The organism is Streptomyces sp. NPDC127106 (assembly GCF_042677605.1).
In the GTDB taxonomy this organism is placed as follows: Bacteria; Actinomycetota; Actinomycetes; order Streptomycetales; family Streptomycetaceae; genus Streptomyces.
This window is the reverse complement of record NZ_JBHXTC010000008.1, coordinates 148,418-204,411: the sequence shown is the minus strand read 5'-3', so window position 1 is coordinate 204,411 and position 55,994 is coordinate 148,418. Positions and strand designations below refer to the sequence as shown.

The window sequence follows — 55,994 nt, the reverse complement described above, 5'->3', positions numbered from 1 at the left end:
GCGGTGGTCCACGGCCTTGCCGAGGGCCTGCTCGGGCGACAGGTACTGCGGGGTGCCCATCACCATGCCGGTCTGGGTCATCGTCGACTGGGCGCCGTGCAGGGCGCGGGCGATGCCGAAGTCCATCACCTTGACGGCACCGGTGTCGGTGATGATGACGTTCGCCGGCTTGATGTCGCGGTGCACGATGCCGTGCTGGTGCGAATAGGCCAGCGCCTCCAGCACACCGGAGACGATGATGAGGGCCTGCTCGGGGCCGGGGGCCTCCGCGCTGATGAGGAGGTCGCGGATGGTGCGGCCCTCGACCAGCTCCATGACGATGTAGGGGACGGTGTTCGGACCGACCTTGTCCTCGCCCGAGTCGTACACGGCGACGACGGCGTGGTGGTTCAACCCGGCGACCGACTGCGCCTCACGCGTGAAGCGGGCCTTGGAGACGGGGTCCTCGGCGAGGTCGGCGCGCAGCAGCTTCACGGCGACGGTCCGGCCCAGCCGGACGTCCTCGGCGGCGAACACCTCGGCCATGCCGCCACGGCCCAGGCGGTGGGTCAGCCGGTAGCGGCCGTCGCCGACCAGGCCGCCGGCTCCCCAATGCTCAGGACCGTCGGCCATCCCGGCGCCGCTGTCCTCGGGTTCGGGTGCCATGAGTCCTCGCCGTCGTCTCTCTCGGCCGCCGCTGAGCGGTAGGTCCATTTCGTGTGCTCCGATGAACGCTACAGCCTCGAAACAGGTAGCCGTTCGGACAATGGCTCGTGGTGGCCTTGTCGTCACGGAACGGGTACCTGGCTTGACGTGTGCTTGCCCTCCGGCAGACTGGGCCCGGAATGCGCTCAGCCAGACGCGTAGGGACACACCCCGAGGGGAAGCAACAGTCATGAGCCAGGACGGCAATCAGGCCCAGTACGCGGGCGGCTCTCTGGCCGGTGGCCGTTACCAGCTAAGGGACTTGCTCGGTGCGGGCGGTATGGCGTCCGTCTATTTGGCGTACGACAGCGCGCTCGACCGGCAGGTCGCCATCAAGACCCTGCACAGCGACCTCGGGCGGGAAGCGTCGTTCCGCGAGCGGTTCCGCCGTGAGGCCCAGGCTGTTGCGAAACTGTCGCACACGAACATCGTCTCGGTATTCGACACGGGCGAGGGCGAGGTCACGTTCCCCGACGGCCGGAGCGACGCGGCGGTCATGCCGTACATCGTCATGGAGTACGTCGAGGGCCAGCCGCTCGGCTCGGTGCTCACCACGGACGTCCGCCAGCACGGGGCGATGCCGGCCGAGAAGGCGCTGAAGGTGACGGCCGACGTGCTGGCCGCACTGGACACCAGCCACGAGATGGGCCTGGTGCACCGCGACATCAAGCCCGGCAACGTGATGGTGACCAAGCGCGGCGTGGTCAAGGTCATGGACTTCGGCATCGCCCGCGCCATGCAGTCCGGCGTCACGTCGATGACGCAGACCGGCATGGTCGTCGGCACCCCGCAGTACCTGTCGCCCGAGCAGGCGCTGGGACGCGGCGTCGACGCCCGCTCCGACCTGTATTCGGTCGGCATCATGCTGTTCCAGCTGCTGACGGGCCGGCTCCCGTTCGACGCCGACTCGCCGCTCGCCATCGCCTACGCCCACGTCCAGGAGGAGCCGGTCGCCCCGTCCTCCATCAACCGGTCGCTCACCCCGGCCATGGACGCGCTGGTGGCACGGGCCCTGAAGAAGAACCCGAACGAGCGCTTCCCCACCGCCGCGGCGATGGGGGACGAGATCGCACGGGTCCTGGCGGCCGGTCAGACCGGCGCCCCGGCGATCGTCCCGGGCGCCCCCACCGGCGGTAGCGGGGCGGGCGTCGGCTCGACCGTGTTCCCCCCGCTGGACTCCGGCTTCCCGACGCCGGCGGCCCAGGCGGTGCAGCAGCCGTACGCGCCGACGCCGGCCCCGGCCCCGTACGCGCCCACCCCGCCGCCGATGGCGCAGACGCACGGTCAGGGCGGGTACGCCTACCCGCCGCAGCAGCCGGGGGCGCAGCAGTACGCGCCGCAGACCCCGCCGCCGTTCGCCTCCTCGGCGACCGCCCAGCAGGCCCCGGGCGGCGCCGGCGGCAGGAAGAACATGCCGGTGGTCGTGGGCGCGATCGCGGTGGCGCTGATCGCCATCGGCGGCCTCGTCTACGCGGTCACCAACAAGGGGGACGACGAGGGCGGCAAGGGCACCCAGGCCGGCCAGCAGACCACGGGCGGCCAGGCGGCCAACCCGTCCGGCTCCGCCAAGGCCGGGCACAAGGGCCCGGACACGACGCGCACGATCGACCCGCAGAAGTGCAAGGAGCCGACCAAGCACTACAGCGACGCCACCAAGGTCACGGCGCCGGAATTCCGGTACAAGCACCTGCGCTCGGTGAAGGAGTGCATCCAGGCGGCGGGCTGGCGGTACAAGATCGAGAAGAAGGACGAGGCGGTCTACGGCGAGGACACGGTGCTGTCGCAGCAGCCCGAGCCGGGCGAAAAGATCGACAAGAAGGACACCGAGTTCACGCTGATCGTCTCCACGGGCGACCCGCAGTAGGCGCCGCCGGACCGGCCGGCCGGAGCGGCTGACCGGACCAGCTGAGCCGACCGGCTGACCGGAGCGGCTGACCGGAGCAGTTGACCGGACCGGCTGAGCCGACCGGCTGACCGTGCTGGCCGAGCCGAACGGACGGGTATCCGCCGTTCGGTCCCATGTACGGGACACCACATCCCGGGCACCCCCGATAGGGCGCCCGGGATGCCTGTTTTGCCCCACCATGTAAATCTGAGCGGGACATCTCGGCCTCCCCCAGACGCCGTCCGGGGGGACCCCCACGGATGGGAGGGGCTCCCCGTGCACCGAAGCCTCCGGGCGCCGCGCCCACCGGTCGCGCGGACCCGGCACCTGCCCGCCGTGGCCGTGCTGCTCGCCGCGGCGCTGTCGCCCGCCGCCCCGGCCGCCTCCGCGTCCCTCCTCACCGCGGCGTCCGCGTCGACTCCCCGGGCCCCCGATCCGGCGGACGAGGCCCCCGGCGAGGAGGTGTACGGGAAGCTGGCCGGCAGCGTCGCCGGGGTCGGGCGGGTGCGGCCGGGACGCCCCGCCGCCGAGCCGGCGAACCCCGAGACCGTCATCGCCTCCCGCCCCTTCCCCCCGGTGCACCCCCGCCCCGTGCCCGCCACCCCGCCCGCGCCCGAACCGCCCCCCGCACGACATCCCCCCGCCGATCCGTATCCCGCCCTCGCCACCGAGCCGAACGACCGGGCCGCCGACCTGGCCGCACACCTGCTGCCGCTCGGCACCGGCTTCGCCCTGATGGGGCTGGGCCTGGGATACCTCGGCGCACGGCTGCGCAAGGGCCTCTGACCTGCACCGGAACGCCCCGGATCCCGCAGGTGCCGGGGCACCCGCGACACGCGGACCGCGCCGGCAAACGGTTGCCGCGGCGAACATACTCGGTATACATACTCGGTATGTCGATCCGCCACGGCCTCCTCGCCCTGCTGGAACAAGGACCCCGGTACGGCTCCCAGCTGCGCACCGAGTTCGAATCCCGCACCGGCTCCACCTGGCCGCTCAACGTCGGGCAGGTGTACACCACCCTCGCCCGCCTGGAACGCGACGGACTCGTCGCGCCCGGCGGCGAGGACGCCGCCGGCCACACCCTCTACGCCATCACCGACACCGGCCGCGCCGAACTGCGCGAGTGGTACGCGCGCCCCGTCGACCGCGCCAACCCGCCCCGCGACGAGCTGTCCATCAAGCTCGCCATGGCGGTGGGCTCGCCCGGCGTGGACATCCGCGCCGTCATCCAGGCCCAGCGGCACGCCACGATCAAGGCGATGCAGGACTACACCCGGCTCAAGGTGCAGGCGCTCGCCGCCGTCGAGCGGGGCGACTCCCGCGAACGCGACGACGTGGCCTGGCTCCTGGTCCTCGAACAGCTGATCTTCCAGACCGAGGCCGAGGCCCGCTGGCTCGACCACAGCGAGTCCCGGCTCGTCCGGCTCTCCCTCACGGCCGACCGGAGAGCCGAAGCCGCCCCGTCCCAGGCCACCGACCCCGACGCCGGCCCCGCCTCCGGCGCCGCCGCCCCGAAGTCCCGCGCCGCCCGCTCCCCGCGGAGCTGACGACACCGCCGTCCCAGGGGGGACCCATGCCCGACCAGCGCCCCGCGCAACCCGTACTCCAGCTCGACAACCTCGTCCGCACGCACGGCACCGGCGCCACCGAGGTGCACGCCCTGCGCGGCGTCGACCTCGCCGTGTACCCCGGCGAACTCGTCGCCGTCATGGGGCCGTCCGGCTCCGGCAAGTCCACGCTGCTCACCCTCGCCGGCGGCCTCGACCGGCCCACCGGCGGCCGCGTCCTCGTCGAGGGCACCGACATCACCGCCGCGAGCCGCAGGCAGCTCGCCGCCCTGCGCCGCCGCAGCATCGGCTACGTCTTCCAGGACTACAACCTGATCCCGGCCCTCACCGCCGCCGAGAACATCGCCCTGCCCCTCGAACTCGACGGGGTCTCCGCCCGCAAGGCCCGGGCCGCCGCCCTCGCCGCCCTGGAGGAGATGCAACTCGACGCGGCCGCCGACCGGTTCCCCGACGAGATGTCGGGCGGCCAGCAGCAGCGCGTGGCCATCGCCCGCGCCCTCGTCGGCGACCGCCGCCTGGTCCTCGCCGACGAACCCACCGGCGCCCTCGACTCCGAGACCGGGGAATCCGTCCTCGCCCTGCTCCGCTCGCGCTGCGACGCGGGAGCCGCCGGCATCCTCGTCACCCACGAGCCGCGGTTCGCCGCCTGGGCGGACCGCGTGGTCTTCCTGCGCGATGGCAGCATCGTCGACTCGACCCTGCGCAGCCACGCCGAATCGCTGCTCTCGGGGCAGGCGGGCCGGGCATGAAGGCCTACCACTCCTGGGTCGCGGCCCTCCGGATAGCCCGCCGCGACGCCTGGCGTGCCAAGGGCCGCAGCTCCCTCGTCCTCGCGATGATCGCCCTGCCGATCATCGGGGTCAGCGGGGCGGACCTGACCCTGCGCAGCGCCCAGCTCTCGCCCGCCGAGACCGTCGCGCGCCGGATGGGTGCCGCCGATGCCGTCCTGACCTCCTCGGGCAGGGGCGCCCCCGTCCACCAGAAGCCCGACGGCGGCGGGTTCTCGCCCGCCGGCGGCTTCACCTCCGAGGAGCCGCCCGAGCCGGACCCGCAGCAGCTGGTGTCCGCGATCCCGGCCGGTGCCACATCGCTCAAGGACAGCCGCGGCCACGCCAAGGTCCGCACCCGGTACGGGCTGCTCGACACCGAGCTGCGCGAGGTCGACCTGTCCAGTCCGCTGGTCAAGGGCATGGTCACCCTGGACCGCGGCCGGACGCCCGAGGAGGCCGGCGAGGTCGTCGCCACCCACGCCTTCCTGAAGACCTCCGGCCTGTTCGTCGGCTCGCAGTTCACGCCCCGCGGATCGAGCACCTGGTACCGGATCGTGGGCGCGTACGAGCTGCCCTCGGACCTCGACAAGAACGAGGTCATCGCCCCGCCCGGGACCCTGCTGACCCCGCTCGACAAGGAACTCCGGGCCGCCGGGGTGCCCGGGGTCGTCGCCGACGACGCGTACCTCGTGCGGACCGGCCCCGAAGGTTTCACGTGGAACATGGTCAAGGCGGCCAACACCAAGGGCGTGCTGGTCCGGTCCCGCGTCGTCACCCTGAACCCGCCGGCCCCGTCCGACGTGCCCCTGTACGCCCAGATGGAAAGCTCCGACGACGGAACGCCGGAGCTGCCGGGCAGCGAAATGGCCGTCATCGCCACGGTCTTCGGCCTCGCCATGTTGGAGATCTGCCTGCTGGCCGGGCCCGCGTTCGCGGTCGGCGCCCGCCGCTCCCGCCGCCAACTCGGGCTCGTCGGCGCCAATGGCGGCGACCGGCGCCACATCCGGGCCATCGTGCTCTCCGGCGGCCTGGTCATCGGCGCCGCGGCCGCCGTCCTCGGCACCGCGACGGGCATGCTGCTCACCGTCGCCCTGCGTCCGCTGCTGGAGGAGTACGTCGGCGTGCGCTTCGCCGGCTTCGACATCCGCCCGCTGGAGATCGCCGGAATCGCCCTGCTCGCCGTCGTGACCGGCCTGCTGGCCGCGGTCGTCCCGGCCGTCAGCGCCTCCCGCCAGACCGTCCTGGCCTCGCTGACCGGCCGGCGCGGCATCCGCCGGGCGAACCGCGTCCTGCCCTTCGTCGGGCTCGCGGCCGTCGGCCTCGGCGCCGCGATCGCCCTCCTCGGCACCACGGGAATGGGCGCCACCGTCGTCGTGGGCGGCAGCGCCCTCGCAGAGCTCGGCCTGGTCGCCCTCACTCCGGTGCTGGTCGGCCTGTTCGGACGGATCGGGCGCCGACTGCCCCTGTCACCGCGGCTCGCGCTGCGCGACGCGGTGCGCAACCGGGGCCGTACCGCGCCCGCCGTGGCCGCCGTCATGGCCGCCGTCGCCGGCACCGTCGCGATCGCCGCCTACGAGCACAGCAGCGAGGCCCAGGCCCGGTTCGAGTACGTCGCCCAGCTGCCGGCCGGTTCCGGCAAGGTGGAGCTCCACGAGCCCGGGCACCAGAAGGCCATGGCCGCCGTCCGCGAGGCCGTCAGCCGGGAACTGCCGCTGGCCGTACGGGCGGACGTGGACCACGTCCGGGTCGGCGAGCCGGACTGCGAGCAGGCCACGCGCGGCTCCGGCTGCGGCCGGGCCGAGATCATCCGGCCCAGGGAGCAGCGCTGCCCGCTCTACGAAGGCCCTTTGCGGGACGACGCGTTCACCGCGGCGGACCGCAAGGCACTGCGCCGGGACTGGCGGTGCGCCGACTCCCGGCACTCCACCGTCTACGACGCGGTCGTCGCCGACGAGAAGCTGCTGACCTCCCTCGCCGTCACCGACCCGGGTACGGTCTCCGCGCTGAAGTCCGGCCGGGCCGTCTCGTTCGACCGGCGCGACGTCAAGGACGGCAAGGTCACCCTGCGGCTGGTCTCCGCCGAGGCGGACCGCGCGGTCACCGGGCCCGGCGAGGACCCGCGCGGCGAGGACAAGGTGTTCGCCGTGCACCAGGCACCCCAGGGCGTCGAGGGCTACGGCATCACCCTCGTCCTGCCGCCGTCCGCCGCACGGGCCGCCGGCCTCGCCACCGAGCCGTACGCCTCGTACTTCGTCCTGGACGGGACGGCCGGCGACCGGCAGCGGCAGCAGCTGGCCGCGCAGATCGACCGCATCGGTGTGGACGCCCCCGTCCTCATCGAGTCCGGCTACCAGGGCGGGGACGACATGGCCCTGCTCGCGCTGACCGTCTTCGCCGGCCTGGTCACCCTCGGGGCCGCGGGCATCGCGACGGGGCTCGCCCAGACCGACGCCGAGGCCGACCTGAAGACCCTGTCGGCGGTCGGCGCGGCCCCGCGGGTGCGGCGCGCCTTCAGCGGCTTCCAGTGCGGCCTGGTGGCCGCCATGGGCGTCGTCCTGGGCAGCCTCTCCGGGATCCTGCCCGCGGTCGGTCTGCGGCTCTACCAGCGGCGCGAGACGGAGCACCTCCTGGAGACCTCCGGCGGCCCGGGAGAGGTGGTGTACGTGCCGATCGTCCTGCCGTGGGAGACCCTCGGGGCGCTGCTCGTCCTGGTCCCGCTGGGCGCCGCTCTGTTGGCGGCCCTGGTGACCAGGTCCGGCGGCGGGTTCGCCCGGCGCGCGGCCGCCTGACGGTCACCCGCTGTTGCCGCCCCCGTACAGGGTGGATCACGCCCGTACGGGGGCACACCGTCTGAGTACCCAGGTGTGCGAGAGAATGACAGGCATGGAGATGCCGAGGAGTGAACGGTCGCAGGACAGTCCCCCGCACGTCCTGATCGTGGGACAGGACGGGATGGCGGTCGGCGGCGCCGATGACGAGTCGCGCGAGGTCCCGGTGACGGAAATGGTCGAACAGCCCGCCAAGGTCATGCGGATCGGCAGCATGATCAAGCAACTTCTGGAAGAGGTCCGCGCCGCGCCTCTGGACGAGGCAAGCCGGGTCCGCCTGAAGGACATCCACGCCGCGTCGGTCAAGGAGCTGGAGGACGGCCTGGCTCCTGAGCTCGTCGAGGAACTGGAGCGGCTCTCCCTGCCGTTCACCGAGGAGGCCGTGCCGTCCGAGGCGGAACTGCGCATTGCCCAGGCCCAGTTGGTGGGCTGGCTGGAAGGCCTCTTCCACGGCATCCAGACCGCCCTGTTCGCGCAGCAGATGGCCGCGCGGGCCCAACTGGAGCAGATGCGCCGGGCCCTGCCGGCCGGCGCGTCCCACGAGGACGACGAGGACGGCCCGCAGCGGCCCGTCCGTTCGGGGCCGTACCTGTAGACGAGCCGCGCGGGCGCCAGTGACGTGCGGGCGGCAGTGCCGCGCGGGCGGGGCCGGAATTCCTCCGGCCCCGCCCGTTCGCGTTCGGGGCCGGGGCCGGGGCCGGGGCCGGGGCTCGGCCCTCCGGGACCGGATGCCCGCAGACCCGTCCCCGGTTACCAGTTCCCGGCAAGTGCGGTTCCCCGGCGGGGACATGGTCCGCGCATACTCGGGGCATGAGCTACGACGCGATCGTCCTCGCCGGCGGCGCCGCGCGGCGACTCGGTGGTGCGGACAAACCGGGTCTGCGCGTGGGCGGCCGTACCCTGCTCGACCGCGTCCTCGGCGCCTGCGCCGACGCGGCGGCCACCGTGGTGGTCGGAAGCCGCCGGCCCACCGCCCGCCCGGTCCACTGGGCCCGGGAGGACCCACCCGGCGCCGGGCCCGTGGCCGCCCTCGACGCCGGGCTGCGGCAGACCACGGCCGAACTGGTCCTCGTCCTCTCCGCCGACCTGCCGTTCCTCGACCGGGCCACCGTCCGGACCCTGCTCGCGGCGGCCGGCACGGAGGGCGCCGGGAGCCAGGAGGACCCGGAAGGCGCCCTGCTGCGCGACCGCACCGGACGCGACCAGCCCCTGGTCGCCGCCTACCGGGCCGAGCCGCTGCGCCGCGAGATCGCCCTGCTGGCCGCCGAACACGGCACCCTCTTCGGCCTGCCCCTGCGCGCGCTCACCGCCGAACTGCGGCTGACGCACGTGACGGACACGCAGTCGCTCGCCTCCTTCGACTGCGACACCTGGGAGGATCTTGCTTCAGCCCGCGCCAGGATCAGGGAGCATGGAAACGTGCTGGACCAATGGATCACCGCCGCCAAGGCCGAGCTCGGCATCGACGTGGACGTCGACACCAAGGCCCTGCTCGACCTCGCCCGCGATGCCGCCCACGGCGTCGCCCGGCCCGCCGCCCCGCTGACCACCTTCCTGGTCGGCTACGCGGCGGCCCGGGCCGAAGCCGCCGGGGCAGACCCCGCCGCCGCCGTCGCGGAGGCCTCCCGCAAGGCCGCCGACCTCGCCCTGCGCTGGGCCGCCGAGGCCGGCGGCGCCGGGGCCGGAGAGAGCACCCCGGGATGAGCCCCACCGACTCCGACCACGCCATGGAAGCCCTCGACGAGGCCCTCGCCCTGGTCAGCCGCACCCCCGCGGACGGCCCCGGCCCGGGAGCCGGCGGGCACCGCGCCCTCGGCTGGACCCAGGCCCGCGAGGCCGCTGCCCGCGCCGGATCCGGTGTCCGGGCCCGCATCCACCGCGTGCCCCTGGCCGAGGCGCTCGGGGAGGTGCTGGACCAGCCCCTGGAGGCCCTGACCGACCTGCCGTCCTTCGACACCTCGGCCATGGACGGCTGGGCCGTCGCCGGGCCCGGCCCCTGGACCGTCCGCCCCGGCGAGGGGGTGCTGGCCGGCGCCGAACGCCCCGGGCCGCTGGCCGACGGGGAGGCCGTACGGATCGCCACCGGCGCCCGGGTCCCCGCCGACACCACCGCCGTGCTCCGCAGCGAGCACTCCCGGGAGTCCGGCACCCAGCTCCACGCCGACCGGCCGGTGCAGACCGGCCAGGACATCCGCCCGCGCGGCCAGGAGTGCCGCTCCGGCGACCTGATGCTGCCCGCCGGGTCCCTCGTCACTCCGGCCGTGCTCGGCCTCGCCGCGGCCGCCGGGTACGACGAGCTCGCCACCCGGCCCCGGCCCCGCGTGGAGGTCCTGGTGCTCGGCGACGAACTGCTCACCGAGGGCCGCCCGAAGGACGGCCTGATCCGTGACGCCCTCAGCCCCATGATCGGCCCCTGGCTGACCCGGATCGGCGCCGAGGTCACCGGCACCCGGCGGATCGGCGACGACCCGGCCGGGGCCGAGGCCCTGCTGGACGCCGTCACCCGCTCCGACGCGGACGTGGTCGTCACCACCGGCGGCACCGCCTCCGGGCCCGTGGACCATGTCCACCCCGTCCTGCGCCGAGCGGGGGCGGAACTGCTGGTCGACGGGGTCGCCGTACGCCCCGGGCACCCGATGCTGCTGGCCCGGCTCGGTGACCGCGCCGAGGGCCGGCTGCTCGTCGGGCTGCCCGGCAACCCGCTCGCCGCCGTCTCCGGCCTGCTGACCCTCGCCGAACCGCTGCTGCGCGCCCTCGCGGGCCGCCGGCAGCGCCCCCGGTACGCCGTCCCCGTCCAGGGCGGCATCCCGGGCCACCCGTACGACACCCGGCTCGTCCCGGTCGTGCTGACCGACGAGCACGCCGTTCCGCTGCGCTACACCGGCCCGGCGATGCTGCGCGGCATCGCCGCCGCCGACGCGCTGGCCGTCGTACCGCCGCACGGCGCGCGGGCCGGGCAGGACCTGGAGATCCTCGACCTGCCGTGGGTCTCGGGAGGATGTTTCACGTGAAACTTCCCGGCCAGGACGCGATCGCTCGGGAAGCGGGCGAGAACCTCGTCTCGCGCCGCGTCCAACTGCCCCGGCGGGTGGTGGAGAAGCCGATACGGCAGGTCGCGAAGCGCGTGGTGATGGCGCTGTTGGTGCTGTGCCTGACGGTCCTGATCGTCTGGCTCGACCGCGGCGGCTACCACGACAACGCGGACGACAAGGTCGACTTCCTCGACAGCGTCTACTACGCCACGGTGACCCTGTCGACGACCGGCTACGGCGACATCGTCCCGCACAGCGACAGCGCCCGGCTGGTCAACGTCCTGCTGATCACTCCGCTGCGGGTGCTCTTTCTGATCATCCTGGTGGGGACCACCCTGGAAGTGCTGACCGAGAAGACCAGGGAAGAGTGGCGGCTGGGCCGCTGGAGGAAGAACTTGCGCGAGCACACGGTCGTCGTCGGCTTCGGCACCAAGGGCCGTTCCGCCCTGCTGACCCTGTTGGCCACCGGTCTGCGGAAGGAGCAGGTCGTCATCGTGGACCCCAGCTCCAAGGTGGTCGACATGGCCAACGCGGAGGGCTACACGGGGGTGGTGGGGGACGCGACCCGCTCCGAGGTCCTGCTCCGCGCCGAGGTGCAAAGGGCCCGTCAGGTCATCGTCGCCACCCAACGGGACGACACGGCGGTCCTGGTCACCCTGACGGCACGGCAGCTCAACCGCGGCGCGAAGATCGTCGCCGCGGTCCGCGAGGAGGAGAACGCCCCGCTGCTGCGCCAGTCGGGCGCGGACGCCGTCATCACGAGCGCGAGTGCGGCCGGGCGGCTGCTGGGGCTCTCGGTCCTCAGCCCCAGCGCCGGCACGGTCATGGAGGACCTGATCCAGCAGGGCAGCGGGCTGGACGTCATGGAGCGGCCGGTCAACAAGTCCGAGGTGGGCCGCAGCGTGCGGGAGACCGACGACCTGGTGGTCAGCGTGCTCCGCGGCCACCGGTTGATCCCGTACGACGACCCGCACGCGAGCCCGCTCCAGCTGACGGACCGTCTCATCACCATCGTCCGCGCGGTTCCGCCCGCCTCCGCGTCCGAGGGCGCGGGGCAGTAGGTCATCCCCCGAGGCGCAGGCTCCACCGGCGCGACGGGTGCGCGTCGCAGTCGTACTGCACGAGCCCGACGTTGTTGTCGGTGGAGACCCCGCCGGCCACGGTCATGCACAGGCCGGTGGCCACGTTGACGATCTGGTAGGAGCCGCTGGTGCTGTCCCAGTTGGTGACCCGCCAGCGCCGCGAGGGGTGGCTGTCGCAGGTGAACTGGACGAGCCCGACGTTGTTCTCGGAGGACTCGCCGCCGGCGACGGTCGCGCACCTGTCGGTCTGGTCGTTGTAGATCCGGTACGAGCGGCCGTTGTAGTCGGTGAGGATCCAGCGGCGCGACGGGTGCGTGTCGCAGCTGAACTGGACGAGCTCGACGTTGTTGGCCGTGGAGACGCCGCCCGCGACGGTCGCGCACTTGGCGGTCTGCACGTTGACGAACTGGAACGAGCCCCCCGACACCGGTCCCGGGTCGGCGGGCACCGTGGCGGGCACCGCGGGGAAGGCCGCCGCGGGAACGGGAAGCAGCATGAGGCCGCCGGCCGCGAGGGCCGTCGCAGCCGTCGACAGACGGCGGATGCGGGGGGACGTGCGCATGGGTGTGCCCCTCTCTCGATGCCGCGAGAAAGGCGCCGGCCGCCGCGTGGACGGGCCTGCCGGCGGCCGCTGATCAAGGTCGGACGCCCCTCCCACTATCGATGCCCGTGACGGGGCCCGCAACCGGGGAGTTGGCGTACGCTCCGGGCCATGCATGCGATCTCCATCGAGCAGCCCGGCGGCCCCGAGGCCCTCGTCTGGGCCGAGGCCCCCGACCCGGTTCCCGGCGAGGGCGAGGTCCTCGTCGACGTCGCCGCGAGCGCCGTCAACCGTGCCGACGTCCTGCAGCGCCAGGGGTTCTACAACCCGCCGCCCGGCGCCTCACCCCACCCGGGCCTGGAGTGCTCGGGGCGGATCTCCGCGGTCGGCCCCGGCGTCTCCGGCTGGGCCGTGGGCGACGAGGTGTGTGCGCTGCTCAGCGGCGGCGGGTACGCCGAACAGGTGGCCGTGCCGGCGGGTCAACTGCTGCCCGTCCCGGAGGGCGTGGACCTGGTGACGGCGGCGGCCCTGCCGGAGGCGGCCTGCACGGTCTGGTCCAACCTGTTCATGGTGGCCCACGTGCGGCCCGGCGAGACCGTGCTGGTGCACGGCGGCTCCAGCGGCATCGGCACGATGGCGATCCAGCTGGCGAAGGCCGTCGGCGCGACGGTGGCGGTGACGGCCGGCGGCCCGGAGAAGCTGGCCCGCTGCAAGGAGCTGGGCGCGGACATCCTGATCGACTACCGCGAGCAGGACTTCGTGGCCGAGGTGCGGGCCGCGACGGACGGCGCCGGGGCCGACGTGATCCTGGACATCATCGGGGCGAAGTACCTGGCACGGAACGTCGACGCCCTCGCCGTGAACGGACGGCTCGCCGTCATCGGGCTGCAGGGCGGGGTCAAGGCCGAACTGAACCTGGGCAGCCTGCTGTCGAAGCGGGCCGCGATCGCCGGAACCACGCTGCGGGCCCGGCCGCCGGCCGAGAAGGCGGCCATCGTCGCGGCCGTGCGGGAGCACGTGTGGCCCCTGGTGGCGGCCGGCCGGATCCGCCCGGTCGTGCACGCCGTGTACCCCGTCCGGGAGGTGGCCGAGGCCCACCGGACGATGGAGGCGAGCACCCACGTGGGCAAGCTCCTGCTGACGATGTGACGCCTCCGGCCGCCCCGGGGCCGCCTACCTCAGGGCGGCGGTGACGAGCCCCTCCAAGGCGTCGGCGGGGACCTCGGTGCCCTGCACCAGGTGTTCGAAGACCAGGCCGTCCACACAGGCCAGCAGGGTCTGCGTACGGGCGTCCGGGTCGGGGACGCCGTACGCGGCCAGGAAGGCCCGTACGGCGGTCCGGCCGGCGTTGTCGCGGGGCACGAGGATCTCGCGGAGCTCGGGGTCCCGGACGCTCTCCAGCACGCACGCGGAGCGGGCCAGCGAGCGCCGCCGCCCCTCGCCGGTGAGCCGGGCGCGGGTCAGTGCCGCCAGTCCGTCGACCAGTTCGGCCGGGGTGCGGAGCGGGGGCGTGCGCTCGCCGGCGGCCTGCAGCTCGGCCTGGTCCCGGGCCACGAGACGGCGCACGAGGGCCGTCAGCAGGGCGGCGCGGGTCCGGAAATAGGCCGAGGTGGTGCCGTCGGGCAGTCCGGCGGCCCGGTCCACCGCGCGGTGGGTCAGCCCGCGCATGCCGGCGTCGGCCAGGACCTCGATGGCGGCATCGGCCAGGACGGTGCGTCGTTCTTCGCTCACCCCCCATTTCTACACCTGTAGAAGGCCCGGGGTACGCTGCCCCCACGGCTTCTACATCTGTAGAAAGGGGTGCTCATGAACGGCACGGCTCTGGTGATCGGCGGCGGCATCGGCGGCCTCGCGGCGGCGATCGGCCTGCACCGCACCGGCTGGGAGGTGACCGTGCTGGAGCGGTCCGCCGTCCTGGACGACGCGGGCGCCGGCATCTCGCTCGCCGCCAACGGCATCCGCGCCCTCGACGCGCTCGGCGTCGGGGCCGCCGTCCGTGGGGCCGCGCGCCGCCAGTACACGGGCGGGACCCGCACCCCCGACGGGCGCCCGCTGTCCCGGATGGACGGCGCCGCCCTGGAGCGCGCCCTCGGCATCCCCATGACCGGCATCCCGCGCGCCGAACTCCACCGCCTGCTGCGCGGGGCACTGCCGCCCGGCTGCCTGCGGACCGGGGTGACCGGCTCGCTCGACACGGCACCCGGCCAGGGACCCGGCGGGCGGACCGGTACGGCACCCGACGTGGTGGTCGCGGCCGACGGGGTGCGCAGCGGGATCCGTGCGCGGCTCTTCCCGGACCATCCGGGCCCGGTGTACAGCGGCTCCACGGTGCTGCGCGCCATCACGGCCGAACCGGTCGCCCTGGACACCGACTTCGAGCTCACCTGGGGGCCGGGCGCCGAGTTCGGGCACATCGCGTTCGCCGACGGCCGGGCGGAATGGCACGCGGTGCTGGCCGCCCCGGCGGGCATCCGCCACGCGGACCCCCTGGCCGCGCTCCGGCGGCGGTTCGCGCACTGGCAGGAACCGGTCGCCCGGCTGCTCGCGGCCACCCGGCCCGAGGACGTGCTGCACCACGACATCCACGAGCTGGCGACCCCGCTGCCGGCCTACGCCGCGGGCCGGGTGGCGCTGCTCGGGGACGCCGCGCACGCGATGACGCCGAACCTGGGCCAGGGCGCCTGCCAGGCCCTGGAGGACGCGGTCACCCTGGCCGCCGAACTGGCCGCCGGCCCGGACGTGGAGACGGCACTGACCCGCTACGACGCGGTACGCCGGCCCCGCAGCCAGGCCGTGGCCCGCGCGGCGCGCCGGGCCGGCCTGCTCGGCCACCGGCTCTCCCACCCCGTGGCGGTGTCCCTGCGCAACGGTGCGCTGCGGCTGGCCCCCTCCGGGGCCGTGGTCCGCGGGATCCTGCGGCACGCGGACTGGACGCCGCCGCGGCTCCCGGCACGGGCCGGGTGACCCGTACCGGGAGCCGCGGCGGTACCGCCCCGGACGGCTACAGCGAGCGCAGCAGGACCGCCGGGGACTCCACGCAGTCGGCCACGTACCGCAGGAAGCCGCCCGCGGCCCCGCCGTCGCAGACCCGGTGGTCGAACGTGAGGGACAGCTGGACCACCTGGCGGACCGCCAGCTCGCCCTGGTGCACCCACGGCTTGGGGACGATCCGGCCCACCCCGAGCATGGCCGCCTCCGGGTGGTTGATGATCGGCGTGGACCCGTCCACCCCGAACACCCCGTAGTTGTTCAGCGTGAACGTGCCGCCCGTGAGGTCCGACGGGGCCAGCTTCCCGGTCCGGGCCAGCTCCGTCATCCGGGCGAACTCCGCCGTCAGCGACTCGGCGCTGCGCCCCTGGGCGTCGCGTACGACCGGCACGACCAGGCCGCGCTCGGTCTGGGCGGCGAAGCCGAGGTGCACGGCGGGCAGCCGGACGATCTCGTTCGCCGCCAGGTCCACGGTGGAGTTGAGCTCCGGGTAGCGGGCGAGCGCCGCGGTGCAGATCCGGGCCAGCAGCGCGAGCACCGAGACCTTCGGGCCGCCCGCGGCGTTCATCGCCGCCCGGGCCGCCATCAGCTCGGTCGCGTCGGCGTCGACCCAGCACGTGGCGTCCGGGATCTCCCGGCGGCTGCGCGAGAGCTTGTCGGCGACCGCGCCGCGCAGCCCCTTGAGCGGGATGCGCTCGCCGGCCGCCGCCACGGGGGCGGCCGCCGCAGGGGCGGCTGCCGCGGCGGGAGCCTTCAGCGCCGCCTCGACGTCCGCGCGCAGGATCAGGCCCTCGGGGCCGGAGCCGCGCAGGGCGCGCAGGTCGATCCCGTGGTCCCGGGCGAGCTTGCGCACCAGGGGCGAGATCACCGGCACGGGCCCGGTGACCAGGGCCGCCGGGGCGGCGACGGCCACCGGAGCCGGAGCCGCAGCAGCCACCGGAGCGGCCGCGACGGGCCGGGACGCGGCCGCAGGGGCGGGAGCCGGCGCGGCGGAGCCCGGTCGCACCCGCCTCCGACGCGCCGGGCGGGAGTGGTCCGTGCCGTAGCCGACCAGGACGTTGCCGGAACCGGAAGCCTCCGGCTCCGTCCCCTCGCCCGCACCGGCCACGGCGACCGCATCAGCCGCACCCGCACCCACCGCCACTGTGATCAGCGGTGCCCCGACGGGGAGTTCCGTGCCCTCCTCCCCGAAGCGGGCGGTGACCACACCGCCGTAGGGGCACGGCACCTCCACCATCGCCTTGGCCGTCTCGACCTCGACCACGGGCTGGTCGACGGCGACGACGTCGCCGACCGCCACCAGCCAGCGGACGATCTCGGCCTCGGTCAGTCCCTCCCCGAGGTCGGGGAGCTTGAACTCCATTACCTGCGCCATCAGTTCTCCCACTGCAGGCGGGCCACGGTGTCCAGGATCCGGTCCACACCGGGCAGGTGGTGCTTCTCCAGCATCGGCGGCGGGTACGGGATGTCGAAGCCCGTCACGCGCAGCACCGGCGCCTCCAGGTGGTGGAAGCACTTCTCCTGGATGCGGGCGGCGAGCTCCGCGCCCGGTCCGCCGAAGCCGTTCGCCTCGTGCACCACGACCGCGCGCCCGGTACGGCGCACGGCGGCCATGACGGTCTCCTCGTCGAGCGGCACCAGCGAGCGCAGGTCGAGGACCTCCAGGTCCCAGCCCTCCTCGCGGGCCGCCTCGGCCGCCTCCAGGCACACCGGGAGGGAGGGTCCGTACGTGATCAGCGTCGCGCTCGTGCCCGTGCGCCGGACCTGCGCCGTGCCGATGCCCGGCACGGTGGCGGGCGCCTCCGGGTTCCAGTCGGCCTTCGACCAGTAGAGCCGCTTCGGCTCCAGGAAGACCACCGGGTCGTCACTCGCGATCGACGCCCGCAGCAGCCCGTACGCGTCCTCGACGGTCGCCGGGGTCACCACGTGCAGGCCGGGGGTGGCGATGTAGTACGCCTCGGAGGAGTCGCTGTGGTGCTCGACGCCGCCGATCCCGCCGCCGTAGGGCACGCGGATGGTGATCGGCAGCGGCATCGCGCCGCGCGTGCGGTTGCGCATGCGCGCCACGTGCGAGATGAGCTGCTCGAACGCCGGGTAGGCGAACGCGTCGAACTGCATCTCGACGACCGGCCGCAGCCCGTACATGGCCATGCCGACCGCGGTGCCGAGGATGCCGGCCTCCGCGAGCGGGGTGTCCGTGCAGCGGTCCTCGCCGAACTCCTTCGCGAGGCCGTCCGTGATGCGGAAGACGCCGCCGAGGGTGCCGACGTCCTCACCCATGACGTGGACCGTCGGGTCCTCGGCCATGGCGTCGCGCATGGCCCGGTTCAGGGCCTGCGCCATCGTCGCGGGCTTCGCCGCCACCGTGGTCACGACTGCTCCTCCGCCTCGAGCTCGGCCCGCAGCATGTCCGCCTGCTCGCGCAGCTGGCCGGTCTGCTCCGCGTAGACGTGCTCGAACAGGTCCATCGGGTTCAGGACCGGGTCCGCGTTCATCCGCTCGCGCAGGGCGGCCGCCATCTGCTCGGCCGCCTCCTTGGCGGCCGCGATGCCCGCCGCGTCGAGGACGCCGCGGGCGGTCAGCTCGCGCTCCAGCAGCTCCACCGGGTCGTGCGCCTTCCATGCCTCGACCTCGGCGTCACCGCGGTAGCGGGTCGCGTCGTCGGCGTTCGTGTGGGCTTCCATGCGGTACGTGACGGCCTCGATCAGCGTCGGGCCGCCGCCGGACCGGGCCCGCCGGACCGCCTCGGACAGCACCTCGTGCACCGCGGCGATGTCGTTGCCGTCGACGAGGCGGCCGGGCATGCCGTAGCCGACGGCCTTGTGGGCCAGCGTCGGGGCGGCGGTCTGCTTGGCGAGCGGTACGGAGATGGCGAAGCCGTTGTTCTGGACGAGGAAGACCACCGGGGCCTGCCAGACGGCCGCGAAGTTCAGGGCCTCGTGGAAGTCGCCCTCGCTGGTGCCGCCGTCGCCGATCATGGCGAGGGCGACGACGTCGTCACCGCGCAGCCGCGCGGCGTGCGCCAGGCCCACCGCGTGCGGCAGCTGGGTGGCGAGCGGGGTCGACAGCGGGGCGATCCGGTGCTCGCGGGGGTCGTAGCCGGTGTGCCAGTCGCCGCGCAGCAGGGTCAGCGCCTGTACGGGGTCAAGGCCGCGCGCCACGGCCGCGAGGGTGTCGCGGTAGCTGGGGAAGAGCCAGTCCTGCTCCTGGAGGACCAGCGCGGCCGCGATCTCGCAGGCCTCCTGGCCGACCGTGGAGGGGTACACCGCGAGGCGGCCCTGCCGGGTGAGGGCCGTGGCCTGCGCGTTGTAACGACGCCCCCGCACCAGTTCGGCGTAGCAGCGGCGCATCAGCTCGGGGTCGAGCTTCTCGGCGGCCGGCGTGCCCAGCACCCGGTACGGCTCGGGGTCCGGGAGCAGCGGGGCGGGGTCCGTGCGCGGACTCCATGCGGGCGGGGTGGCGGATCGGTGGGACGCCCCGGCACCGGGCAGCTCTTGGACCGTCATGGCGGCGTACACCTCCTCTTGGGAAGCGGGCAGGGAGCACCTCTGGCGGCACCCCAGCGGTAACTGGGAACGTGAGGCGCCTCACCAACCGATTGTTCGGTCGATGGCGCAATTTGGCTACAGGCGACTCCAGGCTGTGGACAAACTGGCGCCGGGCCCTTGGGATGGATGCAGGATGTCCAGGACAGGGAGGCAGTGGGCAATGCCGGATGAACAAATGGCCGCCAGCGGTTCCGCACCGGTCCCGGCGGGAGGTGCCGCCTCCGGCCCGCAGGTCCCGTCCGCCCCGCCCCGCCCGCTGGACCCCATCGACCGGTCGATCATGCGGCTGCTCCAGGCGGACGGCCGCGCCTCGATACGGTCGGTGGCCGAGCAGGTCCACGTCTCGCGCGCGAACGCCTACGCCCGGATCAACCGGCTCATCGACGACGGGGTGATCCGCGGGTTCACGGCCCGCGTCAACCACGAACGGGCAGGTCAGGGCGCCTCTGCCTATATCACCCTGAAGATCGTCCAGAACTCCTGGCGGACGGTGCGCGAAAAGCTCCGCGAACTGCCCGGCGCCGCCCACATCGCCCTGGTCAGCGGAGATTTCGACGTCCTGCTGCTGGTCCACACCCCCGACAACCGGACCCTGCGCGAGCTGGTCCTCACCCGCCTCCAGGCCATTCCGGAGGTCCTCTCCACGCGCACGCTGCTGGTCTTCGAGGAAACGGATCTGCTCGACCCGGCCCGCGAGGCCGGCGGCGCCGGCCCGGCCCTCCCGGAGGAGTAGCGGGCCCCCACGCAGGGGCCGGACGGCGCGGAGGACGGACCGGGCCGCGCGGTCGACGTACCGGGCCGCGCGGCGATGTACCGGACCGCGCGGCGGACGGCCGGCGGCGGGCCGGATCCGGTCGGATCACCGTTGGCAGCGGCCGAAGGTGACCACGTAGGTGTAGGCGTTGGCGGCGCCGGCTCCGGCAGGGTCGGCCGCACCGGCCTGGGCCCAGGCGCCGACGTCGCGCAGGGAGCCGTCGAGGATGAGCGACCGGTGGCCCGGGCTGTTCATCCACCAGTTCACGGCGGCCTTCGGGCTCCCCCCGGTGCCCCAGCCGGTGTAGGTGATCTCGCCGAACGCCCACGACCGGGGGTTCGGGCAGTAGCCGGCCGCGACGATGCGGCTCTCCGGCGTCGAACCCGTCTGCGGGTTGGTGTGCGGGTTCTTGCCCGGACCCCACCACTTCTGCTGCACGGCGGCCACGGCGTGCTGCCGGGCCGCGCTCGTCAGCGGCTGGTTGACGGTCAGGGCCGGCAGCCCGCGGCTGGTGCGCTGGACGTTGATGAGGCACACCACGGAGGTGTCGCAGCCCTGGGCCGTCGCCGGAGGCGCCGCGACGGGTACCAGCGCGGCGGAGAGTGCGGCGGCCACGAGGGGGCCGAGAAGACAACGGGTTCGCGAAGCACGGCTTGTCACGAGGGTCCACCTCCCGCGGAAACGAACTGGGGTGCAGCGGTGCGGAGGTGGCGACCGGTCGCCTGGAACTTCCCTTCCAGGCTGCCATCGGGGCGGCCCGGTCGCCATACGGGGACCGGGCCGCCGCCGCGGGGGCTACTTCGTCTCGTAGTAGCCGAAGATGTCGACGATCAGGTGGATCGGACCCCAGCTCTGGTTCCAGAAGTCGATGACGCCGTTGGTGCCGCCGGAGCTCGCCTGGGCCAGGTTCGCGACGGTCTTGCCCGCCGCCCAGTTCAGGCTGGACGCGGTGGGCCGCACCGGGACGGTGACGGTGTCGTTCAGGTAGTCGTCGGGCGTGTTCGGGTCCGGCGCGACCGACAGGAAACCTGCCTCGGCGGGGCTGGTCACGGTGGTGTTCATGATGTATCCGGCGATGCCCTGCTCCTTGTGGGAGACCGCGAGCCAGATGTAGTTGCGGCCGGGCAGCGGCTCGCTGCCCCATTCCTGCGGGTCCCGCGTGTCGACCATGCGGCTCGGGGCCACCGGCATGTACGCGCCCTGGCTGTCGGGGCTGTAGTAGCCGACGACGTCGACGACGACGTCGATCCCGGCCCAGGCGCCGTTGCGGATCTTGATGCTGCCGTCGGGGCCCACCGGGACGATCACCGAGTTGGCGACGGTCTGGCCCGCCCGGAAGTTCAGGTTCGAGGTGGTCGGGGCCTGCTGCACGTTGCTCGGGAAGACCGTCAGGTGGCCGTCCTCCCGCGGGTTGGTGACGGTCACGTTCAGCGCCGCGGCGGTGATGCCGTTCGGGACGCCCCGCAGGCCGCTGATCTGGGTGCCGATCGTGCCCTGGCCCGGGACCTGGGCGCGTGCCGCGCCGAGACCCGCGCGGGTGTCCACGAAACGGACCGGCGTCATCGGGGTGTAGCCGCTGGACGCGGTGCGGGTGAAGTAGCCGGTGACGTCGGCGATGAGGTCGATCGACTCCCAGCCGCCGTTGTACAGCTCGACGTACCCGTCCTTGCCGACCGGCACGATCACCATGTTCGGGACGGTCTGACCGGGCTCGAAGTTGAGGTTCGAGGTGGTCGGGCGCTTGCCGCCGGACGCGAAGGCCGTCACGTGGCCGCCGCTGGTGGAGTTGGTGGCGGTGACGTTCAGGGCGACGGCGCCGGCACCGGCCGGGATCTTCGCGTTGCCGACGATCTTCACGCGGGTCGAGCTGTACGGCGCGACCTTGGCCGCCGTCGCACCGGTCCCGTTGCGGGTGTCCAGCAGACGGGTCGGGACGTGCGGGGTGAAGTCCGAGCCCACCGTCGAGAGCGGGAGCTCGTTGACGACCTCGACCTGGTTCGTCGCATCCGTCACGGTGACCTTGACGTTGTACTCGCCCAGCTCGGCGTAGCGGTGCTGGCTCGTCACCTCCAGGCCGGGGGCGCCGTCGGCGACGTCCACCGACCCGTCGCCCCAGTCGAGGGTGACCTTCAGCGTGGCGCCCGGGGCGCTCACGATCGAGGACTGCAGCTCGATGCCGTGCGCGGACGTCGGCTTGGCGTTGAGGACGACGGCGAGGTCCGGGTTGCCGGTGCCCGCGGTGGTGGCGGTGGCGGCACCGGCGGCCCCGGTGGCGGTGTCCGCCTGCGGAGCCGCCTCGGCCGTCCGGCCCTTGGCCGTGCGCAGGGTCTTGCGGACCGAGCGCTCGGCGGGGCTGTGGAAGGTCTTCGCCTCGGGCTTGGCCAGCTTGCCCGCGTCCACGCCCGGTACGGGCTTCACCTTGGCCGAGGTCGCGGCGGGAGCGGCCTGGGCCGCCGCCGGCGCCAGGGCCGTTCCGAGGCTGGCCGCCACGGCGACGGCAGCGGACATTGCAAGACGGCGATTGCGCACCGGTCCCCCACTTTTGAACACGCTCAGGGATTGAATCGCGCTCAGCGTACAGGCCGAAGAGACTTCTTCATCGCACACATTTTCGACCGAAATCACCTCGAACCGGGCGACCTGTCAGAGCCTGTCGGCCCCGGCCGATCAGCCGCGGACCGTCCGCAGCCCGTCGAAGGCCATGTGGACCACGGCGTCCGCCAGCTGGTCCGGGGTGGTGCCGGGGTGCGGGCGGTACCACTCCACCAGGGAGTTGACCATCCCGAACAACAGCCGGGTGGCCAGCCGGATGTCCATGTCCGCCCGCAGGTCCCCGTCGGCCGCGGCGGCCTTGAGGAGTTCCGCGACCTGGTGGTCGAACTCCCGGCGGCGCTCCAGCGCCCAGCGCTCGGTCCGGGTGTTGCCCCGTACCCGCAGCAGCAGCGTCACGTACGGCAGCTCGGCGACCAGGACCTCCACCGTGCGGCGCGTGACGTACTCGACCCGCTCGACCGCCCGGCCCTGCACCGCGCCCCGCTCGTCGAGCACCGCGAAGAGCCCGTCGAGCGCGCGACTGACCGCGCGGCTGAGCAGCTCTTCCTTGCCCGCGACGTGGTGGTAGATCGAGGACTTGGAGATGCCGGCCGCCTTGGAGAGGTGCTCCATGGAGGTGCCGTCGTAGCCGCGCTCGTTGAAGACCTGGACCGCGACCGTCAGGAGCGACTCGGGGGTGTACGTGTCCCGCCTGGCGGTCGTCATGCGCTCTCCTCCGCCGTGGCGGGGGACCCGGTGCCATCGGCGGCGCCCTCGGCGGCCTCGGCGTCCTCGGATTCCTCGGGGGACTCCGCATAGCCGAGCTTGAACAGCGCCAGCGAGGGCGCGTAGCGGCCGCCGGGGCAGCGCTCGTCGAGGTTGTGCAGCAGGTCGTACGCCCAGTCGGGGCCGAGCCGCTCGTGCCATGCGGACGGGCCCAGCGGGTAGTTGACGCCGAGCCGCATCGCCGTGTCGATGTCCTCGGCGGAGGCCACGCCCCGGGCGACGGCGTCGGCGGTCAGGTCGATCAGCATCGCGACCGTACGGGCCACGATCATGCCCGGGACGTCGCCGATGACGGAGACCTGCTTGCCGAGCCGCTGGAACAGTCCGACGGCCTCGGCGAGGGTCTGCTCGCTGGTGTCCGCACCCGCGGAGAGCGCGATCCGGGTGGCCCCGCGGTAGTCGAGCGCGAGGTCGAAGTAGACGACGTCGGTGAACTCGACGGAGGTCTTGCCGTCCGCGAGCACCAGCTGCCCCTCGCCGGGCAGCTGGATGTACGGTCCCCCGGTGCCGGCGGCCGTGACCGCGATCCCGGCCTCCTCCATCAGCGCGACGAGGTCCGCGGCGGGGCCGAGGTCGCCGACGACGGTGACCTTCTCCGGAGCCTCCTCGGGGGCGGCGGTGTGCGGGGCCGGAGCCACCGCGTCCGGCCCGTACGGGAACCAGCCGTGGCCCGTCTTGCGGCCGAGGCGGCCCGACTGGACCAGCCGGCGCTGTGCGAGCGAGGGGGTGAACTTGGGGCTGCGGAAGAAGGACTCCCACACCGACCGGGTGACGGCCTCGTTGACGTCCTGGCCGATCAGGTCGGTCAGCGCGAACGGGCCCATCTTGAAGCCGCCGGACTCGCGGAGCACGGCGTCGATGGTGGCCGGGTCGGCGCCCTGCTCCTCGTACACCGCGAAGGCCTCGGCGTAGAAGGGGCGGGCGATGCGGTTGACGATGAAGCCGGGGGTGTCGGCGCAGCGGACCGGGGTCTTCCCCCAGCTCAGCATGGTGCGGTAGCCGCGCTCGGCGGCGGCCGGGTCGGTCGCGTGGCCGCTGACCACCTCGACGAGCGGGAGCAGCGGGGCCGGGTTGAAGAAGTGCAGGCCCAGGAAGCGGCCGGGGTGCGCGAGCCCGGCGGCCAGCTCGGTGACGGAGAGGGAGGAGGTGTTGGTGGCCAGCAGGGCGTCCGGGGCCACCACCTCTTCGAGTGCCGCGAACACCGTGCGCTTGACGGCGGTGTCCTCGACGATCGCCTCGACGACGAGCGCGACGTCCGCGAGCTCGGAGAGATCGGAGGCAGCGAGGATCCGGCCGTTCGCGGCCTCGGCCTCGGCGGGCTCCAGGCGGCCCTTCGCGGCCATGCGCTCGACACGGTCCTGGACGATGGCGACGCCGTCGGCGGCGAGGGCGGCGTTGATGTCGTAGAGCAGCACCTGGTGACCTGCGAGGAGCGCGACCTGGGCGATGCCCTGGCCCATGGTGCCGGCGCCGACCACCGCAACGGTGCGGGACCGTTCGATTGCTGTCATGTCCTGCATCCTCCCGCACCGAGTTATCCACAGGTCCGCCGGGCCCTCTTGTCCCGACCGATCGTTCGGTTACTCTAACTCCAGTCTGCTCTTCTTCACCCGCCCTTGCCTGATCCCAGCCTGCGATCCAGTCTGATCTTGCCCGGCTCAACGAGGAGTTGGTCCCTGATGGCCGCCGAGCCCACCGTCCCCCAGTCGCCCGCCCTGTCGGAGCTGTCCGCGAAGCACCGGCCCACCCTGGACCAGGCGCTGGAAGCCATCCGCAGCCGTGCCTACTGGTCCCCGCACCCCGAGCACCCCAAGGCGTACGGCGAGACCGCCCCCGCCGACGGCCTCGCCGCCTTCGAGGCCCTCAAGGGCACCCGCTTCGACCTGGACCAGCCCGGCACCGACGGCTGGACGGGCGGCGAGGTCTCCCCGTTCGGCCCCGCCCTGGACATCGAGTACCCGCACGTGGACCCGGACGTGCTGCTGCCCGCGATGCGCGCCGGCATGGGCGCCTGGCGGAACGCCGGGCCCGAGGCGCGCGCCCTGGTCTGCATCGAGGTCCTGGCCCGCATCAGCGCGCGGACGCACGAGTTCGCCCACGCGGTCATGCACACCAGCGGCCAGGCGTTCATGATGGCGTTCCAGGCTGGTGGCCCCCACGCGCAGGACCGCGGCCTGGAGGCGGTGGCGTACGCGTACGCGGAGCAGACCCGCGTCCCGGGCCGGGCGGACTGGTCCAAGCCACAGGGCAAGAAGGACCCGCTGCAGCTGGACAAGGCCTTCACTGCGGTCCCGCGCGGCATCGCGCTGGTGATCGGCTGCAACACCTTCCCGACGTGGAACGGCTACCCGGGCCTCTTCGCCTCCCTCGCCACCGGCAACGCCGTGCTGGTCAAGCCGCACCCGCGGGCCGTCCTCCCGCTCGCCCTGACCGTGCAGGTCGCCCGCGAGGTCCTCCGGGAGACGGGCTTCGACCCCAACCTGGTCGCCCTGGCCGTCGACCGCCCGGGGGAGGGCATCGCCAAGGACCTGGCCGTCCGCCCCGAGATCAAGGTGATCGACTACACGGGCTCGACGGAATTCGGCGACTGGCTGGAGGCCAACGCCCGCCAGGCCCAGGTGTACACGGAGAAGGCCGGCGTCAACACGGTCGTCGTGGACTCCACGGACAACTACAAGGGCATGCTGGCGAACCTCGCCTTCTCCCTGTCGCTCTACAGCGGCCAGATGTGCACCACCCCGCAGAACCTGCTGATCCCGCGGGACGGCATCGACACGGACGCCGGCCGCAAGACCTACGACGAGGTCGTCGCCGACATCGCGGCCTCGGTCAGCGGTCTGCTCGGCGACGACGCCCGCGCCAACGCACTGCTGGGCGCGCTGGTCAACCCGGACGTCAAGACCCGCCTGGAGGCGGCCGCCGGCCTCGGAGAGGTCGCCCTGGCCTCCCGCGAGGTGGCCAACCCCGAGTTCCCGGACGCCGTGGTGCGCACCCCGGTCATGGTGAAGCTGGACGCCGGCAAGGCGGACGACTCGGCGCCCTACCTGTCGGAGTGCTTCGGCCCGGTCTCCTTCGCGGTCGCCGTGGACAGCACGTCGGACGCCCTCGCCCTGCTGCGCCGCACGGTGCGCGAGAAGGGCGCGATGACGGTCGGCGCGTACACCACCTCCGCGGACACCGAGCGGGACGTCGAGGAGGTCTGCCTGGAGGAGTCGGCGCAGCTCTCGCTGAACCTGACCGGCGGGGTGTACGTCAACCAGACCGCGGCGTTCTCCGACTTCCACGGCTCGGGCGGCAACCCGGCCGCGAACGCCGCGCTGTGCGACGGCGCGTTCGTCGCGAACCGCTTCCGCATGGTGGAGGTCCGCCGCCAGGCGTGACGGCGGCTCAGCCGGGGTGGGGCCCGCCCCAGTGGAACAGGGTCATGGCCACGCTGGTCGCCAGGTTGTAGCTGGACACCTGCGGCCGCATCGGCAGGGACACGAGGTGATCCGCCCGGGCGCGCAGCTCGGGCGAGATCCCGTGCCGCTCCGAGCCGAAGGCCAGCAGCGCGCCGTCCGGGAGGGTGAGGGCACGGATGTCCTCGCCCTCCGGGTCGAGCGCGTACACCGGCCCGGCCGGGAGGGTCTCCAGGGTCACCGACTGCACGGTGGTGGCGTAGTGCAGCCCGGCGCCGGCCCGCACCACGTTCGGATGCCACGGGTCCAGGTCGCCCCGGGTGACGACGCCCGTCGCCCCGAACCCGGCGGCGAGCCGCACCACGGCGCCGACGTTCCCGAGGTTCCGCGGATTGTCGAGCACGACGATGGGCGCGGTCCGCGGCATCCGCTCCAGCAGGGCCCGCCCCTCGGCGGCGTCCGGCCGCACGGCGAGCGCGGCGACCCCGGTGGGGTGTACGCGGGGGAGAAAGGTCCGCAGCTCGGCGGCCCGTACCAGCCGTTTGACGTCGTCCTCCACGTCGGGAGCCAGCTGCGCGGCCAGCGCCCGCACCGCCTCGGGATCGTCGGCCACGGCGACCCGCACGTCGGCCCCGAACCGCAGCGCGTGCTTCAGCGCATGGAACCCGTCGAGCAGGACGAGATCGCCGTCCTCCACCACCGCACGCCACTCCCGCACCGTCTGTTCGCTCATGCAGCGAGCCTACGACCCGCGCGCCGCCTGATCCCGAGGCCGGTCCACCCCAGCCCCACCGACATTCGAAGCGCAAGCCCCGCAGGTCCACGCACAAACCCGAGACGGGACCCACCCAGCCCCACCGGCATTCGCAGCGCAGCCCCCGCAGCTCCGCACACAAACCCGAGACCAGGCACACCCAGCCCCGCCGGCATTCGCAGCGCAGCCCCCGCAGCTCCGCGCACAAACCCGAGACCGGGCACACCCAGCCCCGCCGGCATTCGCAGCGCAGCCCCCGCAGCTCCGCGCACAAACCCGAGACCGGGCACACCCAGCCCCGCCGGCGTTTGAGGCGCGGGTCCGGGCGGAGCCCGGGGAACGGAGGAAGGGTGGGGCGGGGAGACGGCCCCGCGCAGCGGCGACTACCGCGGACCGGCAGCCGCAGCCGGGTCCGGCTCGGGTTCGGGATCGGCATCCCCGGCCGGCCCGGGCAAAGCCGCCGCCGGCGCCGGCAGAGCTACCGGCCGCCCCCGCAACCGCAACCGCAGCCGCAGCCGCAGCCGCCCGACCACTGCCCCCGCCCCCACCAAGAACGCGGTCGGCAGGAACACCGCATCAGCGGCGATCATCGCCAACGAAAAGAACGGCAGCCCCAGCAACACCGCGATCCCCGCATGCTCCAGCATCATCACGCCGAGCAGCACGTTCTTGATCCGCCGGTGGAACACCGTGAACGGAAACGCCACCTGCAGCACCACGGTCCCGTACGTCAGCAGCATCACCACCGTCCCGCTGCTCGCCAGCAGCCCCGACAGCCCGGGCCACGGGCTGAAGTAGTCCAGCCCGAGCGGGTAGTACAGCGCGGTCCCGTCCTGCCACCGCGATCCCTGGACCTTGTACCACCCCGCGGTGGCGTAGATCAGGCAGACCTCCGCCATGATCACCAGCATCCCGGCGTTGTGCACCATGTTGGCCAGCACGTCCAGGAGCGCGCGCCCCTCGCTCCGCCCGGCCCCCTCGCTCCGCCCGGCCCCCGGGCTCCGCTCGGCCATCCACCACACCGCCGCGACCACCCACAGCGCCGTGAACGCCGCCGCCCAGCCCAGCCCGAACCGCCCGGTCACGGCCCCGTACACGAGCACCGCACCCAGCACGCCCCACAGCACCGGCCCGGCCGCCCCCGTCGAGGCGGATCCCCGCAGCCGCGCCCGCCGCGCGTCGAGCGACCACACCTGCGCGCACCGCGTGAGCACCAGGTAGATCGCCATCAGGTGGATGACGTTGTCGCCGCCGTCGCCCATGAACACGCTGCGGTTCTGCAGGGACAGCACCCCGACCATGAACACGACGGACGTGGCCCGGGTCCGCCAGCCCAGCACCAGCAGGGCGCTCGCCAGCACGGCCGCGAGGTAGACGGTCTCGAACCACAGCGCCGAGTCCGACCACAGCAGCACCGTGAAGGCGTGGTTCGACCCGACCAGCCGCCGGGCGAGCTCCCAGCTCCAGGGGCCGTCGGGCCCGTACAGCTCGTGCCGGTGGGGGTACTCCCGCAGCAGGAAGAACAGCCAGGTCCCGGCGAAGCCGATCCGGACGACGGCGCTCTGGTAGGGCCCGAGCGCCTCCCCGGTGACCCGCGCCAGCCCCCGAGCCGCCGCGGCCCGCCCCCGTCTCAGACCGCCCACCACGGCAGCTCCCGGTAGTACGTCTGGGTGTCGGTCCGCTCGTCGCTCCACGCCGGCGCGGGCACCGCGCGCGTCGCCGAGCGCAGCTGGATCCGTACGAGCTCGCCCTCCCGGCCGGTACCGGCCTCGCCGAGCCGGTTCAGGGCGATCCGCCGCAGGTACTGCTCCGACAGCTCGCCGCGCTCGCCGTTCGGGGTGTCGTCCTCGTCATGGGAGCCGGTGAAGAAGTCCCAGGCCCGGCGCAGCTCGTTCTGCCGGGTGTGGCTGGGCAGCAGGCTGTGCTCGATGGCCGCGCCGTCGTCGGCGGACAGGTCGTGCCACGGGCCCGTGACCACCTCCCCGCCGGGGGTCCGGTACTCCGCGCGGACCTCGACCGCGATGTTCTGCTGGAGCGGGTTGGGGGCGAAGAGCTTCCAGTTCTGTTCGAACTCGGGGTAGATCCAGCCGTCGACCACCGCCGCGTGCCGCTTGCTCAGGGTGTTGGACGGGGCGACGTGCAGGAAGACCAGGGCCAGGTGGGCGCAGGCCGCGAGGCCGGTCACGGCCAGGGCCAGGGCCGCGACGGCCCGGTACGGGGCGGACAGCCCCGCGATCCCGGGCGGGGGGACGGTCGGCGGGACGGCCGGCGGCCCGGCGGGCGGATCGTCCGCTTCCGCGGTCTCGCGCTCGTTCGATTCCATCGCGTCCCGATCGTTCGGCGTCCACAGGGTTGACCAGAGAGGTTGACACCCTACGGGCCGCCGACCCACCATTGAAGAGAACGAACCGAACGATCGGTCGGTCGGTCGGTCAACGAACTCTGGCAGGGGGCCGGGATGGTGGCAGTGACCCCGGAAACGGGGCAGGACGCGGGGCTGGATGCCGGCCTCGCGGCACAGCTCGCGGCGGCCTTCGACGCCGCAGTGGCGGCCGACGAGCGCGTCGAGCCGCGTGACTGGATGCCCGACGAGTACCGCTCCACGCTCGTGCGCCAGATGGCCCAGCACGCCCACTCCGAGATCATCGGCATGCAGCCCGAGGCCAACTGGATCACCCGGGCGCCCTCGCTGCGCCGCAAGGCGATCCTCATGGCCAAGGTGCAGGACGAGGCCGGGCACGGGTTGTACCTGTACAGCGCCGCCGAGACCCTCGGCACCAGCCGGGACGAGCTGCTCGACAAGCTCCACGCGGGCAAGCAGAAGTACTCGTCGATCTTCAACTACCCGACGCTGACCTGGGCCGACGTCGGCGCGATCGGCTGGCTCGTGGACGGCGCGGCCATCACCAACCAGGTGCCGCTGTGCCGCTGCTCCTACGGGCCGTACGCCCGCGCCATGGTCCGGATCTGCAAGGAGGAGTCCTTCCACCAGCGCCAGGGCTTCGAGCTCCTCCTCGCCCTCTCCCAGGGCACCCCGGAGCAGCACGCGATGGCGCAGGACGCGGTGAACCGCTGGTGGTGGCCCTCACTGATGATGTTCGGCCCGCCGGACGCCGAGTCGTCCCACTCGGCGCAGTCGATGGAGTGGCGGATCAAGCGGCACTCCAACGACGAGCTGCGCCAGCGCTTCGTGGACATCGCCGTTCCGCAGGCCGAGACCCTCGGCCTGACGCTGCCCGACCCGGACCTGAAGTGGAACGAGGAGCGCGGGCACCACGACTTCGGCGCGATCGACTGGACCGAGTTCTGGGACGTGCTCAAGGGCAACGGCCCGTGCAACGAAGAGCGGATCGGGCAGCGCCGCCGGGCGCACGAGGAAGGCGCGTGGGTCCGGGAGGCGGCCGCGGCGTACGCCGCCAAGCACACGGCGGCACCGGCCGCCACGGCAACGAACGAGGAGGCAGGGGTATGACGCAGAACTGGCCGCTGTGGGAGGTGTTCGTGCGCTCGCGGCGCGGCCTCTCGCACACACACGCCGGCAGCCTGCACGCGCCCGACGCGGAGATGGCCCTGCGCAACGCCCGCGACCTCTACACCCGGCGCAGCGAGGGCGTGTCCATCTGGGTGGTGCCCTCCGCCGAGATCACCGCGTCCTCCCCGGACGAGCGGGACCCGTTCTTCGCGCCGGCGGCCGACAAGCCGTACCGGCACCCGACCTTCTACGACATCCCCGAAGGGGTGAGCCACCTGTGACCGGCACCGACATCGCCGTGCCGGCCGCGGCCGCCCTCGCCCTCGGGGACGACGCGCTGGTCCTCTCCCACCGCCTGGGCGAGTGGGCCGGCCACGCCCCCGTGCTGGAGGAGGAGGTCGCCCTCGCCAACATCGCGCTCGACCTGCTCGGCCAGGCCCGCGTCCTGCTGTCGATGGTCGGCAACGAGGACGAGCTGGCGTTCCTGCGCGAGGAGCGGTCCTTCCGCAACGTGCAGCTGGTGGAGCAGCCGAACGGCGACTTCGCCCACACCATCGCCCGCCAGCTGTACTTCTCCCTGTACCAGCACGAGCTGCACACGCAGCTCGCCGCCGGGGACGGACCGTTCGCCGCCCTGGCCGCGAAGGCCGTCAAGGAGACCGCGTACCACCGCGACCACGCCGAGCAGTGGACGCTGCGGCTCGGCGACGGTACCGAGGAGAGCCGCCGGCGCATGCGGGCCGGCCTGGACGCCCTGTGGAAGTACACCGGCGAGCTGTTCCAGCCGGTGGAGGGCCTCGACGGGGTCGACTGGACCGCGCTGCAGGACCGCTGGCTGGCCGCGCTGGGCGGCGTACTGGAGCAGGCCGGGCTCTCCCTCCCCGAGGGCCCGCGCACCGGCGCCTGGGCCGCCGGGGCCGGTCGCCAGGGCCTGCACACGGAGCCGTTCGGCCGGATGCTGGCCGAGATGCAGCACCTGCACCGCAGCCACCCGGGGGCGACGTGGTGACCCGCACGCAGGCCGCGCCCGAGGCCCTGAGCCGCCTGGAGGCGGAGCTGACCGAGCTGGCCGGCTCCGTCCCCGACCCGGAGCTGCCCGTGCTCACCCTGGCCGAACTGGGCGTCGTACGCGGGGTGAAGATGCACGAGGACGGCCACGCCGAGGTCACCCTCACCCCCACGTACACCGGATGCCCCGCCATCGAGGCCATGTCCGCCGACATCGAGCGGGCCCTGACCGGCCACGGCATACCCGACGTCCGGGTGCGCACCGTCCTGTCGCCCGCCTGGTCGACCGATGACATCAGCGCCGAAGGCCGGCGCAAGCTGGCCGAGTTCGGCATCGCCCCGCCCCGCCCGCACGCGGCGGGCGGGCCGGTCCCCGTCGCCCTGTCGGTCCGTTGCCCGCACTGCGGGTCCACCGAGACCGAGCTGCTCAGCAGATTCTCGTCCACCGCGTGCAAGGCGCTGCGCCGCTGCACCTCGTGCCGTGAACCGTTCGACCACTTCAAGGAGCTGTAGATGGCCGCGTCCACGCCGTCGCCCGCGCAGGCGCCGGGCTCCGCGCGTCCCCCGCGCCACGGCGCCTTCCACCGGCTGACGGTGTCGGCGGTCGACCGGCTCACCGACGACTCCGTGGCGCTGACCCTCACGGTCCCCGAAGAGCTGAGCGCCGCATACCGACACGCCGCCGGCCAGCACCTCACCCTGCGCCGTACGACCCCCGAGGGCACGGAGATCCGCCGCACCTACTCGATCTGTTCCCCGGCCCCGGACCCCGCGGGCCCCGGCCCGCAGCGGCTCCAGGTCGGCGTACGGCTCGTGGAGGGCGGTGAGTTCTCCACCTTCGCGCACAAGGAGGTCGCCGCCGGTGACGCGCTGGACGTGATGGTCCCGGCCGGCCGCTTCGTCCTCGACCCCGCCGCCGCACCGGCGGGCGGGCACTACGCGGCGATCGTCGGCGGCAGCGGCATCACCCCGGTGCTGTCGATCGCCGCGACGCTGCTGGCGGCCCGGCCCGACGCCCGGTTCTGCCTGGTGCGCACCGACCGCACGCAGGCCTCGACGATGTTCCTGGAGGAGGTCGCCGACCTCAAGGACCGCTACCCGGACCGCTTCCAGCTGGTCACGGTGCTGTCCCGGGAGGAGCAGGAGGCCGGGCTGCCGTCCGGGCGGCTGGACGAGGAGCGCCTGAAGGGCCTGCTGCCCGCGCTGCTGCCCGTCGCCGACGTCACCGGCTGGTACCTGTGCGGGCCCTACGGGCTGGTCGTCTCCGCGGAGCGGGCCCTGGGCGCGCTCGGCGTCGGGCGCGGCCGGGTCCACGAGGAGGTCTTCCACGTCGAGGATGCCGCCGCACCCGCCCCCGCGGCGGCCGCGGCGCCCGCGCACGGCCGGGTCACCGCCCGCCTCGACGGCCGCTCGGGCACCTGGCCGGTCCAGGGCGGGGAGTCCCTGCTGGACACGGTGCTGCGCAACCGCGCGGACGCCCCGTACGCCTGCAAGGGCGGCGTGTGCGGCACCTGTCGCGCCTTCGTGGTCAAGGGCGAGGTCCGGATGGACCGGAACTTCGCGCTGGAGGCGGAGGAGACGGACGCCGGGTTCGTGCTGGCCTGCCAGTCCCACGCGGTGACCGAGGAAGTGGAGATCGACTTCGACCGCTGAGCCGGCCGGCGGCGGCCCCCCTCGGGGCTGCCGCCGTAGGCCTGTCCAATTCCCCGAACCTGCTTTATCTTGACGCTCCGTCAGATTTAGGCGGACGACGGGTTCCGGTGCGCGCGGGAGGACAGGCAGTGGACTTCACCTTCACCGAGGAGCAGCAGGCCGCCGCCGAGGCGGCGAAGGCCGTCTTCGCCGGGGTCGCCCCGGACGGCGTGCCCAGCCCCGCCCTGACCCCGGGCGCCGTCGCCGACGACTTCGACCGGCCGCTGTGGGCCCGACTCGCCGCGTCCGATCTGCTGAGCCTGGTCCTGGCCGAGGAGTACGGGGGCTCCGGCCTCGACGCCGTCGCCCTGTGCCTGGTGCTGCGCGAGGCGGCCAAGCGGCTGGCCCGGGTGCCGCTGCTGGAGCACTGCGCCACCGCCGCCGTCGTCCAGGCCCACGGCAGCCCCGAACTCGCCCGCGTCCTGCTGCCCGGCGCCGGGAGCGGGGCCCTCGTCCTCACCGCCGCCGCCCACGGCCGCAGCGGCCACGACCCCGCCGAACTCGCCGTCACCGCACGCCGCGAGGGCACCGGATGGATCCTCGACGGGGTGCAGACCGCGGTGCCGTGGGCGCACGGCGCGGACTGGACCGCCGTACCGGCCCACACCGGCGCGGGGGAGGCCGTCCTCGCGCTCGTCCCGCGCGGCACCGAGGGCCTCGCCCTGGCCGACCAGTACTCCACCAGCGGGGAGCTGCTCGCCGAACTCTCCCTGGACGGTGTCCGGGTGCCCGCCGCCCACGTGATCACCGCCCCGGCGGCCTGGGAACGGCTGCACCGGCTCCTCACCGTCGGGACCTGCGCCCTCGCGCTCGGCCTCGGCACGGCCGTGCTCGCCATGACCGGCGAGTACACCGGCAAGCGCGAGCAGTTCGGCTTCCCGGTGGCCACCTTCCAGGCGGTCGCCGTCCAAGCCGCGGACCGCTACATCGACCTGCGCGCCATGGAGGCCACCCTGTGGCAGGCGGCCTGGCGGATCGACGCGGCGACCGGCGGGGCCGGCGGCCCGCTGCCGCCCGCCGGGGACATCGCCGTCGCCAAGATCTGGGCCTCGGAAGGGGTGCGCCGGGTCGTCCAGACGGCGCAACACCTGCACGGCGGCTTCGGCGCCGACACCGACTACCCGCTGCACCGCTACCACGCCTGGGCCAAGCAGCTGGAGCTCCAACTCGGCCCGGCCGCCGCGCACGAGGAGGTGCTGGGCGACCTGCTGGCCGCCCACGCCCTCGCCTGAGACGCAGTCCTACAGCACGAAGGCCGGGCTGCCGTTGTCGGTCACCATCGGACGCCCGGCACCCTGCCAAGCCTGCATCCCGCCGTCGACGTTCACGGCGTCGATGCCCTGGCGCACCAGGTACTGCGTGACCTGCGCGGAGCGCCCGCCGACCCGACACACCACGTGCACCCGGCGGCCGTCCTGGGCGGCTTCCGTCAGCTCGCCGAAGCGGGCCGCGAAGGCGCTCATCGGGATGTGCAGAGCGCCCTCCACATGCCCGGCGGCCCACTCGTCGTCCTCACGGACATCCAGCACAAAGCCTTCGGAGGGCACCGCGGCAGCGTCCACCGAGGGAAGCGGTCCGAAGTTCATACGTAGCCTTCTCTCGTCACAGGTCGGACCTCCAACTTAGCCGAGCCGGACCGGCTCACCCCGCGGCCAGGGCGGCGAGCTGGGACTCCTTCTCGGACACCTGGGCCAGCAGCTGCTCGGCGATCTCGTCCAGCAGCCTGTCCGGGTCCTCCGGGGCCATCCGCAGCATCGCCCCGATCGCGCTGTCCTCCAGCTCGCGGGCCACCACCGTGAGCAGCTCCTTTCGCTGGGCCAGCCACTCCAGCCGGGCGTACAGCTCCTCGCTCTCACTCAGCCGCTGCTCCGCCTCCGCCACCGGGCCGGCCGCCCACTCCTCGGCCAGCTCGCGCAGCAGCTGCTCCTCACCCCGCCCGTACGCGGCGTTGACCCGGGCGATGAAGGCATCACGGCGCTGCCGCTCGGCCTCGTCCTGGGCGAGGTCCGGATGAGCCTGCCGGACGAGCTCGCGGTACAGGCGCTTGACCTCCTCCGTCGGTCGCACCCGCTGCGGCGGCCGCACCGGCCGGTCGGTGAGCATCGCGCCCGCGTCGTCGGAGATCCCGTCGGAGCCCATCCAATCGTGGAACAGCTCGTCGACCCCCGGCATCGGCATCACCAGCGAGCGCGCCTCGCGGGCCATCCGCAGGTCCTCGGCGTCACCGCTGCGCTCCGCCTTGGCCTCGGCGATCAACGCGTCCAGCTCGTCGAGCCGCGCGTACATGGGGCCGAGCTTCTGGTGGTGCAGCCGGGAGAAGTTCTCGACCTCCACCCGGAAGGTCTCCACCGCGATCTCGAATTCGATCAGCGCCTGCTCGGCGGCCCGGACGGCCCGCTCCAGGCGGGCCTCGGGCCGCTCGTCGCCGGAGGCCGGACCGGAGGCGCCGGAAGTCGCGGAGGCGGTCTCTTCACTCTGCTGCTCGCTCACCCGGCCACCCTAAGCCCGGTCCGGCCGGGCCGGGGTTTCACGTGAAACATCGACCCTGGACCGTGACCGTGCCCCCCCGACCGCGCCCGTGCCCCTGACCTCGACCGTTTCCCGGACCTCGACCGTTTCCCGGACCGCGACCGGGCCGGCAGCCGGCCGCGGGCCGGCCCGGTACAGGCCTGCTCAGACCCCGGACTCCGCGGCGATCCGGCCCGCCTTCACGGCCGCCACCAGGTCCGCGTGGTCGGCCTCCGTGCGGTCGGCGTAGGCGACGGCGAACGCGGCGAACGCCTCGTCCAGCTCCTCGTTCTTGCCGCAGTACCCGGCCAGCAGCCGCGGGTCGGCGCTGTGCGCGTGCGCCCGGGCCAGCAGGGCCCCGGTCATCCGGCCGTAGTCGTCGAGCTGGTCCGCGGAGAGTGCCGCCGGATCCACGCTGCCCTTGCGGTTGCGGAACTGGCGGACCTGGTACGGGCGCCCCTCGACCGTGGTCCAGCCCAGCAGGATGTCCGAGACGACCTGCATGCGCTTCTGCCCGGCCACCACGCGGCGGCCCTCGTGCTCCTCGGCCCGGGCCTCGAAGCCCACCGCGGACAGGTGGGGGAGCAGGACCGACGGCCGCGCCTCCTTGACCTGGAGCACGAGCGGCTCTCCCCGGTGGTCCAGCAGCAGCACCACGTACGAGCGGGTACCGACGCTGCCCGTGCCGACCACACGGAACGCGACGTCGTGGATGGCGTACCGGGCCAGCAGCGGCAGCCGGTCCCCCTGCAGCGTCTGCAGGTACGGGCCCAGCGAGGCCGCCACGGCCGCCGCCTCCGCGTCCCCGACCCGGCGCAGCACCGGCAGGGCGTCCACGAAGCGCCGCCCGCTGTCGGGGCAGGGCTCCGTCGATTTGGCGGCGAACCGCGCCGAAGTGTTGCTGCGCGCCTTGTCCACGACCCGCTGGAGGATGCCGAGCATGTCGCGGGCGTCGGCGTGCGCGACGAGCTGCTCGTCCGCGATCGCGTTCCAGGCGTCCATCGCCGGCAGCTTGGCCAGCAGCCGCATGGTGCGGCGATAGGTGCCGACCGCGTCGAGGGCGGCCGACCGGCAGGTGCCCTCGTCCGTTCCGGCCACCCGCCCGGCCAGGATCAGCGAGGTCGCCAGCCGCTTCAGGTCCCACTCCCACGGCCCGAAGACGGTCTCGTCGAAGTCGTTCAGGTCCATGACCAGCCGGCCGCGGGCGTCCCCGTACAGGCCGAAGTTAGCTGCGTGCGCGTCACCGCAGATCTGCGCCCCGATGCCGGTCACCGGGCCGGTGGACAGGTCGTGGGCCATCAGGCCGGCAGCCCCGCGCAGGAAGGCGAAGGGGTTCGCGGACATCCGCCCCACCCGTATCGGCGTCAGCTCGGGCACCCGCCCGGCGTTGGACTCCTCCACCGCGCGCACCGCGTCCGGCCGCCCGGCGGGCAGGTCGAAGCGGGCGTGCGCCGCGCGCGGCACCCGGCCGCGCAGCGCCTTGCCGGCCTCCTTGGGCGAGCCGTCCTCCGTCCGCGGCGCGAACCCCGGGACGTCCGGCAGCCGCCCTTCGCAGTCCTCCGCGCCCACCGCGTACCGCTCCGCCATCACCATGCTGCCGCCCCCGCCCGTGACCGCCGGGCCCGCCGGCGTATTTTCGTTGTTCCGTTGTTCCGTTGTTCCGTCGTTCCCGTTCCGACGCTTGCGCCGTTCCGCGGCCGACCGTATCTAGAGCCCGGCATCCCTGGCCAGCAGGGCCGCCTGCACGCGGTTCTCGCAGCCCAGCTTCGCCAGGATCCGGCTCACGTACGTCTTCACCGTCGCCTCGCTCATGTGCAGCCGCCGGCCCGCGTCCGCGTTGGACAGCCCCTCGCCCAGCAGGGCCAGCACCCCGCGCTCGCGCTCGCTCAGCTCGGCGATCCGCCGCCTGGCCTCCTCGCTGCGCGCCGCCGCCCGTCCCGACGCCAGCTGGTCGACGACGTGCCGGGTCGCCCCCGGCGAGAGGTACGCGTCGCCGACCGCGGCTGCCCGGACCGCGCCGATCAGCTCGCCCGGCGCAGAGTCCTTGAGCAGGAATCCGGCGCTGCCCTGGCCGAGCGCCCGCAGCACGTTCTCCTTCTCCCCGAACGTCGTCAGGATCAGGGCCCGCACCTCGGGCACGACCCGGCCCAGCTCCCCGAGCGCGGTCAGGCCGTCCATCACGGGCATCTGGATGTCGAGGAGCACCACCTCCGGCGCGTGCGAGCGGGCCAGCTCCACGGCCTCCCGGCCGTTCGCCGCCTCCGCGACGACCTCGATGTCCGGCGCCGAGGTCAGGATCATCCTGATCCCGGCCCGGATCAGAGGCTCGTCATCAGCGATCACCACTCGGATCACCTTGGCTGTCACCCGCGCGCTCCTACCGCTTGACCTCGTACGACTGCTTGTCGACGAGCTTGCCGTCCTTGAAGCAGAACCGGAAAACGGTATCGTCGCTGAGGTCGTCGCTCTCCGAGGACAGCCAGGCCATGCACGTCGAACCGGCGGGCTTCTGCGGGCCCTTGCGGTCCAGGCCCTCGGTCAGGAAGCTCTCCCCCGTGGGCAGCCGGTCGCGCACCGCCTGCTCGCTCTCCCCGACCTGGATCCTCTCGTACTCCTCCTGGCTGATCATCGCCTTAGTCGCCGAGCCCATCAGCAGCGTCACGACCGCCCCGATCATGATCACGAACACCACCAGCGCCGCGACCGCTATGCCACAGCCCAGGGCGATGCCGCCGGTCCGGCTGCGCCCGCGCACCGCCAGCTCCCGGTCCACGGCCGCCCAGTCCATCGGCGGCCCGAGCACCCGGGCCTGCTGCCCGAAGTCGTCGACGACGGACTCGGCCCCGGCCGGCTCCGCCCCGTACGGCAGCACACCGGCCACCCGGAAGCCACCGTCCTCGGTGCTGCCCGCGTGGACCATCCCGCCGACGAGGCGGGCCCGCTCCCGCAACCCGGTCAGCCCCTGCCCGCCCGAGACCACCTCGCCGGCCGCCGCCCCGGCCGGAGCAGGGCCGTTGGCGATCTCCACGACCAGCGAGTCGTCCTCGTACCGCAGCTCGACCGTGATGGCGGCACCCGGGGCGTGCTTGTAGGCGTTCGTCAGCGCCTCCTGCACGATCCGGTACGCCGCGTGGTCGCAGGCCGCCGCCAGCTGCCTCGGCTTCCCCTGCGCAGCCAGCAGCCGTACGTCGGTCCCCGCGGCCCGCGCCGCCTCCACGATCCCCGTGATGCCGGCCACGCCGCGGGCCGCGGGTTGCGCGTCCTCCACGGGGGCCGCGGCCTCCACCCCGTCGCGCAGGATCCCGACGACCTCACGCAGTTCGTGCATGGCCGACACCGAGGCCTGCCGCAGCACGCCCACCGCCTCGCGCTGGCGGTCGGTGAGTTCGGGATCCACTTCCAGCGCGCCGGTGTGGACGGCGATCAGAGCCAGCTGGTGGCCCAGGCTGTCGTGCATGTCCTGGGCGATGCGCTGCCGCTCCCGCAGCCGGGCCTGCCCGGCGACCATGGCCCGCTCCCGCATCAGCTGCCCGTTGCGTTCCTGCAGCGCCCGCAGCAGGGTCCGCCGCTGCGACCAGTACCGGCTGGCCAGGCCGGGCATCGCGGACGTGACGAGGAACATGAGTGTGGTGAACACGACCACGAGCACGGGCGGCATCTGCGACCACTGCTCGACCACGCTGAGGCCGACCGAGGCCAGGAACGCCCCGGCGAACGCGGTCAGCGCACGCCCGACACCGACGATCCGACGGCCCGCGGACCAGCTGAGGGGGATCGTGACCAGCGCCGTGCCGGGGAGGAACGGCGCCACCGCCGCACCGGCGACGAGGGCCCCGGCCGGCAGCCGGCGCCGCAGTATCAGCAGGGCACAGACCACCACGCCGCTGGCGACCATGCGCAGCGTGGTGCCGTTCTCCAGCTCCTCGATGCCCAGCCCGAGCAGAGTGACCATTGCCGCAATCGCCAGATCGCCGGCGAGCATCCGCCGGGTCCACGGCTCGGGCCCCCGCAGCCAGTTCCAGCCCGCCCGCATCTTCGCCGTCGCATCCACGCGACGACCCTAGGCATTCCGGCCACGACGGCAATGCCTTCTTTCGTCGTGGCCGGCCCGACGAAAGTCGCCGACACCGCACGGAAGTTGGCCCGGCGTCGGATCCGGATCCGGCACAACGAAGAACCCCCGCCCCGGATTTCTCCGAAGCGGGGGTTCCATCTGTGGGCGAGGGGGGATTTGAACCCCCACGTCCCGAAGGACACTGGCACCTGAAGCCAGCGCGTCTGCCGTTCCGCCACTCGCCCGAGCAGCGTCCCAGTGGTCTTCCCTTTCGGTCCGTCCCCCTGGCGACGAACGAAACATTAGCACGTCATCGGGGGTGGATTCACATCGCTTTCCCCGGGCCTCCCGATCCCTCCCCGAACGCCCCTCCCGCACACCACTCCCGGTGCGGGACACTGTCCCTTGCGCACCCCTACGATCCCTTGTGAGGACCAACACTCGTCCGGACGGGACCCAGGGGGAACCACCCGAATCCGCCACGCGTGGATACGATCAGTAAGCAGTACAGGGCGACAGCGACGGAGGAGGTGCCCCATGGGAGTTCTGAAGCGGTTCGAGCAGCGACTCGAAGGTCTGGTGAACGGCACCTTCGCCAAGGTGTTCAAGTCCGAGGTCCAGCCCGTCGAGATCGCCGGAGCCCTCCAGCGGGAGTGCGACAACAACGCCACGATCTGGAACCGTGAGCGGACGGTCGTCCCCAACGACTTCATCGTGGAGCTGAGCGCCGGCGACTACGAGCGCCTCAGCCCGTACTCCGGCCAGCTCGGCGACGAGCTCGCGGGCCTCGTCCGCGACTACGCCAAGCAGCAGCGCTACAGCTTCATGGGACCGATCAAGGTCCACCTGGAGAAGGCCGAGGACCTCGACACCGGCCTCTACCGGGTCCGTAGCCGTACCCTGGCTGGGAGCACCTCCCAGCCGCAGCCGGCCCAGAACCAGCAGGGCGGCGGCTACGGCTACCCACCGGTCGCCGCGCCGCCGATGCCGGCCGGGCCGCCCGCGGGCGCGCCGGGCCGCAGGCCGGGCGCGGGCGGGCCGGGCCCCGTGCCGCCCGGCGGCGCCCCCAAGCGCCACTGGATCGAGATCAACGGCACCCGGCACCAGATTTCCCGCCCCACCCTCGTACTCGGCCGGAGCACCGAGGCCGACGTGCGGATCGACGACCCCGGCGTATCCCGCCGGCACTGTGAGATCCGGACCGGAACGCCCTCGACGATCCAGGATCTCGGGTCCACCAACGGCATCGTGGTGGACGGGCAGCACACCACCCGCGCTACGCTCCGCGACGGCTCGCGGATCGTCGTGGGCAGCACCACCATCATTTACCGGCAAGCCGAAGGGTGAAGCGGGGGCAATGTCAGAGCTGACCCTGACGGTCATGCGGCTGGGTTTCCTGGCCGTTCTGTGGCTGTTCGTCATCGTGGCCGTCCAGGTCATCCGCAGCGACCTCTTCGGTACGCGCGTCACCCAGCGCGGCTCGCGCCGGGGCAGCGGCGCGGCACCGCAGCAGGCGGGCCGCCAGGCCGCCGCGCCCCCACAGCAGCGCCAGCGCCGCGGGGCGCCAACGAAGCTCGTGGTCTCCGAGGGCACCCTGACGGGCACCACGGTGGCCCTCGCAGGCCAGACGATCACCTTGGGCCGCGCCCACGACTCCACGATCGTGCTGGACGACGACTACGCCTCCAGCCGCCATGCCAGGATCTACCCCGACCGGGACGGCCAGTGGATCGTCGAGGATCTCGGGTCCACGAACGGCACGTATCTCGACCGGACCCGGCTGACCACCCCGACGCCCATTCCGCCGGGCGCCCCGATCCGCATCGGCAAGACCGTCATCGAGCTGCGGAAGTAGTACGAGAATGAGCGAGCGGAGCGAGCGAGCCGCGGCAGTCCGTCCCGTGCAGGACGCGGACCCGAGCGCGCTCCCGACCGGAGGGTGGGCAGTGTGGCTCGAGACCGGTTGTACCCCGAGGAAGCGTCGACAGGGCAGGTGCACATGAGTCTGTCCCTGCGATTCGCCGCCGGATCACACAAGGGCATGATCCGCGAGGGCAACGAGGACTCCGGCTACGCCGGCCCCCGTCTCCTCGCGGTCGCCGACGGCATGGGCGGCCAGGCCGCAGGCGAGGTCGCCAGCTCCGAGGTGATCTCCTCGCTCGTGCAGCTCGACGACGACGTCCCGGGCTCCGACATCCTGACCTCGCTCGGCACGGCCGTGCAGCGCGCCAACGAGCAGCTGCGCGTCATGGTCGAGGAGGACGCCCAGCTCGAAGGCATGGGCACCACCCTGACCGCCCTGCTGTGGACCGGTCAGCGCCTCGGCCTGGTGCACGTCGGCGACTCCCGCGCCTACCTGCTGCGCGACGGGGTCCTGACGCAGATCACCCAGGACCACACGTGGGTGCAGCGCCTCGTCGACGAGGGCCGCATCACCGAAGAGGAAGCCACCACCCACCCGCAGCGCTCCCTGCTGATGCGCGCCCTGGGCAGCGGCGACACGGTCGAGCCGGACCTGTCCATCCGCGAGGTCCGCGTCGGCGACCGCTACCTGATCTGCTCCGACGGCCTGTCGGGCGTCGTCTCCCACCAGACCCTGGAGGAGACCCTCGCCGACTACCACGGCCCCCACGAGACGGTGCAGTCCCTGATCCAGCTCGCCCTGCGCGGCGGCGGCCCGGACAACATCACCTGCATCGTCGCCGACGTCCTCGACACCGACAGCGGGGACACCCTCGCCGCCCAGCTGAACGACACCCCGGTCGTCGTCGGCGCGGTCGCCGAGAACCAGCACCAGCTCTTCGACGGCGGCGCCATGCAGACCCCGGCGGGCCGCGCCGCGGGCCTGGGCCGCCAGGTCCCGCCGCCCGCCGGCGCCTTCGGGCCGCCCGGCAGCGGTGACGTCCCCGGCTACGGCTACCCCGACCAGAGCCAGGGCCAGGGCCAGGGCGGCGCGTACGGCAGCTTCGGCGACCCCGAGCCGTACGACGACGACGCCCGCTTCGAAGACACCTACGACAACCCCCGCAGGCGGCGCAGCAAAGGGCGCAAGTGGACCGCCCGCACCCTGATCCTGCTGATCGTGGCAGGAGTCGTCGGCGGCGGCCTCTACGCCGCCCACCGCTGGACGCAGACCCAGTACTACGTCGGCGTCAAGGGCGACCACGTCGCGCTCTTCCGCGGCATCAGCCAGAAGCTCGGCCCGCTGGAACTCTCCAAGGTGGAGACCGACCGCTCCGACATCGAACTGAAGTACCTGCCACCCTTCAAGCGGAAGCAGGTCGAGGCCACCATCAGCGAAACCAGCCTCGACGGAGCCCGCCAGAAGATCGATGAACTCGGCGTGCAGGTTTCCGCGTGTAAGAAGGACGAGGAGCGCCGCACCGCGGAGCAGAACAGCCAGACGCCGGGCCCCGGCAGCCTGACTCCGGCAGAGCAGCAGCTGGTGGGTCTGTGCGGGAAGCAGTAGTCATACGCGGGCGCAGGGGGCCTGCCACACCATGAGCGTTGTCACCAATACGACCACCATCGGCGCCATCGAGCTGCCGAGCAGGCGGAACACCGAGCTGATGCTGCTCGTGTTCGCCGTGGTCATCTCGATCTTCGCCTACGCCAACGTGGGGCTCGCGATCCACGGCGAGCTGCCCCCCGGCATGCTCGTCTACGGCGGCGGCCTCGCCGTACTCGCGGGCATCGCCCACTTCGTCGTGCGCCGCTACGCCAAGTACGCCGACCCGCTGCTGCTGCCGATCGCGACCCTGCTGAACGGGCTGGGCTGCGTGCTGATCTGGCGGCTCGACCAGTCCGAGCGGCTGCAGAACCTCGCCAAGCGCAGCTTCGGCGCGTTCTCCGAGTCCGCGCCGCGCCAGATGATGTACACCGCGGTGGCCATCGCCCTGTTCGCGGCCGTGCTGCTGCTCCTGAAGGACCACCGCACCCTGCAGCGGTTCACGTACATCTCGATGGCGGGCGCCCTGGTCCTGCTGATCCTGCCGGTCATCCCGGGTCTGGGCGCGGACGTCTTCGGCGCCAAGATCTGGATCAGCGTCGCCGGCTTCTCGATCCAGCCCGGTGAGTTCGCGAAGATCGTCATCGCGATCTTCTTCGCCGGCTACCTCATGGTGAAGCGCGACGCGCTGGCCCTGGCCAGCCGCCGCTTCATGGGCCTCTACCTGCCGCGCGGCCGCGACCTCGGCCCGATCCTGATGATCTGGGCGATGAGCCTGCTCGTCCTCATCTTCGAGAACGACCTCGGCACCTCGCTGCTGTTCTTCGGCATGTTCGTGATCATGCTGTACGTCGCCACCGAGCGCACCAGCTGGATCGTGATCGGCCTGCTCATGAGCGTCGGCGGCGCCGTCGTCGTGGGCACCTTCGCCAGCCACGTGCAGGCCCGCGTCAATGCCTGGCTCGACCCCTTCGGCTGCTACGCCAAGTCCGGTGCCTGCGAGCAGGTCGGCCAGTCGATCATGAGCTTCGGCTCCGGCGGCGTCCTCGGCACCGGCTGGGGCCAGGGCAACTCGGACCTCATCGGCTTCGCCGCCAACTCCGACTTCATCTTCTCCACCGTCGGCGAAGAGCTCGGCCTGGCCGGCGTCATGGCTTTCCTGCTGCTCTACGGCCTGATCATCGAGCGGGGCGTGCGCACCGCGCTCGCCGCCCGCGACCCCTTCGGCAAGCTCTTCGCCATCGGGCTGTCCGGCGCCTTCTCGCTGCAGATCTTCGTCGTCGCCGGCGGCGTCATGGGCCTCATCCCCCTTACCGGCATGACCATGCCCTTCCTGGCGTCCGGCGGTTCCTCCGTCCTCGCCAACTGGGCCCTGGTCGGCATCCTCATCCGGATCAGCGACACGGCCCGCCGCCCCGCACCGGCCCCCGCCCCGTCCCCCGACTCCGAGATGACCCAGGTGGTCCGCCCGTCATGAACAAGCCCCTGCGCCGCATCTCGCTCTTCTGCGGACTGCTCGTCCTGGCCCTGCTGATCCGGACCAACTGGCTCCAGTACGTCCAGGCCGAGGAGCTGAGCTCCCGCAAGGAGAACCGCCGGGTCCAGATCGCCCAGTACGCCACCCAGCGCGGCAACATCATCGTCAAGGGCGGGCAGTCCATCACCGGCTCCGTCGAGACCGACGGCAGCGACTACAAGTACAAGCGGACCTACGTCGACGGCCCGATGTGGGCCCCGGTGACCGGCTACGCGTCGCAGGCGTTCGGCTCCACTCAGCTCGAATCCCTCGAGGACAAGATCCTCACCGGCAACGACGACCGGCTGTTCTTCGACCGCACCATCGGCATGTTCACCGGCGAGAAGAAGGCCGGCGGCAACGTCGTCACCACGCTGAGGCCGGACGTGCAGAAGGCCGCGTTCGACTCGCTCGGCGACAAGACGGGCGCGGTCGCTGCCATCGACCCGCGCACCGGTGCCATCCTGGCCCTGGTCAGCAAGCCCTCGTACGACCCGTCCGCCTTCGCCGGCAACTCCAAGAACGACGAGAAGGCCTGGATCGAGCTCAAGGACAGCGAGGACAAGAAGCTCGTCAACCGCGCCCTGCGCGAGACCTACCCGCCGGGCTCCACGTTCAAGGTGGTCACCGCGGCCGCCGCCCTGGAGCACGGCGCCGTCACCGACATCAACGCGCCGACCGACACCCCCGAGCCGTACTTCCTGCCCGGCACGAGGACCCCGATGGTCAACCACGCCAAGGGCTGCGAGAAGGCCAGCCTGAACGAGGCGATGAGGGTCTCCTGCAACTCGGTCTTCGCGATGCTCGGCGACAAGGTCGGCCGCGACAAGATGGTTGAGACGGCCCAGAAGTTCGGCTTCAACAACGACAAGATCGACACCCCGGTCCGCGCGTTCGCGAGCATCTACGACAAGACCATGGGCAAGGACGGCAACGCCCAGAGCGCCATCGGCCAGTTCAACACCGCGGCCACCCCGCTCCAGATGGCCATGGTCACCGCCGCGATCGCCAACGACGGCAAGCTGATGAAGCCGTACATGGTCGACCAGCTCACCGCGCCCAACCTGGACGTCATCGAGAAGCACGAGCCGCAGGAGATGAGCCGGCCCCTCTCCGCCGCCAACGCCCAGAAGATCCAGCAGATGATGGTCAAGGTCGTCGAGGAAGGCACCGGCGAGAAGGCGAAGATCAAGAACGTCACGGTGGGCGGCAAGACCGGTACCGCCCAGCACGGCGAGAAGAACGCCAAGCGCCCGTACGCCTGGTTCATCTCCTACGCCAAGGCCGCCGACGGAACCACCCCGGTCGCCGTCGCCGTCGTCATCGAGGACAGCGAGGCCAGCCGCGACGACATCAGTGGCGGCGGCCTCGCCGCCCCCGTCGCCAAGGCCGTCATGCAGGCCGTCCTCAGCAGCAAGAGCTGACGGGCGGCACGGACAATGGAACGACGGGACGAGGCGTGAAGGCCGTGTCCGGAGTGGCATGGGGCACTGATCCCGCCCGGAACCGAGCGTACGGTACCGGTCCGGTATCAGGCTGTGGTCACGAACCGATCACCGACGATCGGCCGGTAGCCTTTGCGCGAACAGCACACCGCCGGACCACACACGGGTGCGATCGGGACTGACGGAGAGGGCTGGAACGTTATGGAAGAGCCGCGTCGCCTCGGCGGCCGGTACGAGCTGAGCCACGTGCTCGGCCGAGGTGGCATGGCCGAGGTGTACCTCGCCCACGACACCCGGCTCGGCCGTACCGTCGCCGTCAAGACCCTGCGCGCCGATCTCGCCCGCGACCCGTCGTTCCAGGCCCGGTTCCGCCGCGAGGCCCAGTCGGCCGCGTCGCTCAACCACCCGGCGATCGTCGCGGTCTACGACACCGGCGAGGACTACGTCGACAACATCTCCATCCCGTACATCGTGATGGAGTACGTCGACGGATCCACCCTGCGCGAACTGCTGCACTCCGGCCGCAAGCTGCTGCCCGAGCGCACCCTGGAGATGACCATCGGCATCCTCCAGGCCCTGGAGTACTCCCACCGCGCCGGCATCGTCCACCGCGACATCAAGCCCGCCAACGTCATGCTGACCCGGACCGGTCAGGTCAAGGTCATGGACTTCGGCATCGCCCGCGCCATGGGCGACTCCGGCATGACCATGACGCAGACCGCGGCCGTCATCGGCACCGCGCAGTACCTCTCCCCGGAGCAGGCCAAGGGCGAGCAGGTCGACGCGCGCTCCGACCTCTACTCCGCGGGCTGCCTGCTCTACGAACTGCTCTGCGTCCGCCCGCCGTTCATCGGCGACTCCCCCGTGGCCGTCGCCTACCAGCACGTACGGGAAGAGCCCCAGCCGCCGTCGAACTTCGACCCCGAGATCACGCCCGAGATGGACGCGATCGTCCTGAAGGCGCTGGTCAAGGACCCCGACTACCGCTACCAGTCGGCCGACGAGATGCGCGCCGACATCGAGGCCTGCCTGGAGGGCCAGCCCGTCGCCGCGACCGCCGCCATGGGCGCGGGCGGCTACGGCTACCCCGAACCGGGCAACGGCTACGGGCACCAGGGCTACGACCAGCCCACCGCCGCCCTGCGCCCCTCCGACGCCGGTCAGACCTCCATGCTCCCGCCGATGCCCCCGGGCGACGGCGGCTACGGCTACGGGGATCCGGGCCACGGCGGGTACGACCAGGGCCACGGCCGCCGCCAGAACCAGAAGAAGAGCAAGGCCTCCACGATCCTGCTCGTCACGGCGGGCATCCTCGTCCTGGTCGGTGCCATCCTCATCGGCCGCTCGCTGTTCAACGGCGGCGCCGACAACCGGCCGGTCGTTCCCAAGCTGATCGGCGAGACCTTCGAGCAGGCACAGAAGAACGCCGACAACGTGGGCCTCAAGGTCGAGAAGACGGCCGACGAGCCCTGTGACAACCAGCCCAAGGGCAACGTCTGCAAGCAGGAGCCCGCGCCCGACACCCGGGCCGACGAGGGCTCCACGGTCAAGCTGACGATCTCCTCGGGCGCCCCGCAGGTCGCCGTCCCCAACGTCGTCAACATCAGCTTCGAGGAAGCGGAGAAGGCGCTCAAGGAGAAGGGCTTCGCGGTCGAGAAGAAGACCCAGGAGTCCGACCGCACGCCGGGCACCGTCCTGGACCAGAGCCCCAAGAACGGCCAGGCGCAGAAGGGGTCGACGGTCACGGTGACCGTCGCCAAGGAGCCGGCCAAGTCCGCGATGCCCGACCTCCTCGGCAAGACCAAGGAGCAGGCCGCCAAGCTGCTGTCCGACGCCAAACTGAAGCTGGGCAGCACCACCGAGGTCGACTCCCCCGGCTCCCAGCCGAAGACGATCGTCCACCAGCAGTATCCGACGGGCGAGCAGCTGGCCCCGGGCACGACGGTCAACGTGTCGATCTCAAAAGGAGCGCAGCAAACACAGGTCCCGAACCTCGCCGGACGGACGGTCGGACAGGCCAAGCAGGAGCTCGCAGCCCGAGGACTGACCTTCGGCGCCGTCCTGTCGGGCCCGACGGACGACAACGCGTTCGTCATGAGGAGCGAGCCGAACGCGGGCTCCCCCGTCCCCGGCGGCACGGTCGTGAACGTGCACACGGTGGGCGGCAACGGCAACCAGCCGGGCGGCAGCAACGGGTTCTTCGGCGGCCTGGGAGGCCGCTGACCCGGGCACCTGCCCGCATGACCCAAGAGGCCCGGCCGCCCTCCCGATGGGAAGGGCGGCCGGGCCTTCGCGTGCTCACCGCCTCCATGGCCCGCCTCCGCACATTTCCACGAAAACCGATCGTGTCTTCATATGTCGGAAATCGTTGATCCGGTCGGGGTGGGACATCGGTTTCCGCCCAGAAAGGGCAGGGCGATGGTCAACGAATCGGTACTCCTGGAATCCCGGACACTGCGCACGAGCGTCCTGGACCGTATGCACGTCCTGGACAAGGTGAAGACGCTGTCGCTCCTGCCGGACGGACTCCACGTGACGACGGCGATGGTGGCGGCCTACTACGAAGTGAGCGTGGCCGCGGTCCGCTCGCTCGTCGCGGACCATCGCGGCGAGCTGGAGGCCAACGGCTACCACGTGGTGACAGGTGCGGAACTGAGTGCCTTGAAGGCACTCAGTTCCGCACCGTCACGCACAGCGGCACTCGCTTTGTTCTCCCGCCGGGCGGTCCTCAACGTCGGAATGCTCCTCCGAGACAGTGAAATAGCACGTCAGGTGCGTACGTACCTCCTTGACACGGAGTGCGAGGCCAGCGCGGAGCCTGTGGACAACTTCATCCACAGGACGGGGGCGGGCAGCGAAGTCACCGACATCCTCCGTCGGCAGGTCGTCCCGCTGCTCAACCTGCTCATCGCGGCCTCAGGCGAACACCACCGCCAGCTGGTCTCGCTCCGGCATGACGTCGTAGGCATCCAGCGAAAGCTCGTCGAGTACGACCTTGCCATGAGCCGGCTCCAGCGCGACCAGATGCCCCGGGCCCTCGCCGGAGCTACCCCGGCCGCCGGCGCTACTGCAGCCATCGGAGTCATGGCCGCCATCGACGCCATGGACTGGCGCGAGTTCGAGCTCCACGTCGCCGCCTTGCTCCACCGGGACGGCTGCACCGACCTCAAGGTGTACGGAAGCCACGGCGGCAACCGCGGAGTCGACATCACCGCCCGCACCGCCGACGGCCGCACCATCGCCGTCCAGTGCAAGAACGGCGCACCCCTGCGGCACGTGCCCAGCGGTGACATGCAGAAGTTCCTCGGCGCTGCCAAGGTCCTGCACCGTGCCGACGTTGCCCTCTACGTGGCCACCTGCGCCTTCACCCGCGAAGCCTTGGCCATCGCCGCCCAGGGCGGCGTCACCGCAGTCCACCGGGGCCTTCTGGAAGCGTGGAGCACGGGGGCACCACTTCAGGCACTGCGGTGACCCGGTAGCTCTACCCGCGGTCAGCGCAGCTCGGCCGGCGGCGTCCGCTTCGCATCGACCTTCTCCGTGCGCACCAGCTCGCCCCACACGACGTACCGGTACTTCGAGGTGTACACGGGCGTGCAGGTGGTCAGCGTGATGAACCGGCCCGGCGCCGTCTTCCCCGACTCCTTCGGGACCGCCGAGATCACGTCGACGTTGTACTTGGAGGTCTGGCGCAGCTCCGCGAAGACCTTGTACACGTACCAGGTGTCGCGGGTCTCGAAGACGACGGCGTCGCCCTTCTTGACCTTGTCGATGTGGTGGAACTTCGCCCCGTGCCCGTCGCGGTGCGCCGCCAGCGAGAAGTTGCCCTGCTTCTCCCACGGCAGGGTCGCCTTGACGGGGTCCGTGTAGTAGCCGGCCGCGCCGTCGTTGAGGACCTCCGGCGACGTGCCCCGCTTGACGAGCACCTCGCCGCTCTTCATCGCGGGCACGTGCAGGAAGCCGATGCCGCCCTGGGTGTCCAGCGCGCCGGGCCCCGCCTGCGCCCCCGCCGCGGGCGCGCTCTGCCACTGGCGGCGGATCTCGTCGCCGCGCGCCGAGGCCTGCCGGTCCGCGAGCACGTTCGTCCACCACAGCGAGTACGCCACGAAGAGGCCGAGCACCAGGCCCGCCGTGATCAGGAACTCGCCCAACAGGCTCAGGAACCCGGCGAGCAGACTGCTGCTGCGGGGAGGCGCGGTACGGGACACGGCGGTTCGTCCTTCGAGCGGGGGCGTCGGCTGCAGCCGACCTTGCGGGCCGCCTAGCGGGCGGCCAGTGCGGGCGGAGCGCCCTGGCCGCGCGGGCGTTCGTCCACCATCCTGCCCCATACGATCATGCGGTAGGTGCTGGTGAATTCCGGGGTGCAGGTCGTCAGCGTGATGTACCGGCCCGGTGCGGTGAAACCCGAGCCCTCGGGTACGGGTTTCAGGACGGCCACGTTGGTCGGCGGCGTCTGCGGCAGGATCGAGGCCATCTCGTACGTGTAGTACGCGTCCTGGGTCTCGACCACGATCGGGTCGCCCGGCACCAGCCGGTTGATGAAGCGGAACGGTTCGCCGTGGGTGTTGCGGTGGCCCGCCACCGCGAAGTTGCCCTGCTTGTCCGCGGGCATCGCGGTCTTCAGGGCGCCGTCCGCGTAATGCCCGACCATTCCGCGGTCGAGCACCTTGGGCTTGCTCACGCCCTCCGCGACGGGCACCTTCACGTCCAGCTTCGGGATGTGCAGGATCGCGAAGCCCTGGCCCGGCTCGAAGGCCGCCGGCGGCGGGGCGGCGGCACCCCCCGGCTGCTGCTCCCAGGTCTGGCGCAGCGAGCCCGCGGCCCCGTCGGCCGTGCGCTGCGCGAGCACGTTCGTGTACCAGAGCTGGTAGGCCACGAACAGGAGCATCACCACGCCCAGCGTGATGAACAGCTCCCCGAGGAGCCGGCTCGCTACGACGAGCGGCCCGCCGGAGGCCGGCCGCTTGCGCCGCCGCCCGCTGCCGCGCCGCCGCGCGCGTTTCGCGGCCTGCTGGGCGGCCCTGCGCCGCGCGGCCCGGCCCTCACTGGGCGCGGACGGCGCGAGCGAGGTCACGCGACGGCCTTGCCCACCACCGGGGCCAGCCCCGCCGAGCGCTCGACGGCCTTCTCGTCGCCGCAGCGCACGAGCCAGTTCGCGAGCATCCGGTGGCCGTGCTCGGTCAGCACCGACTCGGGGTGGAACTGCACGCCCTCCACGTCGTGCTCGCGGTGCCGCAGCCCCATGATGATCCCGTCCTCGGTGCGCGCGGTGACCTCCAGGACGTCCGGGAGGGTCTGCGGCTCGGCCGCGAGGGAGTGGTAGCGGGTCGCGGTGAACGGCGACGGCAGCCCCTCGAAGACCCCGAGCCCGTCGTGGACCACCGGAGAGGTCTTGCCGTGCAGCAGCTCCGGGGCGCGGCCCACGACGCCGCCGTAGGCGACCGCCATCGACTGCATGCCGAGGCAGACGCCGAAGACGGGGACGCCGGTGCCGGCGCAGTGGCGGACCATGTCGACGCAGACGCCGGCCTCCTCCGGGGTGCCGGGCCCGGGCGAGAGCAGCACGCCGTCGAAGCCGTCCTGCGCGTGGGAGAGCTCGACCTCGTCGTTGCGCAGCACCTCGCACTCCGCGCCGAGCTGGTACAGGTACTGGACCAGGTTGAAGACAAAGCTGTCGTAGTTGTCGACAACCAGAATGCGCGCGCTCACGGAGTGGCTCCCGATCCCTCGTCCACTGTCACGTCGTTGAACGGAAGGAGTGGCTCGGCCCACGGAAAGACGTACTGGAACAGTACGAAGACCACCGCGAGGACCAGTACGAGAGAGATCACCGCGCGTACCCACGCGTTGCCCGGCAGATGCCGCCAGATCCAGCCGTACATGCCGTCCGCGTCCCTTTCGCTCACGCACCGCGGGGGCGGTACGCACACAGACTAAAGCCAGCGGCCCGGCCTCAGGGGGTGCTCGTGGCGGACGAGCTTTCGACCGGCTTGGCGTAGTGGAGGTCCACTGTGCCGGAGTAGCCGGGCAGTGTCAGCTCCTTGTGCTCGTCCACCTTCCAGCCGAGCCCGTACGCCGTCACGTACATCTGGTAGTTCTGCAGCGCCGGGGAGGCCGCGAGGGCCTTGCGCAGGGCACCCGGGTCGCCGACCGCCGTCACCTTGTACGGCGGCGAGTAGACGCGGCCCTGGAGGATCAGGGTGTTGCCCACACAGCGCACGGCGCTGGTGGAGATCAGCCGCTGGTCCATGACCTGGATGCCCTGGGCGCCGCCCTGCCACAGGGCGTTCACGACGGCCTGGAGGTCCTGCTGGTGGATCACGAGGTCGTTGGGCTGCGGCTCGGGCACGTTGGGGATGCGGGCGGTGGCGCCGGGCGGGGCGTCGTTGAGGGTGACGGTCAGGCCCTTGCCGGCGAGGGCCTCGGTGCCGGAGGCGGTCCGCAGGGCGGCCAGCTTGGCGTCCTCGGCCTTGGTGCTGCCGTCGTCGCGGTCGGCGAGGGCGTCGACCCGGCCGCGGAGGGCCGCGGTGGTCTGTTCCAGCTGCGCGTTGTTCTGGCTGCGCTCCTGGATGAGGTCCGAGAGCTTGAGCAGCGAGGCGTCCGTCCGGATGTTCGTACCCTTGGACGTGTTGAAGCTGGTGATGAAGATCAGGCCCGCGAGGGCGAAGACGGCGGCGGTGAGCAACCGGACCGGCCGGAACCGCCGTCGGGGACCCGCGGAGGAGTCGTCGGAATTGCGCAACGTACCCTTCTCCTTCAACGCCACAGGTCCACTACGCTAACGGACGCCCGGGGCAGGCAGGTCCCCAGCGCATCGACAGGAGAAGCCCCTCGTGCCGAAGTCACGTATCCGCAAGAAGGACGACTACACGCCGCCGCCGACGAAGGCGCAGCAGATCAAGCTGACCAACCGCAGCTGGGTCGCTCCGGTCATGCTGGCACTCTTCCTGATCGGCCTGGCCTGGATTGTCGTGTTTTATGTGAGCGAGACCCAGCTTCCGATCGAGTCCATCGGAAATTGGAACATTGTAGTCGGATTCGGATTCATTGCGGCGGGATTCGGCGTCTCCACTCAGTGGAAGTAGGCGGCCCGCTGGGCTGGGGCGGGGCGGCAAGCACAGGATGCAGCCGCCCCGCAAGCTCTCCCCAGGAGTTATCCACAGTGTCATCCACAGCTGAGGAAAAGACAGACCATCTGTGGATAACTCTGTGGAGCGTTGACGCCGGTGTGATCAGGTGAGTTCGGCCGTACGGGCCAGGACCAGGCCCGCTGCCAGCAGGAATACCAGGGCACACGTCCCCCATTGGACGAAGGCCCGTTTTCCCCCGGCCCCCGGCGCAAGCATGGCCAGCCCGAGCAACAGACCGGTCAGCAGCCCGCCCACATGGGCCTGCCAGGACACCGACAGCCCGCCGCCGAAGGGCACGAAGGTCAGCACCAGCATGAGCGCGACCATCATGATGACCGGCCGCATCTCGTAGCGGAGCCGCCGCGCCAGCACGACGGTCGCCCCGAGCAGCCCGAAGACGGCCCCGGAGGCGCCGAGGGTCGGGGTGTTCGGCTCGGTCAGCAGGTACACGAAGGCGCTCGCGCCCAGGCCGGACAGCACGTAGACGGCGAGGTAACGGGCCCGGCCCAGCGCCGCTTCCAGCGGGCCGCCGATCACCCACAGGGCCAGCATGTTCCCCGCGATGTGCCACCACTCCGCGTGCAGGAACACCGAGGTCAGCAGCCGGTGGTACTGGCCGGTGGACACGCCCTCGACGGGGCCGCCGATGTACTCCACGTACCGGCCGAGCAGCTCCGTCTGCACCACGAGCGGGGGGAAGAGCAGGCCGGCCAGGAAGACCGCGACGTTGATCCCGATGAGGACCTTGGTGACCAGCTGGGGATCGTCGGTCACGGCGCCGCCCGCAAGGGTGCGCGGTGCGTTCGCAGCCGGGCGGTGGCCGGTTCCGGAACCCTCCCGGACGCATTCGGGGCACTGGAAGCCGACCGAGGCGCTGATCATGCACTCGGGGCAGATGGGGCGCTCGCAGCGGGTACAGCGGATCCCCGTGTCGCGGTCCGGGTGGCGGTAGCAGCCCGGTAGACGGTCGGTGTCCATCGGTCCCCTCGGTCAGCAGCGCGACGGCGGTACGCCGCCGGTCCGGTATGCCATCAGGACGGACGGGCGGGACAGAAGGTTCCCGGGCCGGCTCGGCCCGCCCGGCCGACGCTCCCGGTCAGCGCTTCTCGACGGAGACGGACTTGATGATCACGTCGTCCAGGGGGCGCTCGGTGCGCGGGTTGGTCGGCAGGCCGGCGATCGTGTCCACGACCGACCGGCTGGCCTTGTCGGTCACCTCACCGAAGATCGTGTGCTTGCGGGTGAGCCAGGCGGTGGGGGCGACGGTGATGAAGAACTGGCAGCCGTTGGTGCCCGGGCCGGCGTTGGCCATCGCGAGCAGGTAGGGCTTGGTGAAGGCCAGGTCGGGGTGGAACTCGTCGGCGAACTGGTAGCCGGGGCCGCCGGTGCCGTTGCCGAGCGGGTCGCCGCCCTGGATCATGAAGCCGCTGATCACACGGTGGAAGACGGTGCCGTCGTACAGCGGGTCCGTGGTCTTCTGACCGTCGGTGGGGCGGGTCCACTCACGGGCGCCCGTGGCCAGCTCCACGAAGTTCCGGACGGTCTTCGGGGCGAAGTTCTCCAGCAGCTCGATCTCGATGTCGCCGCGGTTGGTCTTCAGGGTGGCGTAGAGCTTCTCGGCCACGGATCTGCCTTCCATAGTCAGCACTGTCGGTGCCCGATCCTCCCACGGAGGGCGGTACGGCACAGAAATCCCCCACCCGGATGCCCTGTCACGCATGCCGCTCGGCCTCAAGCCAGGCATGATCCGACAAAGGGTGGAAAGGTGAACTGTGTCCGCCACCGAGGAGGAGGATCCCGTGACCCGCAACGACAGCGTGCGCCTGGTCGCCGACAGCGCCCGGGACACGATGAGGCACGCAGCGGAGCTGGTGGCGCCGTACGCAGAATCCGCCAAGGACGCGGCGGTGCACTACGCGCACGAGGCGAACGAGCGGCTGACGCCGAAGGTCTCGCAAGCCGCGCAGCAGGCCTCGCGCCAGGCGCGTACGGCGTACGACACCCACCTGCATCCCCGCATGGTCGCAGCGCGCACCCACGTGCCGCCGAACGTCGACCGGGCGGCGACGCAGGCGGTGCACCAGACCCGGCGCGTGGCCCGGCAGGCCGCCGACTACACGCAGCCGAAGCTGGAGAACGCCATCGCGGCGGGCCGGCCGGTCGCCGAGGAGGCCGTACTGCGCACCGCGGCGGTCAGCGCGGCGGCCCTGGCGGCGCTGCGCGGCCAGGTGTCGGCCCAGGAGGTGAAGAAGCTCGTCAAACACCACGAGCGGCTGCAGCGCCGGAACCGGGTGCTCAAGGGCGTGGTCGTGGCCGGTGTGCTGGCCGGCGCCGCGTACCTGGCCTGGCGGTGGTGGGACCAGCAGTCCAACCCCGACTGGCTGGTCGAGCCGCCCGCGGCGACCGAGCTGTCGTCGCGCGACGAGGCCCAGGCGACGTTCGACGACGAACTGGCCGCGAAGGAGCGCGAGGCGGACGAGGAGTAGCCGGAACATGACGTGGGGGGGGGGGGGCCGGGGCGGCCACCCGCCCCCCCCCCGCCACCCGCCCCGCGGGCGGCGGACCCCGCCG

53 protein-coding genes and 1 tRNA gene (1 of these 54 cut by a window edge) are annotated in these 55,994 nt (G+C 72.5%); 28 read left to right on the top strand and 26 right to left on the bottom strand.

What is annotated here, in order from left to right:
- Positions 1 to 645, bottom strand: the 5' portion of a protein-coding gene (locus ACFVGY_RS11435) for a protein kinase (RefSeq protein ID WP_385674488.1). Its footprint begins 957 nt before the window's first position; the window shows 645 of its 1,602 coding nt (coding positions 1–645); the start codon lies at positions 643 to 645; the stop codon falls past the left edge of the window.
- Positions 646 to 874: 229 nt separating this feature from the next.
- On the opposite strand from ACFVGY_RS11435, the gene ACFVGY_RS11430 reads away from it, so the two are divergent.
- From ACFVGY_RS11430 to ACFVGY_RS11390, 9 genes are all read left to right on the top strand, one after another.
- Positions 875 to 2,548, top strand: coding sequence for a protein kinase (locus ACFVGY_RS11430; protein WP_385674485.1), 1,674 nt, complete (start codon positions 875 to 877; stop codon positions 2,546 to 2,548).
- Between the two features lie 297 nt (positions 2,549 to 2,845).
- Complete coding sequence (locus ACFVGY_RS11425; RefSeq protein ID WP_385674482.1) at positions 2,846 to 3,355, top strand: hypothetical protein; 510 nt, start codon at positions 2,846 to 2,848, stop codon at positions 3,353 to 3,355.
- A gap of 107 nt (positions 3,356 to 3,462) precedes the next feature.
- On the top strand, positions 3,463 to 4,119 hold the full coding sequence (locus tag ACFVGY_RS11420) for a PadR family transcriptional regulator (protein ID WP_385674479.1): 657 nt from the start codon (positions 3,463 to 3,465) through the stop codon (positions 4,117 to 4,119).
- A gap of 26 nt (positions 4,120 to 4,145) precedes the next feature.
- Entirely contained in the window at positions 4,146 to 4,889 is a 744-nt protein-coding gene (locus ACFVGY_RS11415) for an ABC transporter ATP-binding protein (RefSeq protein WP_385674476.1), read from the top strand.
- A complete protein-coding gene (locus tag ACFVGY_RS11410; RefSeq protein WP_385674473.1) occupies positions 4,886 to 7,699 on the top strand; it encodes an FtsX-like permease family protein in 2,814 nt (937 codons plus the stop codon). Before ACFVGY_RS11415 ends, ACFVGY_RS11410 begins: the two co-directional genes overlap by 4 nt.
- Before the next feature lie 94 nt (positions 7,700 to 7,793).
- On the top strand, positions 7,794 to 8,333 hold the full coding sequence (locus ACFVGY_RS11405) for a bacterial proteasome activator family protein (protein WP_385674470.1): 540 nt from the start codon (positions 7,794 to 7,796) through the stop codon (positions 8,331 to 8,333).
- Between the two features lie 215 nt (positions 8,334 to 8,548).
- Positions 8,549 to 9,442, top strand: coding sequence for an NTP transferase domain-containing protein (locus tag ACFVGY_RS11400; protein WP_385674468.1), 894 nt, complete (start codon positions 8,549 to 8,551; stop codon positions 9,440 to 9,442).
- On the top strand, positions 9,439 to 10,749 hold the full coding sequence (locus ACFVGY_RS11395; protein WP_385674465.1) for a molybdopterin molybdotransferase MoeA: 1,311 nt from the start codon (positions 9,439 to 9,441) through the stop codon (positions 10,747 to 10,749). Before ACFVGY_RS11400 ends, ACFVGY_RS11395 begins: the two co-directional genes overlap by 4 nt.
- Positions 10,737 to 11,831, top strand: coding sequence for a potassium channel family protein (locus ACFVGY_RS11390; protein WP_385674462.1), 1,095 nt, complete (start codon positions 10,737 to 10,739; stop codon positions 11,829 to 11,831). The genes ACFVGY_RS11395 and ACFVGY_RS11390 overlap by 13 nt, the downstream gene beginning before the upstream one ends.
- 1 nt (position 11,832) lies before the next feature.
- Here the strand turns inward: ACFVGY_RS11390 and ACFVGY_RS11385 are convergent, their stop codons facing one another.
- Positions 11,833 to 12,414: an RICIN domain-containing protein gene (locus ACFVGY_RS11385; protein WP_385674459.1), complete on the bottom strand. Its 582-nt coding sequence runs from the start codon at positions 12,412 to 12,414 to the stop codon at positions 11,833 to 11,835.
- Positions 12,415 to 12,564: 150 nt separating this feature from the next.
- Here ACFVGY_RS11385 and ACFVGY_RS11380 point away from each other — a divergent pair, with 150 nt between their 5' ends.
- Complete coding sequence (locus ACFVGY_RS11380) at positions 12,565 to 13,542, top strand: NAD(P)H-quinone oxidoreductase (protein ID WP_385674456.1); 978 nt, start codon at positions 12,565 to 12,567, stop codon at positions 13,540 to 13,542.
- 24 nt (positions 13,543 to 13,566) lie between these two features.
- On the opposite strand, the gene ACFVGY_RS11375 is transcribed toward ACFVGY_RS11380, so the two are convergent.
- On the bottom strand, positions 13,567 to 14,124 hold the full coding sequence (locus ACFVGY_RS11375; protein WP_385674453.1) for a TetR/AcrR family transcriptional regulator: 558 nt from the start codon (positions 14,122 to 14,124) through the stop codon (positions 13,567 to 13,569).
- A gap of 75 nt (positions 14,125 to 14,199) precedes the next feature.
- Here ACFVGY_RS11375 and ACFVGY_RS11370 point away from each other — a divergent pair, with 75 nt between their 5' ends.
- Positions 14,200 to 15,357: an FAD-dependent monooxygenase gene (locus tag ACFVGY_RS11370; protein WP_385674450.1), complete on the top strand. Its 1,158-nt coding sequence runs from the start codon at positions 14,200 to 14,202 to the stop codon at positions 15,355 to 15,357.
- Between the two features lie 37 nt (positions 15,358 to 15,394).
- On the opposite strand, the gene ACFVGY_RS11365 is transcribed toward ACFVGY_RS11370, so the two are convergent.
- From ACFVGY_RS11365 to pdhA, 3 genes are read right to left on the bottom strand one after another with little or no spacing between them, the layout of a single operon-like run.
- Entirely contained in the window at positions 15,395 to 16,756 is a 1,362-nt protein-coding gene (locus ACFVGY_RS11365) for a dihydrolipoamide acetyltransferase family protein (RefSeq protein WP_385674447.1), read from the bottom strand.
- Positions 16,756 to 17,754 carry an alpha-ketoacid dehydrogenase subunit beta gene (locus tag ACFVGY_RS11360; RefSeq protein ID WP_385674444.1) on the bottom strand — a complete coding sequence of 333 codons (999 nt, stop codon included), beginning with the start codon at positions 17,752 to 17,754 and terminating at the stop codon, positions 16,756 to 16,758. Before ACFVGY_RS11360 ends, ACFVGY_RS11365 begins: the two co-directional genes overlap by 1 nt.
- Positions 17,751 to 18,887, bottom strand: a complete 1,137-nt coding sequence (pdhA, locus tag ACFVGY_RS11355) for a pyruvate dehydrogenase (acetyl-transferring) E1 component subunit alpha (protein WP_385674441.1) — start codon at positions 18,885 to 18,887, stop codon at positions 17,751 to 17,753. Before pdhA ends, ACFVGY_RS11360 begins: the two co-directional genes overlap by 4 nt.
- A 202-nt stretch (positions 18,888 to 19,089) precedes the next feature.
- Between pdhA and ACFVGY_RS11350 the strand changes: the two genes are divergently transcribed.
- Positions 19,090 to 19,662: an Lrp/AsnC family transcriptional regulator gene (locus ACFVGY_RS11350; protein ID WP_385674438.1), complete on the top strand. Its 573-nt coding sequence runs from the start codon at positions 19,090 to 19,092 to the stop codon at positions 19,660 to 19,662.
- 126 nt (positions 19,663 to 19,788) lie between these two features.
- Here the strand turns inward: ACFVGY_RS11350 and ACFVGY_RS11345 are convergent, their stop codons facing one another.
- The 4 genes from ACFVGY_RS11345 to ACFVGY_RS11330 all read right to left on the bottom strand — a co-directional run bounded on the left by ACFVGY_RS11345 (position 19,789) and on the right by ACFVGY_RS11330 (position 24,512).
- Positions 19,789 to 20,298, bottom strand: a complete 510-nt coding sequence (locus tag ACFVGY_RS11345) for a CAP domain-containing protein (protein ID WP_385674435.1) — start codon at positions 20,296 to 20,298, stop codon at positions 19,789 to 19,791.
- Positions 20,299 to 20,478: 180 nt separating this feature from the next.
- The gene (locus tag ACFVGY_RS11340) at positions 20,479 to 22,191 is read right to left on the bottom strand and encodes a hypothetical protein (RefSeq protein ID WP_385674432.1); all 1,713 of its coding nucleotides are present in this window, start codon (positions 22,189 to 22,191) and stop codon (positions 20,479 to 20,481) included.
- 159 nt (positions 22,192 to 22,350) lie between these two features.
- A complete protein-coding gene (locus ACFVGY_RS11335; protein ID WP_385674429.1) occupies positions 22,351 to 22,941 on the bottom strand; it encodes a TetR/AcrR family transcriptional regulator in 591 nt (196 codons plus the stop codon).
- Positions 22,938 to 24,512: a 3-hydroxyacyl-CoA dehydrogenase gene (locus tag ACFVGY_RS11330; protein ID WP_385674427.1), complete on the bottom strand. Its 1,575-nt coding sequence runs from the start codon at positions 24,510 to 24,512 to the stop codon at positions 22,938 to 22,940. Before ACFVGY_RS11330 ends, ACFVGY_RS11335 begins: the two co-directional genes overlap by 4 nt.
- Before the next feature lie 168 nt (positions 24,513 to 24,680).
- On the opposite strand from ACFVGY_RS11330, the gene paaN reads away from it, so the two are divergent.
- The gene (gene paaN / locus ACFVGY_RS11325) at positions 24,681 to 26,381 is read left to right on the top strand and encodes a phenylacetic acid degradation protein PaaN (protein WP_385674424.1); all 1,701 of its coding nucleotides are present in this window, start codon (positions 24,681 to 24,683) and stop codon (positions 26,379 to 26,381) included.
- Between the two features lie 7 nt (positions 26,382 to 26,388).
- Here the strand turns inward: paaN and ACFVGY_RS11320 are convergent, their stop codons facing one another.
- The 3 genes from ACFVGY_RS11320 to ACFVGY_RS11310 all read right to left on the bottom strand — a co-directional run bounded on the left by ACFVGY_RS11320 (position 26,389) and on the right by ACFVGY_RS11310 (position 29,476).
- Positions 26,389 to 27,132, bottom strand: coding sequence for a TrmH family RNA methyltransferase (locus tag ACFVGY_RS11320; RefSeq protein ID WP_385674421.1), 744 nt, complete (start codon positions 27,130 to 27,132; stop codon positions 26,389 to 26,391).
- 404 nt (positions 27,133 to 27,536) lie between these two features.
- The gene (locus ACFVGY_RS11315; RefSeq protein WP_385674544.1) at positions 27,537 to 28,787 is read right to left on the bottom strand and encodes an HTTM domain-containing protein; all 1,251 of its coding nucleotides are present in this window, start codon (positions 28,785 to 28,787) and stop codon (positions 27,537 to 27,539) included.
- Positions 28,784 to 29,476 carry a DUF5819 family protein gene (locus ACFVGY_RS11310; protein WP_385674418.1) on the bottom strand — a complete coding sequence of 231 codons (693 nt, stop codon included), beginning with the start codon at positions 29,474 to 29,476 and terminating at the stop codon, positions 28,784 to 28,786. Before ACFVGY_RS11310 ends, ACFVGY_RS11315 begins: the two co-directional genes overlap by 4 nt.
- A 135-nt stretch (positions 29,477 to 29,611) precedes the next feature.
- Between ACFVGY_RS11310 and paaA the strand changes: the two genes are divergently transcribed.
- The 6 genes from paaA (at position 29,612) to ACFVGY_RS11280 (ending at position 34,557) form a co-directional block, all read left to right on the top strand.
- Positions 29,612 to 30,625, top strand: coding sequence for a 1,2-phenylacetyl-CoA epoxidase subunit PaaA (gene paaA / locus ACFVGY_RS11305; RefSeq protein ID WP_385674415.1), 1,014 nt, complete (start codon positions 29,612 to 29,614; stop codon positions 30,623 to 30,625).
- Positions 30,622 to 30,906: a 1,2-phenylacetyl-CoA epoxidase subunit PaaB gene (paaB, locus tag ACFVGY_RS11300; RefSeq protein ID WP_179171857.1), complete on the top strand. Its 285-nt coding sequence runs from the start codon at positions 30,622 to 30,624 to the stop codon at positions 30,904 to 30,906. Before paaA ends, paaB begins: the two co-directional genes overlap by 4 nt.
- Positions 30,903 to 31,634 carry a 1,2-phenylacetyl-CoA epoxidase subunit PaaC gene (paaC, locus tag ACFVGY_RS11295; RefSeq protein ID WP_385674410.1) on the top strand — a complete coding sequence of 244 codons (732 nt, stop codon included), beginning with the start codon at positions 30,903 to 30,905 and terminating at the stop codon, positions 31,632 to 31,634. Before paaB ends, paaC begins: the two co-directional genes overlap by 4 nt.
- Entirely contained in the window at positions 31,628 to 32,146 is a 519-nt protein-coding gene (gene paaD / locus ACFVGY_RS11290) for a 1,2-phenylacetyl-CoA epoxidase subunit PaaD (protein WP_385674407.1), read from the top strand. Before paaC ends, paaD begins: the two co-directional genes overlap by 7 nt.
- Positions 32,147 to 33,286 carry a 2Fe-2S iron-sulfur cluster-binding protein gene (locus ACFVGY_RS11285; RefSeq protein WP_385674404.1) on the top strand — a complete coding sequence of 380 codons (1,140 nt, stop codon included), beginning with the start codon at positions 32,147 to 32,149 and terminating at the stop codon, positions 33,284 to 33,286.
- Between the two features lie 128 nt (positions 33,287 to 33,414).
- Complete coding sequence (locus tag ACFVGY_RS11280) at positions 33,415 to 34,557, top strand: acyl-CoA dehydrogenase family protein (RefSeq protein WP_385674401.1); 1,143 nt, start codon at positions 33,415 to 33,417, stop codon at positions 34,555 to 34,557.
- Between the two features lie 9 nt (positions 34,558 to 34,566).
- On the opposite strand, the gene ACFVGY_RS11275 is transcribed toward ACFVGY_RS11280, so the two are convergent.
- From ACFVGY_RS11275 to ACFVGY_RS11250, 6 genes are all read right to left on the bottom strand, one after another.
- Positions 34,567 to 34,911 (bottom strand): rhodanese-like domain-containing protein, encoded by a 345-nt coding sequence (locus tag ACFVGY_RS11275; protein WP_385674398.1) that lies wholly within the window; start codon positions 34,909 to 34,911, stop codon positions 34,567 to 34,569.
- Between the two features lie 55 nt (positions 34,912 to 34,966).
- Positions 34,967 to 35,815: a J domain-containing protein gene (locus ACFVGY_RS11270; protein ID WP_385674395.1), complete on the bottom strand. Its 849-nt coding sequence runs from the start codon at positions 35,813 to 35,815 to the stop codon at positions 34,967 to 34,969.
- A 183-nt stretch (positions 35,816 to 35,998) separates the two neighbouring features.
- Complete coding sequence (locus ACFVGY_RS11265) at positions 35,999 to 37,426, bottom strand: DUF2252 domain-containing protein (RefSeq protein ID WP_385674392.1); 1,428 nt, start codon at positions 37,424 to 37,426, stop codon at positions 35,999 to 36,001.
- Between the two features lie 114 nt (positions 37,427 to 37,540).
- Complete coding sequence (locus ACFVGY_RS11260) at positions 37,541 to 38,200, bottom strand: response regulator (protein WP_385674389.1); 660 nt, start codon at positions 38,198 to 38,200, stop codon at positions 37,541 to 37,543.
- Between the two features lie 10 nt (positions 38,201 to 38,210).
- Positions 38,211 to 39,866: a sensor histidine kinase gene (locus ACFVGY_RS11255; protein ID WP_385674541.1), complete on the bottom strand. Its 1,656-nt coding sequence runs from the start codon at positions 39,864 to 39,866 to the stop codon at positions 38,211 to 38,213.
- A gap of 183 nt (positions 39,867 to 40,049) precedes the next feature.
- Positions 40,050 to 40,132 (bottom strand) — tRNA-Leu (locus tag ACFVGY_RS11250).
- A 292-nt stretch (positions 40,133 to 40,424) separates the two neighbouring features.
- Here ACFVGY_RS11250 and ACFVGY_RS11245 point away from each other — a divergent pair.
- From ACFVGY_RS11245 to ACFVGY_RS11215, 7 genes are all read left to right on the top strand, one after another.
- On the top strand, positions 40,425 to 41,234 hold the full coding sequence (locus ACFVGY_RS11245) for an FhaA domain-containing protein (RefSeq protein WP_385674386.1): 810 nt from the start codon (positions 40,425 to 40,427) through the stop codon (positions 41,232 to 41,234).
- A 10-nt stretch (positions 41,235 to 41,244) separates the two neighbouring features.
- The gene (locus ACFVGY_RS11240; protein WP_385674383.1) at positions 41,245 to 41,742 is read left to right on the top strand and encodes an FHA domain-containing protein; all 498 of its coding nucleotides are present in this window, start codon (positions 41,245 to 41,247) and stop codon (positions 41,740 to 41,742) included.
- Between the two features lie 144 nt (positions 41,743 to 41,886).
- Positions 41,887 to 43,356 carry a PP2C family protein-serine/threonine phosphatase gene (locus tag ACFVGY_RS11235; RefSeq protein ID WP_385674380.1) on the top strand — a complete coding sequence of 490 codons (1,470 nt, stop codon included), beginning with the start codon at positions 41,887 to 41,889 and terminating at the stop codon, positions 43,354 to 43,356.
- A 31-nt stretch (positions 43,357 to 43,387) separates the two neighbouring features.
- Positions 43,388 to 44,812, top strand: a complete 1,425-nt coding sequence (locus ACFVGY_RS11230) for an FtsW/RodA/SpoVE family cell cycle protein (RefSeq protein ID WP_385674377.1) — start codon at positions 43,388 to 43,390, stop codon at positions 44,810 to 44,812.
- Positions 44,809 to 46,275, top strand: a complete 1,467-nt coding sequence (locus ACFVGY_RS11225) for a peptidoglycan D,D-transpeptidase FtsI family protein (RefSeq protein WP_385674374.1) — start codon at positions 44,809 to 44,811, stop codon at positions 46,273 to 46,275. Before ACFVGY_RS11230 ends, ACFVGY_RS11225 begins: the two co-directional genes overlap by 4 nt.
- Before the next feature lie 222 nt (positions 46,276 to 46,497).
- Positions 46,498 to 48,519, top strand: coding sequence for a Stk1 family PASTA domain-containing Ser/Thr kinase (gene pknB / locus ACFVGY_RS11220; protein ID WP_385674371.1), 2,022 nt, complete (start codon positions 46,498 to 46,500; stop codon positions 48,517 to 48,519).
- A gap of 195 nt (positions 48,520 to 48,714) precedes the next feature.
- Positions 48,715 to 49,767, top strand: a complete 1,053-nt coding sequence (locus ACFVGY_RS11215) for a restriction endonuclease (protein ID WP_385674368.1) — start codon at positions 48,715 to 48,717, stop codon at positions 49,765 to 49,767.
- 20 nt (positions 49,768 to 49,787) lie between these two features.
- Here ACFVGY_RS11215 and ACFVGY_RS11210 read toward each other — a convergent pair whose 3' ends face one another.
- From ACFVGY_RS11210 to ACFVGY_RS11190, 5 genes are read right to left on the bottom strand one after another with little or no spacing between them, the layout of a single operon-like run.
- A complete protein-coding gene (locus ACFVGY_RS11210; protein ID WP_385674365.1) occupies positions 49,788 to 50,621 on the bottom strand; it encodes a class E sortase in 834 nt (277 codons plus the stop codon).
- Complete coding sequence (locus tag ACFVGY_RS11205; RefSeq protein ID WP_385674362.1) at positions 50,555 to 51,367, bottom strand: class E sortase; 813 nt, start codon at positions 51,365 to 51,367, stop codon at positions 50,555 to 50,557. Before ACFVGY_RS11205 ends, ACFVGY_RS11210 begins: the two co-directional genes overlap by 67 nt.
- Entirely contained in the window at positions 51,364 to 52,002 is a 639-nt protein-coding gene (locus ACFVGY_RS11200; RefSeq protein WP_385674359.1) for an aminodeoxychorismate/anthranilate synthase component II, read from the bottom strand. The genes ACFVGY_RS11205 and ACFVGY_RS11200 overlap by 4 nt, the downstream gene beginning before the upstream one ends.
- Positions 51,999 to 52,199 (bottom strand): hypothetical protein, encoded by a 201-nt coding sequence (locus ACFVGY_RS11195; protein ID WP_385674550.1) that lies wholly within the window; start codon positions 52,197 to 52,199, stop codon positions 51,999 to 52,001. The genes ACFVGY_RS11200 and ACFVGY_RS11195 overlap by 4 nt, the downstream gene beginning before the upstream one ends.
- A 47-nt stretch (positions 52,200 to 52,246) precedes the next feature.
- On the bottom strand, positions 52,247 to 53,035 hold the full coding sequence (locus ACFVGY_RS11190) for a DUF881 domain-containing protein (RefSeq protein ID WP_385674357.1): 789 nt from the start codon (positions 53,033 to 53,035) through the stop codon (positions 52,247 to 52,249).
- 91 nt (positions 53,036 to 53,126) lie between these two features.
- Between ACFVGY_RS11190 and crgA the strand changes: the two genes are divergently transcribed.
- Positions 53,127 to 53,378, top strand: coding sequence for a cell division protein CrgA (crgA, locus tag ACFVGY_RS11185; RefSeq protein WP_179171839.1), 252 nt, complete (start codon positions 53,127 to 53,129; stop codon positions 53,376 to 53,378).
- Between the two features lie 147 nt (positions 53,379 to 53,525).
- Here the strand turns inward: crgA and ACFVGY_RS11180 are convergent, their stop codons facing one another.
- On the bottom strand, positions 53,526 to 54,401 hold the full coding sequence (locus ACFVGY_RS11180; protein WP_385674355.1) for a rhomboid family intramembrane serine protease: 876 nt from the start codon (positions 54,399 to 54,401) through the stop codon (positions 53,526 to 53,528).
- Between the two features lie 118 nt (positions 54,402 to 54,519).
- Positions 54,520 to 55,047, bottom strand: coding sequence for a peptidylprolyl isomerase (locus ACFVGY_RS11175; protein WP_385674538.1), 528 nt, complete (start codon positions 55,045 to 55,047; stop codon positions 54,520 to 54,522).
- 175 nt (positions 55,048 to 55,222) lie between these two features.
- Here ACFVGY_RS11175 and ACFVGY_RS11170 point away from each other — a divergent pair, with 175 nt between their 5' ends.
- Complete coding sequence (locus ACFVGY_RS11170) at positions 55,223 to 55,909, top strand: DUF5324 family protein (RefSeq protein ID WP_385674535.1); 687 nt, start codon at positions 55,223 to 55,225, stop codon at positions 55,907 to 55,909.
- Positions 55,910 to 55,994: the final 85 nt, after the last annotated feature.

Excerpts from the sequence above, each read along its gene's own strand:
- ACFVGY_RS11430 (WP_385674485.1), top strand. The coding sequence starts at position 875 with ATGAGCCAGGACGGCAATCAGGCCCAGTACGCGGGCGGCTCTCTGGCC.
- ACFVGY_RS11420 (WP_385674479.1), top strand. The coding sequence starts at position 3,463 with ATGTCGATCCGCCACGGCCTCCTCGCCCTGCTGGAACAAGGACCCCGG.
- ACFVGY_RS11415 (WP_385674476.1), top strand. The coding sequence starts at position 4,146 with ATGCCCGACCAGCGCCCCGCGCAACCCGTACTCCAGCTCGACAACCTC.
- ACFVGY_RS11410 (WP_385674473.1), top strand. The coding sequence starts at position 4,886 with ATGAAGGCCTACCACTCCTGGGTCGCGGCCCTCCGGATAGCCCGCCGC.
- ACFVGY_RS11405 (WP_385674470.1), top strand. The coding sequence starts at position 7,794 with ATGGAGATGCCGAGGAGTGAACGGTCGCAGGACAGTCCCCCGCACGTC.
- ACFVGY_RS11400 (WP_385674468.1), top strand. The coding sequence starts at position 8,549 with ATGAGCTACGACGCGATCGTCCTCGCCGGCGGCGCCGCGCGGCGACTC.
- ACFVGY_RS11395 (WP_385674465.1), top strand. The coding sequence starts at position 9,439 with ATGAGCCCCACCGACTCCGACCACGCCATGGAAGCCCTCGACGAGGCC.
- ACFVGY_RS11390 (WP_385674462.1), top strand. The coding sequence starts at position 10,737 with ATGTTTCACGTGAAACTTCCCGGCCAGGACGCGATCGCTCGGGAAGCG.
- ACFVGY_RS11385 (WP_385674459.1), bottom strand. The coding sequence starts at position 12,414 with ATGCGCACGTCCCCCCGCATCCGCCGTCTGTCGACGGCTGCGACGGCC.
- ACFVGY_RS11380 (WP_385674456.1), top strand. The coding sequence starts at position 12,565 with ATGCATGCGATCTCCATCGAGCAGCCCGGCGGCCCCGAGGCCCTCGTC.
- ACFVGY_RS11370 (WP_385674450.1), top strand. The coding sequence starts at position 14,200 with ATGAACGGCACGGCTCTGGTGATCGGCGGCGGCATCGGCGGCCTCGCG.
- ACFVGY_RS11365 (WP_385674447.1), bottom strand. The coding sequence starts at position 16,756 with ATGGCGCAGGTAATGGAGTTCAAGCTCCCCGACCTCGGGGAGGGACTG.
- pdhA (WP_385674441.1), bottom strand. The coding sequence starts at position 18,887 with ATGACGGTCCAAGAGCTGCCCGGTGCCGGGGCGTCCCACCGATCCGCC.
- ACFVGY_RS11350 (WP_385674438.1), top strand. The coding sequence starts at position 19,090 with ATGCCGGATGAACAAATGGCCGCCAGCGGTTCCGCACCGGTCCCGGCG.
- ACFVGY_RS11340 (WP_385674432.1), bottom strand. The coding sequence starts at position 22,191 with ATGTCCGCTGCCGTCGCCGTGGCGGCCAGCCTCGGAACGGCCCTGGCG.
- ACFVGY_RS11335 (WP_385674429.1), bottom strand. The coding sequence starts at position 22,941 with ATGACGACCGCCAGGCGGGACACGTACACCCCCGAGTCGCTCCTGACG.
- ACFVGY_RS11330 (WP_385674427.1), bottom strand. The coding sequence starts at position 24,512 with ATGACAGCAATCGAACGGTCCCGCACCGTTGCGGTGGTCGGCGCCGGC.
- paaN (WP_385674424.1), top strand. The coding sequence starts at position 24,681 with ATGGCCGCCGAGCCCACCGTCCCCCAGTCGCCCGCCCTGTCGGAGCTG.
- ACFVGY_RS11320 (WP_385674421.1), bottom strand. The coding sequence starts at position 27,132 with ATGAGCGAACAGACGGTGCGGGAGTGGCGTGCGGTGGTGGAGGACGGC.
- ACFVGY_RS11310 (WP_385674418.1), bottom strand. The coding sequence starts at position 29,476 with ATGGAATCGAACGAGCGCGAGACCGCGGAAGCGGACGATCCGCCCGCC.
- paaA (WP_385674415.1), top strand. The coding sequence starts at position 29,612 with ATGGTGGCAGTGACCCCGGAAACGGGGCAGGACGCGGGGCTGGATGCC.
- paaB (WP_179171857.1), top strand. The coding sequence starts at position 30,622 with ATGACGCAGAACTGGCCGCTGTGGGAGGTGTTCGTGCGCTCGCGGCGC.
- ACFVGY_RS11285 (WP_385674404.1), top strand. The coding sequence starts at position 32,147 with ATGGCCGCGTCCACGCCGTCGCCCGCGCAGGCGCCGGGCTCCGCGCGT.
- ACFVGY_RS11275 (WP_385674398.1), bottom strand. The coding sequence starts at position 34,911 with ATGAACTTCGGACCGCTTCCCTCGGTGGACGCTGCCGCGGTGCCCTCC.
- ACFVGY_RS11265 (WP_385674392.1), bottom strand. The coding sequence starts at position 37,426 with ATGGTGATGGCGGAGCGGTACGCGGTGGGCGCGGAGGACTGCGAAGGG.
- ACFVGY_RS11255 (WP_385674541.1), bottom strand. The coding sequence starts at position 39,866 with ATGCGGGCGGGCTGGAACTGGCTGCGGGGGCCCGAGCCGTGGACCCGG.
- ACFVGY_RS11245 (WP_385674386.1), top strand. The coding sequence starts at position 40,425 with ATGGGAGTTCTGAAGCGGTTCGAGCAGCGACTCGAAGGTCTGGTGAAC.
- ACFVGY_RS11240 (WP_385674383.1), top strand. The coding sequence starts at position 41,245 with ATGTCAGAGCTGACCCTGACGGTCATGCGGCTGGGTTTCCTGGCCGTT.
- ACFVGY_RS11235 (WP_385674380.1), top strand. The coding sequence starts at position 41,887 with ATGAGTCTGTCCCTGCGATTCGCCGCCGGATCACACAAGGGCATGATC.
- ACFVGY_RS11230 (WP_385674377.1), top strand. The coding sequence starts at position 43,388 with ATGAGCGTTGTCACCAATACGACCACCATCGGCGCCATCGAGCTGCCG.
- ACFVGY_RS11225 (WP_385674374.1), top strand. The coding sequence starts at position 44,809 with ATGAACAAGCCCCTGCGCCGCATCTCGCTCTTCTGCGGACTGCTCGTC.
- pknB (WP_385674371.1), top strand. The coding sequence starts at position 46,498 with ATGGAAGAGCCGCGTCGCCTCGGCGGCCGGTACGAGCTGAGCCACGTG.
- ACFVGY_RS11215 (WP_385674368.1), top strand. The coding sequence starts at position 48,715 with ATGGTCAACGAATCGGTACTCCTGGAATCCCGGACACTGCGCACGAGC.
- ACFVGY_RS11210 (WP_385674365.1), bottom strand. The coding sequence starts at position 50,621 with ATGGGGCAGGATGGTGGACGAACGCCCGCGCGGCCAGGGCGCTCCGCC.
- ACFVGY_RS11180 (WP_385674355.1), bottom strand. The coding sequence starts at position 54,401 with ATGGACACCGACCGTCTACCGGGCTGCTACCGCCACCCGGACCGCGAC.